Annotated in this window: 48 protein-coding genes and 3 tRNA genes; 35 read left to right on the top strand and 16 right to left on the bottom strand. The window is 71.3% G+C overall.

Going from position 1 to position 56,926, the window contains the following annotated elements:
- Positions 1–3 precede the first annotated feature (3 nt).
- From HQN59_RS00255 to HQN59_RS00245, 3 genes are read left to right on the top strand one after another with little or no spacing between them, the layout of a single operon-like run.
- Positions 4–1,878: a potassium transporter Kup gene (locus tag HQN59_RS00255; RefSeq protein ID WP_342451082.1), complete on the top strand. Its 1,875-nt coding sequence runs from the start codon at positions 4–6 to the stop codon at positions 1,876–1,878.
- 43 nt (positions 1,879–1,921) lie between these two features.
- The gene (gene gshB / locus HQN59_RS00250) at positions 1,922–2,887 is read left to right on the top strand and encodes a glutathione synthase (RefSeq protein ID WP_176064922.1); all 966 of its coding nucleotides are present in this window, start codon (positions 1,922–1,924) and stop codon (positions 2,885–2,887) included.
- 3 nt (positions 2,888–2,890) lie between these two features.
- Complete coding sequence (locus HQN59_RS00245) at positions 2,891–4,855, top strand: ATP-binding cassette domain-containing protein (protein ID WP_176064920.1); 1,965 nt, start codon at positions 2,891–2,893, stop codon at positions 4,853–4,855.
- 64 nt (positions 4,856–4,919) lie between these two features.
- Here the strand turns inward: HQN59_RS00245 and HQN59_RS00240 are convergent, their stop codons facing one another.
- Both HQN59_RS00240 and HQN59_RS00235 read right to left on the bottom strand, forming a co-directional pair.
- Positions 4,920–5,930: a sulfate ABC transporter substrate-binding protein gene (locus tag HQN59_RS00240; RefSeq protein WP_176064918.1), complete on the bottom strand. Its 1,011-nt coding sequence runs from the start codon at positions 5,928–5,930 to the stop codon at positions 4,920–4,922.
- Positions 5,931–6,021: 91 nt separating this feature from the next.
- A complete protein-coding gene (locus tag HQN59_RS00235) occupies positions 6,022–7,533 on the bottom strand; it encodes an aminotransferase-like domain-containing protein (RefSeq protein WP_176064916.1) in 1,512 nt (503 codons plus the stop codon).
- 110 nt (positions 7,534–7,643) lie between these two features.
- Here HQN59_RS00235 and HQN59_RS00230 point away from each other — a divergent pair, with 110 nt between their 5' ends.
- A complete protein-coding gene (locus HQN59_RS00230; RefSeq protein WP_176064914.1) occupies positions 7,644–8,921 on the top strand; it encodes an aminotransferase-like domain-containing protein in 1,278 nt (425 codons plus the stop codon).
- The gene (locus HQN59_RS00225) at positions 8,918–9,766 is read left to right on the top strand and encodes a PhzF family phenazine biosynthesis protein (RefSeq protein WP_176064912.1); all 849 of its coding nucleotides are present in this window, start codon (positions 8,918–8,920) and stop codon (positions 9,764–9,766) included. Before HQN59_RS00230 ends, HQN59_RS00225 begins: the two co-directional genes overlap by 4 nt.
- 51 nt (positions 9,767–9,817) lie before the next feature.
- Here the strand turns inward: HQN59_RS00225 and HQN59_RS00220 are convergent, their stop codons facing one another.
- Both HQN59_RS00220 and HQN59_RS00215 read right to left on the bottom strand, forming a co-directional pair.
- A complete protein-coding gene (locus tag HQN59_RS00220; RefSeq protein ID WP_176064910.1) occupies positions 9,818–11,068 on the bottom strand; it encodes a GumC family protein in 1,251 nt (416 codons plus the stop codon).
- Positions 11,065–13,653, bottom strand: a complete 2,589-nt coding sequence (locus HQN59_RS00215) for an SLBB domain-containing protein (protein ID WP_176064909.1) — start codon at positions 13,651–13,653, stop codon at positions 11,065–11,067. The genes HQN59_RS00220 and HQN59_RS00215 overlap by 4 nt, the downstream gene beginning before the upstream one ends.
- Before the next feature lie 711 nt (positions 13,654–14,364).
- On the opposite strand from HQN59_RS00215, the gene HQN59_RS00210 reads away from it, so the two are divergent.
- The 12 genes from HQN59_RS00210 (at position 14,365) to HQN59_RS00155 (ending at position 25,218) form a co-directional block, all read left to right on the top strand.
- On the top strand, positions 14,365–14,862 hold the full coding sequence (locus HQN59_RS00210; RefSeq protein ID WP_176064907.1) for a GNAT family N-acetyltransferase: 498 nt from the start codon (positions 14,365–14,367) through the stop codon (positions 14,860–14,862).
- A complete protein-coding gene (locus HQN59_RS00205; protein WP_342451081.1) occupies positions 14,859–15,740 on the top strand; it encodes an aldose 1-epimerase in 882 nt (293 codons plus the stop codon). The genes HQN59_RS00210 and HQN59_RS00205 overlap by 4 nt, the downstream gene beginning before the upstream one ends.
- Before the next feature lie 242 nt (positions 15,741–15,982).
- Positions 15,983–16,483, top strand: coding sequence for an ATP synthase subunit I (locus HQN59_RS00200; RefSeq protein ID WP_342451080.1), 501 nt, complete (start codon positions 15,983–15,985; stop codon positions 16,481–16,483).
- A 25-nt stretch (positions 16,484–16,508) separates the two neighbouring features.
- A complete protein-coding gene (gene atpB / locus HQN59_RS00195) occupies positions 16,509–17,405 on the top strand; it encodes a F0F1 ATP synthase subunit A (protein ID WP_176064905.1) in 897 nt (298 codons plus the stop codon).
- Between the two features lie 64 nt (positions 17,406–17,469).
- Positions 17,470–17,733: a F0F1 ATP synthase subunit C gene (gene atpE, locus HQN59_RS00190; RefSeq protein WP_176064903.1), complete on the top strand. Its 264-nt coding sequence runs from the start codon at positions 17,470–17,472 to the stop codon at positions 17,731–17,733.
- 69 nt (positions 17,734–17,802) lie between these two features.
- Positions 17,803–18,273, top strand: coding sequence for a F0F1 ATP synthase subunit B (locus HQN59_RS00185; protein WP_176064901.1), 471 nt, complete (start codon positions 17,803–17,805; stop codon positions 18,271–18,273).
- A 3-nt stretch (positions 18,274–18,276) separates the two neighbouring features.
- A complete protein-coding gene (locus HQN59_RS00180) occupies positions 18,277–18,822 on the top strand; it encodes a F0F1 ATP synthase subunit delta (protein WP_176064900.1) in 546 nt (181 codons plus the stop codon).
- Between the two features lie 53 nt (positions 18,823–18,875).
- Positions 18,876–20,429, top strand: a complete 1,554-nt coding sequence (gene atpA, locus HQN59_RS00175; protein ID WP_176064897.1) for a F0F1 ATP synthase subunit alpha — start codon at positions 18,876–18,878, stop codon at positions 20,427–20,429.
- Positions 20,430–20,546: 117 nt separating this feature from the next.
- Positions 20,547–21,416 carry a F0F1 ATP synthase subunit gamma gene (gene atpG / locus HQN59_RS00170; protein WP_176064895.1) on the top strand — a complete coding sequence of 290 codons (870 nt, stop codon included), beginning with the start codon at positions 20,547–20,549 and terminating at the stop codon, positions 21,414–21,416.
- 123 nt (positions 21,417–21,539) lie between these two features.
- Positions 21,540–22,979, top strand: a complete 1,440-nt coding sequence (gene atpD, locus HQN59_RS00165) for a F0F1 ATP synthase subunit beta (RefSeq protein ID WP_176064893.1) — start codon at positions 21,540–21,542, stop codon at positions 22,977–22,979.
- A gap of 133 nt (positions 22,980–23,112) precedes the next feature.
- Positions 23,113–23,532, top strand: a complete 420-nt coding sequence (locus HQN59_RS00160) for a F0F1 ATP synthase subunit epsilon (protein WP_176064891.1) — start codon at positions 23,113–23,115, stop codon at positions 23,530–23,532.
- Between the two features lie 120 nt (positions 23,533–23,652).
- A complete protein-coding gene (locus HQN59_RS00155) occupies positions 23,653–25,218 on the top strand; it encodes a phospholipase D-like domain-containing protein (RefSeq protein ID WP_176064890.1) in 1,566 nt (521 codons plus the stop codon).
- A gap of 9 nt (positions 25,219–25,227) precedes the next feature.
- Here the strand turns inward: HQN59_RS00155 and HQN59_RS00150 are convergent, their stop codons facing one another.
- Complete coding sequence (locus HQN59_RS00150) at positions 25,228–26,223, bottom strand: AEC family transporter (protein WP_176064888.1); 996 nt, start codon at positions 26,221–26,223, stop codon at positions 25,228–25,230.
- A gap of 149 nt (positions 26,224–26,372) precedes the next feature.
- Here HQN59_RS00150 and sppA point away from each other — a divergent pair, with 149 nt between their 5' ends.
- On the top strand, positions 26,373–28,226 hold the full coding sequence (gene sppA / locus HQN59_RS00145) for a signal peptide peptidase SppA (protein ID WP_176064886.1): 1,854 nt from the start codon (positions 26,373–26,375) through the stop codon (positions 28,224–28,226).
- Between the two features lie 17 nt (positions 28,227–28,243).
- Positions 28,244–29,758, top strand: coding sequence for an NAD(P)-binding protein (locus HQN59_RS00140; protein WP_176064884.1), 1,515 nt, complete (start codon positions 28,244–28,246; stop codon positions 29,756–29,758).
- Positions 29,759–29,926: 168 nt separating this feature from the next.
- Here HQN59_RS00140 and HQN59_RS25870 read toward each other — a convergent pair whose 3' ends face one another.
- Complete coding sequence (locus tag HQN59_RS25870; protein WP_246294617.1) at positions 29,927–30,448, bottom strand: H-NS family nucleoid-associated regulatory protein; 522 nt, start codon at positions 30,446–30,448, stop codon at positions 29,927–29,929.
- Between the two features lie 92 nt (positions 30,449–30,540).
- Between HQN59_RS25870 and HQN59_RS00130 the strand changes: the two genes are divergently transcribed.
- Positions 30,541–30,762, top strand: a complete 222-nt coding sequence (locus HQN59_RS00130) for an RNA-binding S4 domain-containing protein (protein ID WP_176066196.1) — start codon at positions 30,541–30,543, stop codon at positions 30,760–30,762.
- A 43-nt stretch (positions 30,763–30,805) separates the two neighbouring features.
- On the opposite strand, the gene HQN59_RS26705 is transcribed toward HQN59_RS00130, so the two are convergent.
- The 8 genes from HQN59_RS26705 to mltA all read right to left on the bottom strand — a co-directional run bounded on the left by HQN59_RS26705 (position 30,806) and on the right by mltA (position 43,875).
- Complete coding sequence (locus tag HQN59_RS26705; protein ID WP_176064882.1) at positions 30,806–33,274, bottom strand: glycosyltransferase; 2,469 nt, start codon at positions 33,272–33,274, stop codon at positions 30,806–30,808.
- Complete coding sequence (locus tag HQN59_RS00120; RefSeq protein ID WP_176064880.1) at positions 33,267–35,579, bottom strand: sugar nucleotide-binding protein; 2,313 nt, start codon at positions 35,577–35,579, stop codon at positions 33,267–33,269. Before HQN59_RS00120 ends, HQN59_RS26705 begins: the two co-directional genes overlap by 8 nt.
- Before the next feature lie 63 nt (positions 35,580–35,642).
- Complete coding sequence (locus HQN59_RS00115) at positions 35,643–39,257, bottom strand: indolepyruvate ferredoxin oxidoreductase family protein (protein ID WP_176064878.1); 3,615 nt, start codon at positions 39,255–39,257, stop codon at positions 35,643–35,645.
- A 258-nt stretch (positions 39,258–39,515) separates the two neighbouring features.
- Positions 39,516–39,971 (bottom strand): ferritin-like domain-containing protein, encoded by a 456-nt coding sequence (locus tag HQN59_RS00110; RefSeq protein WP_176064877.1) that lies wholly within the window; start codon positions 39,969–39,971, stop codon positions 39,516–39,518.
- Positions 39,972–40,464: 493 nt separating this feature from the next.
- Positions 40,465–40,851 carry a hypothetical protein gene (locus tag HQN59_RS00105; protein WP_176064875.1) on the bottom strand — a complete coding sequence of 129 codons (387 nt, stop codon included), beginning with the start codon at positions 40,849–40,851 and terminating at the stop codon, positions 40,465–40,467.
- A gap of 148 nt (positions 40,852–40,999) precedes the next feature.
- Positions 41,000–41,842: a hypothetical protein gene (locus HQN59_RS00100; RefSeq protein WP_217703792.1), complete on the bottom strand. Its 843-nt coding sequence runs from the start codon at positions 41,840–41,842 to the stop codon at positions 41,000–41,002.
- Between the two features lie 242 nt (positions 41,843–42,084).
- On the bottom strand, positions 42,085–42,567 hold the full coding sequence (gene msrB, locus HQN59_RS00095) for a peptide-methionine (R)-S-oxide reductase MsrB (protein WP_176064873.1): 483 nt from the start codon (positions 42,565–42,567) through the stop codon (positions 42,085–42,087).
- Between the two features lie 135 nt (positions 42,568–42,702).
- On the bottom strand, positions 42,703–43,875 hold the full coding sequence (gene mltA / locus HQN59_RS00090; RefSeq protein WP_246294616.1) for a murein transglycosylase A: 1,173 nt from the start codon (positions 43,873–43,875) through the stop codon (positions 42,703–42,705).
- Between mltA and HQN59_RS00085 the strand changes: the two genes are divergently transcribed.
- On the top strand, positions 43,874–44,044 hold the full coding sequence (locus HQN59_RS00085) for a hypothetical protein (RefSeq protein WP_176064869.1): 171 nt from the start codon (positions 43,874–43,876) through the stop codon (positions 44,042–44,044). The two genes, mltA and HQN59_RS00085, sit on opposite strands and share 2 nt — an antisense overlap.
- A gap of 58 nt (positions 44,045–44,102) precedes the next feature.
- On the opposite strand, the gene HQN59_RS00080 is transcribed toward HQN59_RS00085, so the two are convergent.
- Both HQN59_RS00080 and apaG read right to left on the bottom strand, forming a co-directional pair.
- Positions 44,103–46,178: a site-specific recombinase gene (locus HQN59_RS00080; RefSeq protein WP_342451079.1), complete on the bottom strand. Its 2,076-nt coding sequence runs from the start codon at positions 46,176–46,178 to the stop codon at positions 44,103–44,105.
- Positions 46,179–46,242: 64 nt separating this feature from the next.
- Positions 46,243–46,617, bottom strand: coding sequence for a Co2+/Mg2+ efflux protein ApaG (gene apaG, locus HQN59_RS00075; protein WP_176064866.1), 375 nt, complete (start codon positions 46,615–46,617; stop codon positions 46,243–46,245).
- Between the two features lie 113 nt (positions 46,618–46,730).
- On the opposite strand from apaG, the gene rpe reads away from it, so the two are divergent.
- The 14 genes from rpe to HQN59_RS00005 form a co-directional block, all read left to right on the top strand.
- A complete protein-coding gene (gene rpe, locus HQN59_RS00070) occupies positions 46,731–47,429 on the top strand; it encodes a ribulose-phosphate 3-epimerase (protein ID WP_176064864.1) in 699 nt (232 codons plus the stop codon).
- A gap of 13 nt (positions 47,430–47,442) precedes the next feature.
- Complete coding sequence (locus tag HQN59_RS00065; RefSeq protein WP_176064862.1) at positions 47,443–48,408, top strand: DnaJ C-terminal domain-containing protein; 966 nt, start codon at positions 47,443–47,445, stop codon at positions 48,406–48,408.
- 28 nt (positions 48,409–48,436) lie between these two features.
- Positions 48,437–48,748 carry a chaperone modulator CbpM gene (locus HQN59_RS00060; protein WP_176064860.1) on the top strand — a complete coding sequence of 104 codons (312 nt, stop codon included), beginning with the start codon at positions 48,437–48,439 and terminating at the stop codon, positions 48,746–48,748.
- Positions 48,749–48,816: 68 nt separating this feature from the next.
- Complete coding sequence (locus tag HQN59_RS00055) at positions 48,817–49,698, top strand: class I SAM-dependent methyltransferase (RefSeq protein WP_176064858.1); 882 nt, start codon at positions 48,817–48,819, stop codon at positions 49,696–49,698.
- A gap of 278 nt (positions 49,699–49,976) precedes the next feature.
- On the top strand, positions 49,977–51,476 hold the full coding sequence (trpE, locus tag HQN59_RS00050; RefSeq protein ID WP_176064855.1) for an anthranilate synthase component I: 1,500 nt from the start codon (positions 49,977–49,979) through the stop codon (positions 51,474–51,476).
- A 49-nt stretch (positions 51,477–51,525) separates the two neighbouring features.
- Complete coding sequence (locus HQN59_RS00045; protein ID WP_176064853.1) at positions 51,526–52,110, top strand: anthranilate synthase component II; 585 nt, start codon at positions 51,526–51,528, stop codon at positions 52,108–52,110.
- Between the two features lie 40 nt (positions 52,111–52,150).
- Positions 52,151–53,233, top strand: a complete 1,083-nt coding sequence (gene ltaE / locus HQN59_RS00040) for a low-specificity L-threonine aldolase (protein WP_176066192.1) — start codon at positions 52,151–52,153, stop codon at positions 53,231–53,233.
- Between the two features lie 37 nt (positions 53,234–53,270).
- Positions 53,271–54,305, top strand: coding sequence for an anthranilate phosphoribosyltransferase (gene trpD, locus HQN59_RS00035; protein ID WP_176064851.1), 1,035 nt, complete (start codon positions 53,271–53,273; stop codon positions 54,303–54,305).
- A 79-nt stretch (positions 54,306–54,384) separates the two neighbouring features.
- Positions 54,385–55,173 carry an indole-3-glycerol phosphate synthase TrpC gene (trpC, locus tag HQN59_RS00030; RefSeq protein WP_176064849.1) on the top strand — a complete coding sequence of 263 codons (789 nt, stop codon included), beginning with the start codon at positions 54,385–54,387 and terminating at the stop codon, positions 55,171–55,173.
- Positions 55,170–55,862 (top strand): uracil-DNA glycosylase family protein, encoded by a 693-nt coding sequence (locus HQN59_RS00025; protein ID WP_176064847.1) that lies wholly within the window; start codon positions 55,170–55,172, stop codon positions 55,860–55,862. The genes trpC and HQN59_RS00025 overlap by 4 nt, the downstream gene beginning before the upstream one ends.
- Positions 55,863–55,877: 15 nt before the next feature.
- Positions 55,878–55,963: transfer RNA gene (locus HQN59_RS00020), tRNA-Tyr, on the top strand.
- Between the two features lie 87 nt (positions 55,964–56,050).
- Positions 56,051–56,124, top strand: a tRNA-Gly gene (locus HQN59_RS00015).
- A 53-nt stretch (positions 56,125–56,177) separates the two neighbouring features.
- Positions 56,178–56,252: transfer RNA gene (locus tag HQN59_RS00010), tRNA-Thr, on the top strand.
- Positions 56,253–56,292: 40 nt separating this feature from the next.
- The coding region (locus HQN59_RS00005; protein ID WP_176064845.1) for a GTP-binding protein at positions 56,293–56,926 on the top strand (634 nt) is incomplete at its 3' end.

Below are 56,926 nucleotides of genomic sequence, written 5' to 3'. Positions count from 1 at the left end.
CGCGTGAAGAGCAGCCATTCCCGCTCGAGCCTCGCGGCGCTGATCCTCGGGGCGATCGGCGTCGTCTACGGCGACATCGGCACCAGCCCGCTGTACGCCCTGAAGGAGGTGTTCGCCGAGGGCCGGGTGCCGCTCACGCCGGCGAACATCTACGGCGTGCTGTCGCTGGTGTTCTGGACGCTGACGGTCATCGTCTCGGTCAAGTACGTCGTCCTGATCCTGCGCGCCGACAACAACGGCGAGGGCGGTCTCGTCGCGATGCTCGCGCTTGCCTCGCAGGCCGTGAAGGACCGCCCGGCGCTGCGCCAGCGCCTGCTCTTCATCGGGATCTTCGGCACCGCGATCTTCTTCGGCGACGGCGTCATCACGCCGGCGATCTCGGTGCTGTCGGCGGTCGAGGGCCTCGAGGTCGCCGCGCCGCGCCTGCACGACTACGTGGTGCCGGTCACCCTGGTGGTCCTGACACTGCTCTTCGTCGTCCAGCGACGCGGCACCAGTCAGGTCGGGAAGGTGTTCGGCCCGCTGATGGCGGCCTGGTTCGGCGTGCTGGCGGTGCTCGGCCTCATGCACATCGCGACCAACCCGCGCGTGCTCGAGGCGCTCGACCCGCGCTATGCGCTCGACTTCCTCTTCGCCCATGCCGGGATCGCCTTCGTCGCGCTGGGCGCGATCGTGCTCTGCGTGACCGGCGCCGAGGCGCTCTACGCCGACATGGGTCACTTCGGCAAGCGCCCGATCCGCATCGCCTGGTTCGCTCTCGCGATGCCCGCGCTGGTGCTCAACTACTTCGGGCAGGGCGCGCTGCTGCTCGCTCATCCCGAGAGCGCGCGCAACCCGTTCTACGGGATGGCGCCGGGCTGGGCGCTCTATCCGCTGATCGGCCTGGCGACGTGCGCCACCGTGATCGCGTCGCAGGCGCTGATCACCGCCGCGTTCTCGGTCACCAAGCAGGCGATCCAGCTCGGCTACCTGCCGCGCCTGCGCATCATGCACACCTCGGTGCGCGAGACCGGCCAGATCTACGTGCCGTTCGTCAACTGGGCGCTCTACGTCTGCATCGTGTTCGCGGTCGTGCTGTTCGGCTCGAGCAGCGAGCTCGCGGCCGCGTACGGGATCGCGGTGACGATCGACATGCTGATCACGACCACGATGACGTTCTTCGTGATCCGCTACGGCTGGCGCTACCCGTGGTGGGTGTGCTTCGCCGCCACCGGCTTCTTCTTCGTCGTCGACGTGACGTTCTTCGCTGCCAACGTCGTCAAGGTCATCGACGGCGGCTGGTTCCCGGTGCTGATCGGCATCATGATGTTCATGCTGATGATGACCTGGAAGCAGGGCCGCCATCTCATGTCGGAAAGCCTGCGCTCCGACGCGATCGACCTGAAGGGCTTCCTCGAGTCGGTGTTCATCAGCCCGCCGACCCGGGTTCCCGGCACCGCGGTGTTCCTGGTCAGCGACCAGGGTTTCACGCCGAACGCGCTGCTGCACAACCTCAAGCACAACAAGGTGCTGCACGAGACGAACCTGTTCGTGACGGTGCGGCACCACGAAGCGCCGTGGGTGGCGCCGAACGAGCGCTACCAGATGGAGCCGCTTGGCCACGACTGCTGGCAGGTCACGCTCAACTTCGGCTTCAAGGACGAGCCCGACGTGCCAGTGGCGCTCGCCGAGCTGCGCCGGGCCGGCTGCGTGATCGACGACATGGACACCTCGTACTTCCTGTCGCGCGACATCGTGATTCCGACGCTCGGCAGCGGCATGGCCGACTGGCGCGAGAAGCTGTTCGCGGGGATGCACCGCAACGCTTCGGCGGCCGCCGACTTCCTGCGCCTGCCGGCCAACCGCGTCGTCGAGCTCGGCTCCAAGGTCGAGATCTGACGCCGGGCCGCGTGCGCGGCTCGACGCATCAACGAGAACCCCGATGAAACTGCTGTTCGTTGCCGACCCGCTCGAAGCCTTCAACATCAAGAAGGACTCGACCTTCGCGATGATGCGCGAGGCCGCCCGGCGCGGCCACCAGCTCTACGCCTGCGAGCCGCGTGACCTGCGCTGGCAGCAGGGCGCCAAGGTGAGCGCGCGGGTGCGCCACGTCGAGCTCACCGGCGATCCGGCGCGCTGGTTCCGCGAGATCGAGATCGACCCGCCCGAGGCCGCCGCCGGCGTGCTGGCGGCGACCGATGCGGTCGTGATGCGCAAGGACCCGCCGTTCGACGCCGAATACTTCTACGCGACGCACCTGCTGCAGCAGGCCGAGCGGGAGGGCGCGCGCGTCTTCAACAAGCCGGCGGCGCTGCGCGATCACCCGGAAAAGCTCGCCATCCTCGAGTTCCCGCAGTTCATCGCGCCGACCCTCGTCACCCGCGACGCGGCGGCGCTCAAGGCGTTCCACGCCGAGCACCGCGACGTCATCCTCAAGCCGCTCGACGGCATGGGCGGCGCCGGGATCTTCCGCGTCGGCGCGGACGGCATGAACCTCGGCTCGATCGTCGAGACGCTCAACCAGGGTGGCGCGACCACGGTTATGGTGCAGCGCTACGTGCCGGAGATCGTCAAGGGCGACAAGCGCATCCTCGTCATCGACGGCGTGCCGGTGCCATATTCGCTGGCGCGCATTCCGCAAGGCAGCGAGATCCGCGGCAACCTCGCGGCCGGCGGCAAGGGTGTCGCCCAGCCGCTGAGCGAGCGCGACCGCGAGATCGCCGAGCACATCGGGCCCATCCTCGCCGCACGCGGCCTGCTGCTCGTCGGCCTCGACGTGATCGGCGACAGCCTGACCGAGATCAACGTGACCAGCCCGACCTGCTTCCAGGAGATCACCGACCAGACCGGCTTCGACGTCGCCCGCACGTTCATCGACGCCGTCGAGCGCGCGCTCGACCGACGCTGATCCATGGCCGTCCTTTCCGTCTCCAACGCACACCTCGCCTACGGCCACGTCGCCCTGCTCGACGACGCCGGCTTCGCGCTCGAGGCCGGCGAGCGCATCGGGCTCATCGGCCGCAACGGCGCCGGCAAGTCGTCGCTGTTGAAGGTGGTGGCGGGACTCGAGAAGCTCGACGACGGCCTGCTGCAGCTCACGCAGGGGCTGCGCATCCGCTACGTGCCGCAGGAGCCGGCGTTCGAGCCGGGGCACAGCGTGTTCGAAGCGGTCAGCGAAGGCGTCGCCGAGGCGCGCGAGGTGCGCCAACGCTACGAGGCGCACGCCGAAGGCGTCGACCTCGACGAGAAGCAGAAAGGCCCCGAGAGTCTCGACGCCTTGCAGACCCGCATCGAGGCGCTCGACGCCTGGAATTGGGAGCAGCGCGTCGAGACCACGCTGGACCGCCTGCACCTCGACGGCACGCGGCGCATCGACGAGCTCTCGGGCGGCATGAAGAAGCGCGTCGCGCTGGCGCAGGCGCTGGTCGCGGTTCCCGACGTGCTGCTGCTCGACGAGCCGACCAACCACCTGGACCTCGACTCGATCGCGTGGCTCGAGGAGCTGCTGCGCGGCTTTCGGGGCAGCGTGATGCTGATCACCCACGACCGCGCGTTCCTCGACGGCGTGGCGACGCGCATCGTCGAGCTCGACCGTGGCGTGCTGCGCTCGTATCCGGGAAACTTCAGCGCGTACGAGCGCATGAAGGAGGAGCAACTCGCCGCCGATGCGCTCGCCAACGCGCGTGCCGACAAGCTGCTGGCGCAGGAGGAGGTCTGGATCCGCAAGGGCGTGGAGGCGCGCCGCACGCGCAGCGTCGCCCGCATCGAGCGCCTGCAGAAGCTGCGCGCGCAGCGGCAGGCGCGGCGCGACTCGCTCGGGCAGGTCAAGCTCGAGATCGACTCGGGCGTGCCGAGCGGCAAGATCGTCGCCGAGTTGCGCGACGTGTCGATGCGCTTTCGCACCGCCGGGGGCGCCGACAAGCTGATCGTCAAGGACTTCAGTGCGACCATCCTGCGCGGCGACAAGGTCGGCCTGATCGGCCCCAACGGCGCCGGCAAGACCACGCTGCTGAAGCTCATCCTTGGCGAGCTCGAGCCCACGTCGGGAACGGTGCGGCGCGGCAGCCGGCTCGAGGTGGCGTACTTCGACCAGATGCGCAGCACGCTCGACCTCGACGCGACGCTCGCCGACACCATCAGCCCGGGCAGTGAGTGGGTCGAGTTCAACGGCGCGCGCAAGCACGTCATGAGCTATCTCAACGACTTCCTGTTCTCGCCGGAGCGCGCCAACTCGCCGGTGCGCACGCTCTCGGGCGGCGAGCGCAACCGGGTGCTGCTGGCGCGCCTGTTCGCCCTGCCGGCCAACGTGCTGGTGCTCGACGAGCCGACCAACGACCTCGACATCGACACGCTCGAGCTGCTCGAGGAGCTGCTGCAGAACTACGCCGGCACCGTGTTCCTGGTCAGCCACGACCGGCGCTTCCTGGACAACGTGGTCACCAGCACGATCGCGTGGGAAGGCGACGTGGCACCGGGCCTCTGGCGCGAGTACGAGGGCGGCTACGAGGACTGGAAGACGCAGCGCGAGCGCTCGTTCGCGATCCGCGACGAGGCCGCGCGGGCGGCCGCCGGACGCGCCGGCGCGCTGCGGACGCCTGCGGAGGCGGCAGCGGCCGCCGCGCCTGCCGCGGCGCCCGCGTCGGCGACGCTCAAGCCGCGCAAGCTCAGCTACAAGGAGCAGCGCGAGCTCGACGCCCTGCCGGCGCGCATCGAGGCGCTCGAGGCCGAGCAGAAGGCGCTCGACGCGCTGCTCGCCGACCCCGCCGCGTACGTGTCGGAGCCTGCGAAGGTCGCCGCCGCGCAGGCGCGCTACCCCGCGATCGAGGCCGAGCTGCTCGACGCGCTCGAGCGCTGGGAGGCGCTCGAGGCCCGCTGAACGCCACCCGCGGGCTCAGCCGCTCGGCACTCGCCGCGAGCCCGCAGCGCCCGCGTCGTGCGGGTCAGTGCCTGGCGTAGATCTGGTCGAACACGCCGCCGTCCGCGAAGTGGGTCTTCTGCGCGCGCGTCCAGCCGCCGAACACCTCGTCGATCGTGAAGAGGTTGATCTTGGGGAACTGCGCGGCGTACTTGGCCTGCACCTTGGGGTCGATCGGCCGGTAGTGGTTGCGCGCGACGATCTCCTGCGCCTCGGGCGTGTAGAGGTACTCGAGGTAGGCCTGCGCGACCGCGCGGGTGCCGCGCTTGTCGACCACCTTGTCGACCACCGCAACCGGCGGCTCGGCAAGGATGCTCGTGGGCGGATAGACGATGTCGAACTTGTCGGCGCCGAACTCCTTGATCGCGAGATGCGCCTCGTTTTCCCAGGCGAGCAGCACGTCGCCGATGCCGCGTTGCGCGAACGTCAGCGTCGAGCCGCGCGCGCCGGTGTCGAGCACCGGGACGTTGCGGAAGAGGCGACCGATGAAGTCGCGCGCCTGCGCGTCGTTGCCGCCCGGCTGGCGCAGCGCGTAGCCGTACGCCGCGAGGTAGCCCCAGCGCGCGCCGCCCGAGGTCTTGGGATTCGCGGTGACCACCGAGAGCCCCGGCCTGACGAGATCGCTCCAGTCCTTGACGCCCTTGGGGTTGCCCTTCCTCACCAGGAAGATGTAGGTCGACGTGTAGGGCGAGCTGTTGTGCGGCAGGCGCTTTTGCCAGTCGGCCGGCAGCAGCTTGCCGCGCTCGGCGATCTCGTCGATGTCGTAGGCGAGCGCGAGCGTCGCCACGTCGGCGTCGATGCCGTCGATGATCGAGCGCGCCTGCTTGCCCGAGCCGCCGTGCGACGCCTTCACCGTCACGGTGTCGCCGGTCTTTGCCTTGTAGCTCGCGGCGAACGCGGCGTTGACGGCCTGGTACAGCTCGCGCGTCGGGTCGTACGAGACGTTGAGCAGCGTGAAGTCGCGCGCGACGGCGCCGGCCGATGCAAGGGCCAGCGTCGATGCGACTGCGACGATCCAGCGGCGGGAGAGATTCATGGATGGCGCTCCGAAGGAGGGCGTGACAAGCCCGGAGCGGCGCATCCTAGGTAGCGCCCTTGGTCGCGTGAACGACCGTTTCAGCGCATCGTTATGCGGTTTCCGAGCGAGGCGCCTGGGCGGCAGCGGCGTCGGGCGCAATCCCGGTCGCGAGCTGTTCGCGCGCCTCGACCAGCGCGCGCCAGAACGCGGCGTCCTGGCTGGTCGCGAAGTTGACCCGCATCAGCGTCGTCGGCCGATGGTCGGCATGGAACAGCGCGCCGGGCGCGACCAGCCAGCGGTCGAGCAGGGCCTCGGCGAGCCGCTCGGTGTCGCAGCCGGCATCGACCCAGCCGAACAGGCCGCGCGGGGTCGCGGCGAAGCGGCAGCCGTGCGACTCCGCCAGCTTGACGACGCGGGCACGTGCTGCGTCGAGCTTGGCGACGACGCGCTCGGCATGCCGACGCAGCTGCCCGCTCTCGAGCGCGTGGGCGAGCGCCTGCTCGGTGAGGCCGGGCGACGTCAGCGTGGTCAGCAGCTTGGTGTCGACCAGACGCTCGATCAGCCGCTCGGGCGCGGCGAGGAAGCCCACGCGCCAGTTGGGCACCAGGATCTTCGAGAAGCCCGAGACGTAGATCGTGCGCTCGAGGCCGTCGAGCGCGGCAAGCCGCGGCAGGTGCGGCGGCGCCAGGTGCGCATAGGTGTCGTCCTCGAGCACGTGCAGATCGTGGCGGGTCGCGAGCTGCAGCAGCCTGTGCGCCGCACCGGGCGTCAGGGTGGCGCCGGTCGGGTTGTGCAGCACCGACACCGTGACGTAGAGGCGCGGCTTGGCGCCCGCCGGCTGCGCCTTGATCAGGCGCTCCATCGCCGCGAGGTCCGGCCCATCGTCGCCGCGCGGCACCGGCAGGATGACAAGGCCAAGCGCCGCCAGACGCGCGTACTCGACCGACCAGCCCGGCTCGTCGACCAGCACGCGGTCGCCGGCGCGCAGCAGGGTGCGGGTGACGATGTCGAGCGCGTGGGTCGCGCCGACGCTGGTGACGATCTGCGCGACGCCGGCGCCGATGCCGTGCTCGCCGAGGCGCGCCGCGAGCGCGCGGCGCAGGCGCGGGTCGCCCGCCGGGTCGCCGTAGTGGAGCGCGGTCGTCTCGAGCTGGCCGGCGCTCGTGACCTGGCGCAGCGCGCGCGCCAGCAGCATGGGGTCGAGCCACTCCGCCGGCAGCGTGCCGAGGCCCGGCATCGGACGCGCGCCGGGCGGCTGGAACATGCCGCGGATCAGCGAGGTCGCGCTGATCGGCAGCGGGTGGCGCATCACCTCGGCCGCAGGCAGGTCGCGAGCAGCACCCGCCTCCGCGATCGCCCCGCGGCTGCGCACGAAGAAGCCGCGCTGCGGGCGCGCCTCGACGAGGCCGAGCGCGAGCAGCTGGTCGTACGCGGCGACCACGGTGTGCGCACTCACGCCGTGGCGGCGCGCGCACTCGCGCACCGACGGCAGCCGCGCCCCGGGCGCGAGCAGACGCTGCCGGATGGGCCCGGCGAAGCGCTCGGCGAGCTGGTCGGCAAGGCCCGCCTGTGCCGAGCGCGACAGCGTGGCGGCCGCGGGTGGTTCGAGTGGCGATGTCATGCGGTGTGGCGGCTGTCTGCCAGTACAGGCTGCGGTTGTTTGGCGCGCAGTGTACCGGTACTGTGCTGGTGCGCGGGCCTAGACTGGGTTGCCCGCTACCGAGGAACACCATGCCCGAGACCGTGACCCAGGACCTGCCCGCGAACCCGACCACCGCGCCGCTTCCCGACCAATCGCTCGGCAGGCGCGCTGCCGCCTCGCCGTGGCGCGTGTCGCGCCGCAGTGCGCGCGCCAATCCGTCGGCGATCCGCGAGATCCTCAAGCTCGCCGACCAGCCCGGGATGATCTCGCTCGCCGGCGGGCTGCCGTCGCCGCTCTCGTTTCCGCTCGACGCGATCCGTGCCGCGACCGCGCGGGTGCTCGCCGAGACGCCGCACGAGGCGCTGCAGTACGCGCCGAGCGAGGGCTTCGCGCCGCTGCGCGGCTGGGTCGCCGAGCACCTCGCCGGCCACGGCATGGACGTCGACCCCGCCCAGGTGCTCGTCACGGCCGGTTCGCAGCAGGGCCTCGACCTCGTCGGCAAGGTCGTGCTCGACCCGGGCAGCACGGTCGCCGTCGAGACGCCCACCTACCTCGGCGCGCTGCAGGCGTTCACGCTCGCCGACGCCCGCTTCGCAGCGCTCGACGGCGACGTCGACGGGCCCTCGCCGGCCGCGCTGCGTCGTCTGGGCGAGGCGGCCGACCCGGCGCGCTGCGTCTACCTGCTGCCCAACTTCCAGAATCCGAGCGGGCGCTGCATCCCGGCCGAGCGGCGCGCGGCGCTCGCCGCAGCGGCGCGCGAAGCACGCGTTCCGATCGTCGAGGACAACCCGTACGGCGAGCTCTGGTACGACCGCGCGCCGCCGCGTCCGCTTGCGACGCACTGGCCGGCCGGCACCGTCTACCTCGGCTCGTTCTCGAAGGTGCTGGCGCCCGGACTTCGGCTCGGCTATCTGGTCGCGCCGCCCGACCTGCTGCCGAAGTTCGTGCAGGCCAAGCAGGCGTCGGACCTCCACACGCCGGGCTTGAACCAGCGCATCGTCAGCGCGGTGCTGCAAAGCGGAATGCTCGCCGAGCACCTGCCGGCGCTGCGCGCGCGCTACCGCACCGGGCGCGACGCGATGGACGCCGCGCTGCACGCGCACCTCGGCGCGCGCTCGGGACTCGGCTGCCGCTGGCAGGCGCCGAGCGGCGGCATGTTCTTCTGGCTCGAGCTGCCCGCGCACGTCGACGCGGGCGTGCTGCTGGCGCGTGCGGTCGCGCGCGGCGTCGCCTTCGTTCCGGGTGCCGCGTTCCATGCGGACGGCAGCGGCGCCCGCACGCTGCGTCTCTCCTTCGTCACCGTCACCGCCGCGCAGATCGACGCGGGCGTCGGCGCGATCGCCGACGCGCTGCGGGAGCTCGCATGACGACGACCTTCGACTTCGCGCAGATCGACGTGTTCACCGACACGCCGCTCTGCGGCAACCCGCTCGCCGTGGTGCACGGCGCCGACCGGCTCGACGCCGGCCAGATGCAGGCGTTCGCGCGCTGGATGAACCTCAGCGAGACCGCGTTCCTGCTTGCGCCGACGACGCCCGGCGCCGACTACCGGGTGCGCATCTTCACGACCAGCCGCGAGCTGCCGTTCGCCGGTCACCCGACGCTCGGCAGCTGCCACGCGTGGCTCGCGGCCGGCGGCCGTGTCCGCGGCGAAGACGTGGTGCAGGAATGCGGCGTCGGGCTGGTGCGGATCCGGCGCGGCGCCGGCCGGCTCGCGTTCGCGGCGCCGCCGCTGCGCCGCAGCGGCCCGGTCGACGCCGGGCTGCTGGCCCGCATCGCCCGTGCGCTGCGCGTCGCGCCCGGCGCGATCAAGGCGTCGCAGTGGGTCGACAACGGGCCGGGCTGGGTCGCGGTGATGCTCGGCTCGCGCGAGGAACTGCTGAACCTCGTGCCCGACCCGGCGCTGCTCGCCGGCCTCGAACTCGGTGTCGTCGCGCCGTGGCCCGAAGGCGGTCACGCCGGCACGCCGCACTTCGAGCTGCGCGCGTTCCTCACGACGCCCGGCGTGGTCGAAGACCCGGTCACCGGCAGCCTCAACGCGAGCGTCGCGCAGTGGCTGATCGGCGCGCGGATCGCGCCGCCGCGCTACGTGGCGAGCCAGGGCACCGCGCTCGGCCGCGCCGGGCGGGTGCACGTCGAACAGGACGGCCCGACGATCTGGATCGGCGGCGACTGCGTCACCTGCATCCGCGGCAGCGTCACGCTGCCTTGAGAAAACGGGCGGCGCCACGCCGCCCGGGCCCCGCGGGATCGGACTTGCCGCTCAGCGGCCCCAGCCCCAGGCGCGTGCGGCGGCGTGCCAGCTCGCGGACGCGTCGGGGTCCATCTCGCGGCGCAGCTGCAGGTAGCGCCGGAACACGACCCAGCCTGCGCTCAGCAGGAACGCGACGAGCGTGCTGCCGAGGATGATCAGGGCGCGCGAGGGCTTCGACTTGTAGTCGGGCGGCACCGCGGCGTCGACACGCTGCAGCGCCGGGCCTTCCTTGGCCTCGTCGAGCTTGGCGACCTCGTACTGCCGCACCATGGCCTCGAGCAGCGTCTCCTGCAGGCGCAGCTCGCGGCGCGCCCGCACGTACTCGATCGCCGCCTCCGGAATGCGGCCCACCGGCAGGTCGACCGCGCTGCCGTTGTTGCCGCCGGCGCGCGACTCCATGCGCGCGAGCTCGGCACGCAAGCCGCGCAGCTCGGACTGCAGGCGGATCACCTCGGGGTTCTGCTCGGTCGCCGAGGTACGCAGCACGCGCAGCTGGATCTCGCGCTCGGCGATCTGCGCGCGCACCGCGGCGGCGCTGCCGATCAGCGCCTCGGCCTGCTTGTCGAGCGCGATCACACCCGAGCGCTCCTGCACCGTCCGCAGGCCCTGCTCGGCCTTGACCAGGTTCTCCTTGGTCTCGTTGAGCTGGCGCTCGAAGAACGCGCGCCGCAGCTGGGCCTCCGACACCGCCAGACGCGAGAGCACCTTCGTGATCTCGCCTTCGTGGGCGTTGGCGAGCGTCGCCGCGAAGGCCGGGTCCTTGTCGTCGACCTCGACCGTGATGAGGCCGCTCTTCCTGTCGGACGACACGCGGATGTACTTGGGCAACTGCCTGCGAAGGGCCTCGAAGCTGTCGACGTCGTAGCGCTCGCGCAGGTTGAAGCGCTCGGCGAGCGGTCGCACCACGCTGTCGCTCTTGAAGAGCGCCACGTAGAGCTCGTCGGGCGTCTTCGGCGCGAAGCCGCCGGCGAGACCGCCGAGCTGGCCGAGCGCCGCGATGGCCGCCGCCGAGCCGCTCGGCGCTTGCGAGTTCGGCGCGAGGAAGGTCGCGCGCGCCGTGTAGACGGGCTTCAGCACGAGGAACGCGACCGCGGCCGCGAGCACCGCCACGCCCAGCGTGATCGCCGCGACCAGCGCCTTGCGCTCGCCGATCCACGCCAGGACCTCGGCGAGGCCGACCCGCGGTCCGCGATCCTCGTCGTAGACGTCGTCGGGCAGCGGCACGTTCCCGTAGCCGGGCATGCTGTCGTGGACGCTCATAGCGAGTTGAGCGCGGCGATGCCGAGGCCGAACTGGGCGAAGATCTGCGAGATGTCCTTGAGGTTGCGCATCAGCGCGCGGCCCCAGGTCTCGTAGTCGAGCTGGTTGGGCACGATGAGCGCGTCGCCGGGGTACATGCGCAGGCCCTCGATGCCGCCCCGCCCGAAGAAGCCGCGTCGATCGCCGGCGTGGGTGACCGTGCCGTCGGCGCGCAGGATGAACATGTTCGAGGTGTCGGCCGCCTCGTCGGCGCCGGCGAGGCGCAGGTAGTCGCCCGCGGTGCGCTCGGGCTTCCACAGGAACGCGTTGTTGTTGACCACCGCGCCGGCGACCGTCACGAAGCCGGGCCGCGGCGGCACGCTGATGCGGTCCGAGCCTTCGAGCAGCACGTCGGGCAGTTCGTCGATCGAGCGCGTCTCCGGCCGCAGCTCGAGCGCGACGCGGCCGTTCGGCTGCACCCGGCTGAGGCGCGCGATCTGCGCGTTGGTCGCCGCGTTGCTGACCGCGGTGGCAGCGGCGGCGTTGGCGTCGTCGCGGCGGTTGGCCGCCTCGCGTGCCGCCTGGATCGCGGCGAGCGACTCGAGGCGGGCGATCGCGGTCACGAGGTTCTCGCGCTGGCGCACCCGGGTCTGCTCGCGGCTGAACTCGAGGCCGTACACGTAGGCCTGCGACGTGAAGCCGCCCGCGCGTGCGATCAGGCTCTTGAGCGTCTCGCCCGGCAGCAGCTGGTAGACGCCGGGCGCGTTGACTTCGCCCTCGAGCGACACCAGACGGGTCTGGCGCGCCACCGGCACGCGCAGATCCTTCTGGCTGAACACGGTCACCACGTCGCCGGGTTGAAGAGGGACGTTGCTCGCCTCGTCGCCCTGCAGCACCGCGCGGCCCAGGTTGAACGGGATGATCTCGGTCTGCAGGGTGTCGCGGTTGAGGCGTTCGATGACCGCGTAATCCCAGTTCAGCTCCTCGAACAGGGCGGCCGGCTGGCGCGCGCGGTCGCGGGCAGCACGCGCCTCGGCACGCGCGACGCGCTGGGTGTAGCTGAGCGGACGTCCGGGCGTCGCGATCGGGAGCGTGTTCGCCGCGAGGTTCGGCGCTGCCGTCGCGTTCGCGGCGTTCGCGCCGTTCGCGGGCTGATTGCGGGTCGAGGTGCCCGATGTCGGGTTGCGCGGGTCGACCGGGTTCCCGGCGGCGTCGAACGGCGCCGGCAGCAGCTCGGTGTCCGCGAACTCCTCGTCCTCGATGATCTGCACCAGCATGTTCTTGCGCCGATAGAAGTCGGGCGTGATCAGCGCGTCGCGATCCGGAATGAGGTCGCGCACGCGCATGCCGGGCGTGAACGGGTAGCGCAGCGGCTGGGCAACGTGGCCGCGCAGCGTCACCGCATTGGCGAACTGCGGCGAGATCGCGAGCAGCGTGAGCACGTCGCCGTCGCGAAGCGGCTTCTGCAGGCCGGCGGTGTCGAGGCTGAAGGTCTCGACGAAGCGCGCGGCGTTGCGCTGGCGGTTGTCGACGCGCTCGAGCTGCACGCGGTTCGGGTTGGCGAGCACCGGAACGCCGCCGGCGTAGCGCAGCACGTCGCGCAGCGGCTCCTGCGCCGACTTCAGCTCGAAGATCGCCGGCGTGTCGGTCGACCCGGTGAGCGCGACCTGGGGCCCGACCGGCTGGAACACGACCACGTCGCCGGCGGCAAGCTGGACGTCGCGCGACTTGTCGCCCTGAACCAGGAACTCGTAGACGTCGAGCTCGGAGATCACGCGGTCGTTGCGGCGCAGCTGGACCTTGCGCATCGAGCCGGTCGGCGACGGGCCGCCCGCGGCGACCACCGCCGACAGCAGCGTCGACTGGCTCGGCAGCGTGACGACGCCGGGGCGTTGCGCCGGGCCGACGATGAAGACACGCAGTCCGCGCAGCTGGCCGAGCGAGACGCTGAGGTCGAAGTTGGTGAAGATGCGGCCGATCTGCGCGCGCAGGTTGCGCTCGAGGTCGGAGGCCTTCACCCCTGCGACGTTGAAGCTGCCGACCTTCGGCAGGTTCAGCATGCCGTTGCGGTCGACCGTCGCGCGGTAGTCGATGTCGATCGAGCCCCAGGCGCGGATCACGACTTCGTCGCCGGGGCCGACGGTGTAATCGGCCGACACCGGCACGTTCTCGAGCGAGCGCAGGCGTTCCGGATCGGCGAAGAAGGTCGATCCGAAGATCGGCAGCAGACGGCCGGTCGATGCCTCGACGAAGCGCTGGAACTCGCTCGGGCGTGGCGGCGTCTGGTCGGCAGGACGGCGCTGCCCGTCGTCGAGCGGGGCAGGCTGCACCACGACGAACGGCGGCTGCTGCGCGGCGGTGGTGTTCGGGCGCTGCACCAGCGGGTTGGCCGGTGCGGCGTTCGGGTAGCCGGTGCTGCCCGGCGGCGCCGGCAGCGGCATGGCGCCGATGGTGCCCGGTACGCCGGCCGGCGCAGTGCGCGGCGGGTACGCGGGCGTGCTGAAGGTGCTGCCGCCGTCGACCGGCAAGCCCACCTGGGCCCATGCCGGTCCGGCGAGCAGGCACGCGGCCAGGACGATCTTCGAACGCAAACGGGAAAGGGTCATCGAGCGGCGTGACGCAAAGGAGGAACGGACGGCGCGCGGGTCGCTGCGCAGGTCGACGTCAGGCGCCGAATCGCGCCTCGCGCGCGCCGACCACGCTCGGCGGCGGCGCCGCAGGCGGGTTCGCGATGGTAACGGAAGGGTCCTTCGCGACCGCGTTGCGAGGCCGCCACGTTCGAGCGGGCCGCGCGGCACGTGCAGGCCGCCGTTCCAGGCCTCTCGCGACGAGCCGCCGGTCTGGCGTCGCCGCTGCGCATCGGACGGGTGGAACCTCGCGCTCGGCGCTTCGCAGCGGCGCGTTCGAAGTGCCGAGCAGCCCGCGGACGGCACGCCGAGGTCGGTCGCGGTCCGGGCAGGCACCGTCGCGGCGACTTCGGCCAGCGCTGCGGCTACCATCCGGCAGGTTGGAACGAACGCGTCACTCAGCTTCTCCTGCGACCGCGGCAACCCGCCGCCGCGACTGGGCGCTCGCCCGGCGTGAGCGCGACCGTCCGCTCGTTCGATGAACGCTTGCTGCCCGCCTGCCGCGGCGAACTCTCCCGAACGCCCGCATGGTGCGTTCGGGCCGCGCGGCGCGACCCGTCTGGACCCATGCGCGCGATGCGGCGCGAGGCGAGCCGGGTCGTCCGCGACCTGCCGACGCGAACTTTGCGCTGCCGCACGCGCTCCGCAGCCCTGGCGCCTGCGGCGTGAGCCTCGGCGGCCGACCCTCGCGTGAACGCGCCCGACGACCGCTTCACGCTTCGCGTCGCCGACTCCGCGGCGCTCTGGAAAGCGACCGCCGGAATCTTCCGCGACTACGCGGCCTCGCTGCCGGTCGATCTCGGTTTCCAGGGCTTCGATGCGGAGGTCGCGGGGCTTCCGGGCGAGTACGCTGCGCCGACCGGGCAGGTGATCCTGGCTTACGTGGGCGACGAGCTGGCCGGCTGCGGCGCCTTGCGTTGCCTCGCCGAGGTCGACTACCCGAACGCCTGCGAGATGAAGCGCCTCTTCGTGCGGCCCGCGTATCGCGGGCTCGGCATCGGCCGCGCGCTGGCCGAGGCGCTGATCGACGAGGCGCGGCGCGGCGGCTATTCGGTGATGCTGCTCGACACCCTCGACGACATGGAGTCGGCGCGCGAGCTCTATCGCGCGCTCGGCTTCGAAGAGATCCCGCCGTACTACTTCAACCCCATTCCCGGCGCCCACTACCTCAAGGTCGACCTCACGTGATCGAAGGCGACGGCGTGCCGGCGACCCGGCCGGACGCGATCGAACTGCGCGCAGGGGCCCTGCGGCTGGCGCTGCGTCCGGACCTCGGCGGCTCGGTCGCCGGGCTCTGGCACACCGGCGTGCCGGTGCTGCGCTCGACCGAGCCCGCGCTGCTCGCGAACGCCCGCGACGCCGCGAGCTTTCCGCTGGTGCCCTATTCCAACCGGATCGGCTTTGCCAGGTTCGGCTGGCAAGGCCGCGACTACACGATCCGGCCCGACGCCGGCGATGCAGGGCCGCACGCGCTGCACGGCATCGGGTGGCAACGGGCGTGGCAGGTCGTGTCGGCGAACGAGTGCGAGGCCGTGCTGCGTCTCGCGCACGTGGGCGACGCGGACTGGCCGTTCGCGTTCGAGGCGACGCAGTCGTTCGTGCTGACTCCGGAGGCGCTGAGCGTCGAGTTGGCGATCGTCAACCGCGCCGACGTCGTGCAGCCGGTCGGCTTCGGCTGGCACCCGTACTTTCCGCTGCGCGAGCGCAGCCACCTGCGCGCGGAGGTGTCGGAGCGTTGGGACGCCGATCAGCTGCAATTGCCGGTACGCCGCGTCGCGCAGCCGGGCATCGACAGCGCGATCGCGCGCCTGAACGACGACAACGTGTTCGACGGCTGGCGCGGCCCGGCGCAGATCGCCGACGAGACCTTCGCGTTGCAGCTCACGTCGTCCGAGAACCATCTCGTCGTCTACACGCCGCAGCACCGGCGCTACTTCTGCGTCGAGCCGGTGAGTCACGTCAACAACGCGATCCAGTCGGCCGACCCGCTCGCGCACGGCCTGCGCGCGCTCCAGCCCGGCGAGTCGTGCAGAGGCTGGATGAAGCTCGACGTCGGCGTCGTCTAGGGCTGCCTGGGCAAACGCCCGGGAACGCGTCGAACCGGCAAGCCTGATGCGGCGGGACGGCCGCGTCCATGCCGTGCCACGTCATGGCAATGATCGACGCGTCGCTTCACGATCCGGGTGCGGCGAGTGCAATCACGCCGCGGCGACTCCAACCGGACTCGCACCAAATCCGAGCGGGACACTGCGATGCATCCGTGCAAGAGTTGTCAGGGTTAACACTTCTCTACGTATAATCTGAGGCTGTGCTGAAAGTCGCCCTGCCGCGCCCAACGTCCGACGCGGTCAGCCGCGGCGCGCGGCCGGGTGCATTCGACGACGAGGTCGAGGACGCTCCGGTCCATCGGCTCACGCGCGACGAGGCTGCCGATCTGCGCCGCCGCATGCCAGGGCTCTCGCCGTGGCGGGTGGTGGTCCTTCAGGCCGTCGTGGCGCTCGGACTCGGCGCGCTCGGCTGGTTGGTCGCGTCCGAGGGTGTCGGGGCATCGCTGCTCTACGGCGGTGCGACCGTCGCCGTCCCGGGTGCCCTGATGGCCCGCGGCATGACCAGCCGGCTGTCGAGCATCTCGCCGGTCGCCAGCACGCTCAGCGTGCTCGCATGGAGCGGAATCAAGATCGCGGTGTCGGTCGGCATGTTGATGCTGGCACCGCGAGTGGTGGCTGATCTGAGCTGGCCGGCCCTGCTGGCCGGTCTCGTGATCTGCATGCAGACCTACTGGGTTGCGCTGTTTTGGCGCGCCCGCTGAACACAACACGAACGGACTCAACGTCATGGCAGCCGAAGGCCACGCGCCCACCTCCGGTGACTACATCATTCACCACCTCACGCACGCCAGCACGGCCAAGCCGGCGAGTCTGGTGGACTTCTCCGTCGTCAACTTCGACTCGGTGTTCTTCTCGATCGTGCTGGGCGCGATCGCCTGCTTCCTGCTGTGGCGTGCCGCGCGGCGCGCCACCGCGGGCGTGCCCGGGCGCTTCCAGGCTGCCGTCGAGCTTCTCGTCGAACTCGTCGAGAACGAGGCCAAGGGCATCGTCCACAACGCGAACAGCCGTCGCCTCGTCGCGCCGCTCGCGCTCACGGTGTTCGTCTGGATCTTCCTGCTGAACGCGATGGACCTGCTGCCGGTCGATCTGCTGCCCTGGCTCTGGGGCCTGATCGTCGGTGCCGCGGGCCACGACCCGGCGCACGCCTACCTGCGCGTGGTGCCGACCGCCGACCTCTCGGTGACCATGGGCCTCTCGATCGGCGTGCTGATCGTCTGCCTGGTCTACAACGTCAAGATCAAGGGCATCGGCGGCTGGGTCCACGAGCTCTTCGCGGCACCGTTCGGCACCGTCAAGCTGAGCGCCAACCCGGTGACGTGGATCGGCTTCGTGCTGCTGTCGGTCGTGAACTTCGCGATGCAGCTCATCGAGTTCGTCGCCAAGACCGTGTCGCACGGCATGCGGTTGTTCGGCAACATGTACGCCGGCGAGCTGATCTTCCTGCTGATCGCCCTGATGGGCGGCGCCTTCACCATGAGCGCCACCGGCTGGGCGCTCGCCGCCGGCCACATCGTCGCCGGTACCGCGTGGGCGATCTTCCACATCCTGATCATCACGCTGCAGGCCTTCGTCTTCATGATGCTGGCACTGGTCTACATCGGTCAGGCGCACGACGCGCACTGACGCCCGGTTTCGTTTTCCTTTCGCCCTTTCCTTCCACCGTTTCTTTTTTCACTCAGGAGTCAACATGGAACTCATCGGTCTCGTCGCGATCGCCACCGGCATCATCATCGGCCTCGGCGCTCTGGGCGCTTGTATCGGCATCGGCGTCATGGGCAGCAAGTACCTCGAGTCGGCCGCCCGCCAACCCGAACTGATGGGCGAACTGCAGACCCGCATGTTCCTGCTCGCCGGTCTGATCGACGCCTCGTTCATCATCGGCACGGGTATCGCGCTCTGGTTCGCGACCGCCAACCCGTTCCTGGCCCAACTCGCGAACCTGCCCCGGTAAGCGGCGCCTGACGGCCGCGCGCCGCGCGGCCCCCGCGTCACACCAGACCATCTTCATCGAGGCCTTTCCGTGAGCATCACCTTCACCCTGATCATCCAGATGATCGTGTTCCTGATCCTGGTCTGGTTCACGATGAAGTTCGTCTGGCCGCCGATCGTCGCCGCGCTCGACGAGCGCGCGAACAAGATCCGCGAGGGTCTGTCGGCTGCCGACACCGCGAAGGCCGAGCTGGCGATCGCCAACAAGCGCGTCGAAGAGCAGCTGTCGTCGGCTCGTACCGACGCCGCCGAGCGTCTGGCCAATGCCGAGCGTCTCGCGCAGCAGATGATCGAGGAAGCCAAGTCGCGTGCCAGCGAGGAGGCGGCGAAGATCGTCGCCCAGGCCCGTACCGAAGCCGAGCAGGAAGCCACCAAGGCCCGCGAGACGCTGCGCGAGCAGGTCGCGGTGCTGGCGGTGCGCGGTGCCGAGCAGATCCTGCGTCGCGAGGTCGATCCGCGCGCGCACGCCGACCTGCTGAACCAGCTCAAGGCCGAGTTCTGATCCATGGCTGAACTCGCGACCATCGCCCGCCCGTACGCCGAAGCCCTGATGAAGGCGTCGGCGAACGGCGACGGCCGCGCCCTCGCGCGCGAAATCAATGCGCTCGCGCGCATCGCCGGCACCCCGGAGATGCGGCAGTTCGCCGACAACCCGAAGGTCAGCGTCGACCAGGTGGTGGAGGTGCTGACTTCCGTGGTGAACGCGTCGTCCGACGGCGCGCTCAGCCCGGCCGCCGGCAACCTGCTGCGCATGGTCGTCGAGAACGGGCGGCTGCCTGCACTCGGCGAGATCGCGCGCCAGTTCGAGGCTCTCGTGCAGGACCGGAGCGGCACCGCCCGCGCGGTGGTCGAGAGCGCGTTCCCGCTCGACGACGCCCAGCTCGCCGATGTCGTGCAGACCATGGAGCGCCGCTTCGGCCGCAGGCTCGACGCCACCGTCGAGGTGCGGCCCGAGCTGATCGGCGGCGTCCGCATCGTCGTCGGCGACGAAGTTCTCGACACCTCGATCCAGGCTCGCCTGGCCCAGATGAAGGCCGCGCTGACGGCCTGAGGCCGTCCCGCATCGACATTCCACCAGCCTGCTGAGGCAGACCGGAGTCCACCATGCAACTGAATCCCGCTGAAATCTCCGAACTGATCAAGAGCCGGATCGAAGGCCTTGCCGTCTCGGCCGACATCCGCAACGAAGGCACCGTCGTGTCGGTGACCGACGGCATCTGCCGCATCCATGGCCTGTCGGAAGCGATGCAGGGCGAAATGCTCGAGTTCCCGTCCGCACCCGATGGCACGCCGACGTTCGGCCTCGCGCTCAACCTCGAGCGCGACTCGGTCGGCGCGGTGATCCTGGGCGAGTACGAGCACATCTCCGAAGGCGACACGGTCAAGTGCACCGGCCGCATTCTCGAAGTGCCGATCGGTCCCGAGCTGAAGGGTCGCGTCGTCAACGCCCTGGGCCAGCCGATCGACGGCAAGGGGCCGATCCACACCAAGCTGTCGGCGCCGATCGAGAAGATCGCCCCGGGCGTGATCGCGCGTCAGAGCGTGAGCCAGCCGATGCAGACCGGCCTCAAGGCGATCGACTCGATGGTGCCGATCGGCCGGGGCCAGCGCGAGTTGATCATCGGCGACCGTCAGACCGGCAAGAGCGCGGTCGCGGTCGACGCGATCATCAACCAGAAGGGTCAGAACATGACCTGCATCTACGTCGCCATCGGCCAGAAGGCGTCGACGATCAAGAACATCGTGCGCGCCCTCGAAGCCAACGGCGCGCTCGAGTACACGATCGTCGTCGCTGCATCGGCCGCCGAGAGCGCGGCGATGCAGTACGTGTCGGCCTACTCGGGCTGCACGATGGGCGAGTACTTCCGCGACCGCGGCGAGGACGCGCTGATCGTCTACGACGACCTTTCCAAGCAGGCCGTCGCCTATCGCCAGGTCTCGCTGCTTCTGCGCCGTCCGCCGGGCCGCGAAGCGTATCCGGGCGACGTGTTCTATCTGCACTCGCGCCTGCTCGAGCGCGCCGCCCGCGTGAACGCCGACTACGTCGAAGCGTTCACCAACGGCGAGGTCAAGGGCAAGACCGGTTCGCTGACCGCGCTGCCGATCATCGAGACGCAGGCCGGCGACGTGTCGGCGTTCGTGCCGACCAACGTGATCTCGATCACCGACGGCCAGATCTTCCTCGAGACCTCGCTGTTCAACGCCGGTATTCGCCCCGCGATCAACGCCGGTATCTCGGTGTCGCGCGTCGGTGGCGCGGCGCAGACCAAGGTCATCAAGGGCCTGTCGGGCGGTATCCGTACCGACCTCGCGCAGTACCGTGAACTCGCCGCGTTCGCGCAGTTCGCGTCCGACCTCGACGAAGCCACCCGCAAGCAGCTCGATCGTGGCGCGCGCGTGACCGAGCTGCTCAAGCAGCCGCAGTACTCGCCGCTGCCGATCTCGCTGATGGCGGCCTCGCTGTTCGCGGTGAACAAGGGCTTCATGGACGACGTCGACGTCAAGCAGGTGCTGGCGTTCGAAAGCGGCCTGCACACGCACCTCAAGACGAACCACGCCGGTCTGCTGCAGAAGATCGAAGACTCCAAGCAGCTCGACAAGGATGCCGAGGGCGAGCTCATGAACGCCACGGCGGCGTTCAAGAAGTCGTTCGCCTGAGGACGGTTGAACCTCGCGTCGCTGCGCTTTCGCCCTAGAGGCATTCTCGCGGCGGCCGGGGAACCTGTCCGCGGCGAGCCGCGTGAAACGACGACGTTCGAGTAACTAGGAAGATCTATGGCAGCAGGCAAGGAAATACGCGGCAAGATCAAGAGCGTCGAGAACACGAAGAAGATCACCAAGGCGATGGAGATGGTCGCCGCCTCGAAGATGCGCAAGGCGCAGGACCGCATGCGTGCGGCGCGTCCTTACGCCGAGAAGATCCGCAGCCTGGCGGCGAACCTCTCGACGGCGACGCCCGAGTACAAGCATCCGTTCATGGTGAAGAACGACGGCGCCAAGACCGCCGGCTTCATCGTGATCACGACCGACAAGGGTCTGTGCGGCGGCCTCAACACCAACGTGCTGCGGGCGGTCACCGCCAAGCTGCGCGAGCTCGAGGGCCAGGGCATCAGGTCCGAAGCGGTCGCCATCGGCAACAAGGGCTTCGGCTTCCTGAATCGCATCGGCGCGCCGGTGGTCTCGCACGTCACCCAGCTCGGCGACCGGCCGGCGCTCGAGCGCCTCATCGGCCCGGTGAAGGTGCTGCTCGACGCCTACGCCGAAGGGCGCCTCTCGGCGGTCTACCTCTGCTACACGCGCTTCATCAACACGATGCGCCAGGAGCCGATGGTGCAGCAGCTGCTGCCGCTGTCGGCCGAAGAGATGGAAGTGCGCCAGGGCGAGCATGGGTGGGACTACCTCTACGAGCCCGACGCGCCGACGGTCATCAACGACCTGCTGCTGCGCTATGTCGAAGCCCTGGCCTATCAGGCCGTGGCCGAGAACATGGGGTCCGAGCAGTCGGCCCGCATGGTCGCGATGAAGTCGGCGACCGACAACGCCGGCAACGTCATCGCCGAGCTGAAGCTCGTCTACAACAAGACGCGGCAGGCCGCGATCACCAAGGAACTCTCCGAGATCGTGGCCGGCGCGGCAGCGGTCTAGCGGCGCGCCCGGACGGCGGGCGCGCCGGCGCGCAGCGAGCGCCGGCCGAACGCCCCGCGCGATGCGCACCCCGCGGGTTGAACCGCTCGGCGGATCGAACAGACAAGTACCGAAGGAAGCAACATGGCTGAAGTCCTCTCTCCCGAGCGCGGCGCGCTCACTGCCAACCAGGGCAAGATCGTCCAGTGCATCGGCGCCGTCGTCGACGTGCAGTTCCCGCGCGACCAGATGCCGCGCGTCTACGACGCGCTGAAGATGGAAGGCTCGGAGCTGACGCTCGAGGTGCAGCAGCAGCTCGGCGACGGCGTCGTGCGCACCATCGCGCTCGGCTCGTCCGAAGGCCTGCGCCGCGGCATGACCATCGTCAACACCGGAAACCCGATCTCGGTGCCGGTCGGCCCGGCGACGCTCGGCCGCATCATGGACGTGCTCGGCAACCCGATCGACGAGCGTGGCCCGGTCAGCCAGGACCTCGTGGCCTCGATCCACCGCAAGCCGCCGGCGTACGACGAGCTGTCGCCGTCGCAGGACCTGCTCGAAACGGGCATCAAGGTCATCGACCTGGTCTGCCCGTTCGCCAAGGGCGGCAAGGTCGGTCTGTTCGGCGGTGCCGGCGTCGGCAAGACCGTCAACATGATGGAGCTGATCAACAACATTGCGAAGGCGCACTCGGGCCTGTCGGTGTTCGCCGGCGTCGGTGAGCGCACCCGCGAGGGCAACGACTTCTATCACGAGATGGCCGAGTCGGGCGTCGTCAACCTCGAGAGCCTCGGCGAGTCGAAGGTCGCGATGGTGTACGGCCAGATGAACGAGCCGCCGGGCAACCGTCTGCGCGTCGCGCTGACCGGTCTGACCATTGCCGAGTCGTTCCGCGACGAAGGCAAGGACGTGCTGTTCTTCGTCGACAACATCTACCGCTACACGCTGGCCGGCACCGAAGTGTCGGCACTGCTCGGCCGCATGCCGTCGGCGGTGGGCTACCAGCCGACCCTCGCGGAAGAGATGGGCCGTCTGCAGGAGCGCATCACGTCGACCAAGATCGGCTCGATCACGTCGATCCAGGCCGTCTACGTGCCGGCGGACGACCTGACCGACCCGTCGCCCGCAACGACCTTCGCCCACCTCGACTCGACCGTCGTGCTGTCGCGCGACATCGCCTCGCTGGGCATCTACCCCGCGGTCGACCCGCTCGACTCGACGAGCCGCCAGCTCGACCCGAACGTCGTCGGCGAGGAGCACTACACGGTCGCGCGCCAGGTGCAGGGCATCCTGCAGCGCTACAAGGAACTGCGCGACATCATCGCGATTCTCGGCATGGACGAACTCGCGCCGGAAGACAAGCTGGTCGTGGCGCGGGCCCGCAAGATCCAGCGCTTCCTCTCGCAGCCGTTCTTCGTCGCCCAGGTGTTCACCGGCAGCGAAGGCAAGTACGTCCCGCTGAAGGAAACCATCCGCGGCTTCAAGATGATCGCCAACGGCGAGTGCGACTCGCTGCCGGAGCAGGCCTTCTACATGGTCGGAACCATCGACGAAGCCATCGAAAAGGCCAAGAAGGTTCAGTAAGCGGCGCACTCGACCCCGGGGCGCCGTTGGCGTGCTCGCCGTGCACCAGCACGGCTGTGCGCGCCGCCTTGCCCCGGCGCCGATTGCTTGGTTTCTGAAGCCTTCTCGTGGGGCTACGAACTAGGACATATCAATGGCCACTACCCTGCATGTCGACGTCGTCTCGGCCGAGGAATCGATCTTCTCGGGCGAGGCGACCTTCGTCGCGCTGCCGGGCGAGCTCGGCGAGCTCGGCATCTACCCGCGCCACACGCCGCTGATCACGCGCATCAAGCCGGGCGCGGTGCGCATCAAGCGCGCCGACAACAACGAGGAAGAGTTCGTCTTCGTCGCCGGCGGCATCCTCGAGGTGCAGCCCGACACGGTGACCGTGCTCGCCGACACCGCGATTCGCGGCCACGACCTCGACGAAGCCAAGGCCAACGAGGCCAAGCGGCAGGCCGAGGAAGCGATGAAGAACGCCAAGAGCGACATCGACTTCGCAAAGGCGCAAGGCGAGTTCGCGGCGATGGCGGCGCAGATCGCGGCGCTGCGCAAGTACCGCAGGAAGTGACCGGGCAGCCATCCCGCTCGAACCCGCCCGGCGCAGGCCCGGCGGGTTTCTTCTTTTCCGGGGTGACCGTTCGCGGCGGCCTGCGCGGGCATCGCGGCGTCGCTCGCTGACCGCACGACGATGCCTTTCGAAGACGCCCTGTTGCGCCAGTGGCTGACGCTGCACGGCGTCGTGGTCGCGATCGCGCTCGTCTTCTACGTCACCGTGTCGCGTGCGTTTCCTCAACGCCGCGACCCCTCGGCCGCGGTGGGCTGGGTGATCGCGCTCGCGCTGCTGCCGTACCTGGCGTTGCCGCTCTTCGTGATGTTCGGCAGCCGCAAGCTCCTGCTGCGCGACCCGCCGCCGCCGCGCGGGGCGGCCGTCGCGGGCGCCGACGATGGCGCGCTGCCGGCGCTCTGGGCGCAGCGCCTCGGCCGCGCGATGGGGCTTGCCGATGCCACCGGCTACGAGCGGCTCTCGGTGCACGCCGACGGCGCCGCGGCGCTGCGCGCGCTGCACGAGGTGATCGCGTCGGCCGAACGAACCCTCGACGTGAGCACGTTCATCCTGGCCCAGGACCGCGTCGGCGAGCCGGTGATCGATGCGCTCAAGGCACGCGCGCGGGCCGGCGTGCGCACGCGCTTGCTGATCGACGGCATCGGTGCGTTGCTCGGCGGCCGCGTCGACGTCGCGGGCCTGCGGGCGGCGGGTGTCGAGGTGGTCAAGTTCGTGCCGCCGTTCCGGTCGATCCTGCGCGGCCGCGCCAACCTGCGCAACCACCGAAAGCTCGTGATCGCCGACTCGCGGCGCTTCTGGTGCGGCGGTCGCAACCTCGCCGCCCCCTACTTCGAACTGCCGTCGGCCGGGCGGCCTCTCGCCCGGCCGGCCGACAGCGGCTGGCACGACCTCAGCTTCGACTGCGCGGGGCCTCTCGCGGCCGACGCACGGCGCCTGTTCGACCTCGACTGGGCCTACGCGACGCGCGCGCCGCTGGGGCCGCGCAGCCCGCTGCTGGGCGCCGGAGCGCCCGCGCATGCGCGCGCGGCAGCGCCGGCCATTCCGGCCGCCGCGACCGCGCTCGCGTCCGTATCGCCGATGGCGGCCGCCACAGCACTGACAGCGCCCCCGCAAAGCGACCTTGCGCCGCCGCCGGAGGGCGACCGCGCGGCTGCGCCGCTCGCCCAGCTGGTGCCGAGCGGTCCGGACCAGGTCGACGACACGGTCCAGGTGCTGCTGGTCTCGGGCGCGTTCATCGCGCGCCGACGCATCGTCGCGGTGACCCCCTATTTCGTTCCCGACGCCGGGCTGCAGCAGGCGCTCACGCTCGCCGCGCGGCGCGGCGTCGAGATCGATCTGGTGCTGCCCGCGCGCTCGAACCACCGCCTCGCGGACCTCGCGCGCAACCGGCCGCTGCGCGAGCTGCACGCCGCCGGCGCCAGGGTATGGCTGACGCCGCACATGGTGCACGCCAAGGCAGTGGTCATCGACGACGAGATCGCGCTCGTCGGCTCGGCCAATCTCGACGCGCGCAGCCTGTTCCTCAACTACGAGCTGATGGTCGCGTTCTACGAGTCGCGTGACATCGGCCGCTTCGCCGACTGGATCGAGCGCGAGCGGGCCGCCGCGCGGCCCTACGTGGCCAAGGCGCCCGGGCTGCTGCGCGACCTCGCCGAGGGCCTCGTGATCTGGCTCGCATTCCAGCTCTGAGCTGCGGGCTCAGCGCCGCAGGACGCCGCTGCCGAGCAGCCAGGCGAGCAGCGAGAACGAGCCGAACGCCAGCACCGTCGACGCCATGATGATCCGCGCGACGCGGCCGTTGTCGGCACCGTAGCGCTCGGCGAGCAGCGACACGTTGCTCGCGCTCGGCAAGGCGGCGGCGAGCACCAGCGCCGTCATGCCGGAGCGGCTGACCGGGGCGCCGGTGGCGACCGCGATGTGCCCCACCACGAACACCACCAGCGGGTGGACGAACAGCTTGATCAGCGCGACCGGCAGGTAGTGGCGCGGTGGGGTGCGGGTATGGGCGTGGCGGCCGGCGCGCCACAGCACCGCGCCGATCGTGAACAGCGCCACCGGCGTCGCCGAGTCGGCGAGCATGAAGACGACGCGCTCGACCGGGCCGACGAGGCGCTGCCCCGTCGCCGCCGCCACCGCGCCGAGCGCGATCGCGTACGGCAGCGGGTTGGCCGCCGCCCCGCGCAGCGCACGTGCCGCCGAGTGCAGCAGCGACGTCTCCATGTGGCCGCCATGCACGCGTGCCTGCGCGAGCGCGAGGCACACCGTGCTGGTCAGCACCAGGTCGATCAGGAGGGTGCTGATCACCGGCCCCGCCGCATACGCGCCGAGCAGCTCGAGGAGCAGCGGCACCCCCATGAAGCCGCTGTTCGGAAACGCGGCCACCAGCGCGCCGAACGCGGCATCGGTCATGCCAACGCCGCCGGGGCGCCCGGCGCGCCGAAGCGTCAGCACGATCGTGAGCGCGATCACGCAGAGCGCGCTCACCGCCCAGATCGCGATCAGCAGCGGGTCGATCAGCTGGCGGATCGGCAGGCTCGAGCCGAAGCGGAACAGCATGCACGGCAGCGCGAAGTACAGCACGTAGGCGTTGAGGCCCGGAACCGCCGCGTCGGGCAGCAGCTCGCGCCGGGCCGCCACGTATCCGAGAAGAACCAGTGCGAAGAACGGAACGGTGACGGCGAGGGTCGCTTGCATGCGGGCGCGAGTATCGCAAGGGCTCGCCGCCGGCGCTGGCAGGGCCGCCGAGGGCGCGAGCGGTCGTGGCCCGAATCCCGCTTGGACCGACGGGGCGCGGCCCGCCGGCCGCCGCTACAGTCTCGCTTTTCCCCATCGATGGAGCCTTGATGCCCTCGTCCAAGCCCGGCCGCATTCGCCGCTGGTTCGGCGCCCTCTGGTGGTTCCTCGATGCCGGCCGACGCGTCGCGTTCACGCTGCTGTTCTGGCTGATCGTGCTCCTGATCCTGATCGGCCTGGTGCAGGGCGGCCCGCCGGCGCTCGCCGACCGGACCGCGCTGGTGCTCGATCTCGAGGGTCCGATCTCGGAGCAGACCATCGGCAACGTGCGCTCGACCGCGCTCGACCAGCTGCGCGGCGGGCGCGTCAAGAGCGTGCGGCTGCGCGACGTGCTGGAGGTGCTCGATCGCGCCGCGGCCGACCCGAAGATCGCCCGTGTCGTGCTGCTGCTCGACGAGATGCAGGGCACCGGGCTTGCGTCGCTGCACGAGATCGGCGCCGCGATCGATCGCTTCAAGTCGACGGGCAAGCAGGTCGTCGCGTGGGGATCGGGCTACGACCAGCGCCAGTACTACCTGGCCGCGCGCGCCAACGAGGTCTACATGCATCCGATGGGCGCTCTCAGGCTCGAGGGCTACGGACGGCACCGCAACTACTACCGCGACGCGCTCGACAAGCTCGGCATCAGCGTCAACCTGTTGCGCGTGGGCACGTACAAGAACGCCGCCGAGCCGTTCGTCGCGAGCCAGCCGTCACCCGAGTCGCTCGAGGCCGATGCCGCGCTCTACGGCTCGATGTGGACGATCTACACCGCCGACGTCGAGCGCGCGCGGCGCCTGCCGGCAGGGGCGATCGCGCGCTCGATCGAGGAGGCGCCCGAGCGCCTGATGTCGGCCGGCGGCGATCAGGGCAGGGCCGCGCTTGCCGACAAGCTCGTCGACGGCCTCAAGACGCGCGACGAGCTCGGCGCGCTGATGCGCGAGCGCGGCGCGGCCGACGCGCAAGGCAAGACCTTCGCCCAGGTCTCGTTCGAGTCGTACCTGGCGCGCATCAAGCCGGCGGTCGGCGGCGATGCGGTCGGCGTGGTCGTCGCCGAGGGCGACATCGTCGACGGCAGCGCGCCGGCCGGCACGATCGGGGGCCTGTCGACCTCGGCGCTGATTCGTCAGGCGCGCGACGACCGCTCGATCAAGGCGCTGGTGCTGCGCGTCAATTCGCCGGGCGGCAGCGTGTTCGGCTCCGAGCTGGTGCGCCGCGAGCTCGAGCTGACGCGGCGCGCCGGCAAGCCGGTGGTGGTGTCGATGGGCGACGTCGCTGCGTCGGGCGGCTACTGGATCTCGACCGCGTCCGACGAGGTGATCGCCGACCCCGGTACGATCACCGGCTCGATCGGCGTGTTTGCGCTGCTGCCGACCGCCGAGCGCGCGTTCGACCGGCTCGGCATCCAGCGCGCCGGCGTCACCACCACGTGGCTGCGCGACGCGGGCGATCCGCGCCTGCCGCTCGACCCCCGCTACGCGGCGCTGGTGCAGACCACGATCGACCACGTGTACGCCGAGTTCGTCGGCAAGGTCGCGGCGGCGCGAAAGAGCACGCCGGCCGCCATCGACACGGTCGCGCAGGGCCGCGTCTGGACCGGTGCGCAGGCCAAGGAGCGCGGCCTCGTCGACCGCCTCGGCGGCCTCAGCGACGCCCTGCGCGCCGCCGCGCAGCGCGCCAAGCTGCCGGCCGACGCCCGCGTCACCTGGATCGAGCGCGAGCCCGGCAAGCTGGCGCGCGCGCTCAGCCTGCTCAACGGCGGCATCGCCGAGCTCGTCGGCGGCCCGCTGGGGCCGCTGTTCGGCGCCGAGACGATCGCGCCGGCGGCGGCGCGCGAGGTCGTGCGCGACCTCGGCTGGCTCGGCGAGTTGACCGAGCAGCGCAAGGCCTACAGCGCGGTCACGCACTGCCTGTGCGGGCCATGACCGGCGGCTGAGCCGACGTGGACGCTGCGGCCCGCGCGCAGCCGCCGGAACGCGGCGTCGGCGGCGCGGCCGACGCCAGCGAGGTCGACGTCGTCATCGTCGGCGCCGGGCTCTCGGGCATCGGCGCCGCCGCGCATCTGCAGGACCGCTGCCCCGACGAGCGCTTCGTCATCCTCGAAGCGCGCGATGCGATCGGCGGCACCTGGGACCTCTTCCGCTATCCGGGCATCCGCTCGGACTCGGACATGCACACGCTCGGCTACGCGTTCCGGCCGTGGCCCGACGCCACTGCGATCGCCGACGGTGCATCGATCCGCCGCTACATCGTCGACACCGCCGCCGAGCGCGGCATCGATCGCGCGATCCGCTTCGGCCATCGCGTGGTGCGTGCCGACTGGAGCTCGGCGCGCCAGCGCTGGACGCTCGCGGTCGAGCGCGCGAACGGGCCACCCATCGAGATCGCCTGCCGCTTCGTCTGGTTCTGCAGCGGCTACTACCTCTACGACCGCGCGCACCGGCCGCATTTCGCGGGCGAGGAGCGCTTCGACGGGCGCTGGGTGCACCCGCAGTTCTGGCCCGACGACCTCGACCTCGCGGGCCGGCGCGTCGTCGTCATCGGCAGCGGCGCGACCGCGGTGACGCTGGTCCCGGAGCTCGCCAGGCATGCCGCGCACGTGACCATGCTGCAGCGCTCGCCGACCTGGATCATCGCCCTGCCCTCGCGTGACCGCATCGCCGAGCGCCTGCGCCGCGTTCTTCCTGCGGGCCTCGCCTATCGGTTGGTGCGTGCGAAGAACGTGCTGCTCGGCATGCTGTTCTTTCGTCTGGCGCGGCGCTGGCCGGCGGCGATCGGCCGTCGCCTCGTCGCGGAGGTGCAGCGCCGGCTGCCGGGTCACGACGTCGCGACGCACTTCACGCCGCGCTACGGTCCGTGGGATCAGCGCCTGTGCGTGGCGCCCGACGGCGACCTGTTCGCCGCGATCCGGAGCGGCCGCGCCGACGTCGTGACCGACCGCATCGAATCGGTCGGCGAGAAGGACATCCGGCTGGCGTCCGGGCGCTCGCTCGAGGCCGACGTCATCGTGACGGCGACCGGTCTCGAGCTCGAGGTGCTCGGCGGCGTCGGCGTCTCGATCGACGGTCGGATGATCGATCCCGCGTCGACCGTCGCCTACAAGGGGACGCTGTTCAGCGGCGTGCCCAACCTCGCGTTGACGTTCGGCTACACCAACGCGTCATGGACGCTGAAGGCGGACCTCAGCGCGCGTTACGTGTGCCGGCTGCTGCGTCACATGCGCCGCCATGGCCTCGCGAGCGCACGCCCGCGCATCGATGCGAACGTCGAGACACGACCGTTTCTCGACCTCACGTCGGGTTACGTGCAGCGCGCGCTCGATCGCCTGCCGCGGCAGGGCAGCAAGCCGCCGTGGCGGCTCCATCAGAACGTGCTGCGCGATGCGCTGATGCTGCGCGGGCGCATCGACGACGGCACGCTGGAGTTCGAACGCGACTCCCAACCCGCCAGGCGCTGACGCCCTGCGGCGGCGATCGCCTGGGGCCGGACGGCGCGAAGGCGATGGGGGAGGCAGCAACGCTGCCGGTTTCGCGAAGCGGTCGGCAACGCACGTCGTGCGTGACGAGCGTGCTCCGCCAGTGACGACGCGAGGCGCCTGACGGCACCTCGCGCGTTCAGCGCTCGTTCATGCGACGCGCAGGTCGTCGAGCGACTTGCCGCTCGCGAGCGCCTGCTTCAGCCATCCCGGCTGCGGGCCGCGACCGCTCCAGTTGTTGCTGCCATCGCTGAAACGGGTGGTCGACGCGCCACGGGCCGCCTTGCGGCCGGCGCGCTTGCCGGCTGCCTTGCGCGGTGCCGCCGCTTCGTCGCCGCCGCCGCTGCGCGACGTGAGGAAGTCCTCGAGCGACTTGCCGCCGGCGATCGCGTCGCGCAGCCACCTGGGGCGCGGACCCATGCCGCCCCACACGTTGCCGGCGCCGTCGCTGTACTTCGGCTGACGGCCGGCACGCGCGCCGCTTCCCTTGCTCGCCGCGCCGCTCGCGCGCTGGCGCCGCGGACCGAAAAGGTCTTCCGCGGTGATGCCGTAGGCGTCGATCGCCGCATTGATCTTCTCGATCACTTCGCTGACTTCGCGCTTGCGGAGTTGTTCGGCTTCGGCTCTGAGTGCCTCGATTTGCTTCGTGATCTGGGCGTACGTCTTGGGCATCTAAGTCCTATGGGAAAAAGAACGAAAGGACCATAAGTCTAATTGCGTCGGCGTGACACGTCCGAAGACGGGGAGATCGGGTCCAATTGCGCATGGAACCTGTTTATCTGGACTTGCGCGGCGAGCACATCGCACTCGACGCATTGCTCAAGGCCTGCGGCATCGCATCGTCGGGCGGCAATGCGAAAGCGCTTATCGCTGCGGGCGAGGTGATGGTCAATGGCGAGGTCGAAATGCGCCGCGGCCGAAAGCTGCGCGTCGGCGACGACGTTCGAAGTGGGCCGCACCTCGTGCGGGTGCGCGCCGCTGCATAGCGGGCGCGAGCGTGCGGCATCGGCCGATCGACGAAGGTTGCAATCAGCGTCGATCGGTGTCGATGGATGTCGTGTCGACCGCCGCGGCACGCGGGGGACCCAGCGACGAAAGGTCGGGCTGCGACGGGCTGCCCGGCAACCGCGCCAACTGTGCCTCGATCGCAGCCTGGGCGCGCTGCGCGACATCGTCCCACGCGTGATGCCGAACGGCATCGTCGAGCGCGGCGTTGCGGCGCTCGCGTGCGGCCGGCGCTTCGGCCAGCAGGGCGCGGCACGTCGCAATGAACGCGTCGCGGTCCGTACAGGTCGCCACGGCATTGCCAAGCGTTGCCACGGCGTTCGTCGCGACGATCGGCTTGCCGGCCGCGGCGAACTCGAGCGCCTCGATCGGCTCGCCGCGCCGCGCGCCTACGCCCTGCTCGAACGGCAGCAGGCAGACGTCCCATCCGTCGACGAGTGCCGCCAGCACGTCGTCGGGCTGCGCGCCGAGCCAGTGCAGGTTCGGGCGCCGCGGCAACGCTGCGGGCGCCGCTTTCGTGATTGGTCCGACCATTACCACGTGCCGTGACGGGTCGGCGTCGGCAAGCGCCGCGACCAGGTCGAGATCGATGCGCTCGTCGACCAGCCCGGCAAAGCCGAGACGCGGCCGACCGATGCGCTGCTCGATCGCATCGAGCGCGCCGCTGTCGTGCACCGCGCGGCTGCCGCCACGCCATGACGCGGCGTCGACGCCGTTCGGCAGCGCGACCGCATCCGGCCGCGTGGGCGCGACCTCGACGTGCCGGCCGGGCCCGGCGAAGACCAGGTCGGCGCGTGCCAGCAGCGCCGCTTCGTGGCGTTGCATCGGCTCGCCTTGGGCGAGCGCCGCCACGTCGATCGCGTCGTAGATCAGCGTGCGCGGGCGCAGCGCGTCGACGAGCGGCAGTGCGAGCGGCGTCGTCACCCAGACGATCGGCTCGGCGACCGCATGCGTGGCGACGTACCTGGCGAGCAGGTCGCGCAGCACCGGCAACTGCGCGTCGGCCCAGCCGGGCGCCTCGACCGGGGTCAGCGGGCGCAGCAGCTCGACGCCCGTGCAGGGCGAGCCGCGCTGCACGCAGGGCGGGACCGCCGCGTGCGCCGGCGGGTCGATCCACACCACCTGGTAGTGCTCCGCCAGGCGGGCCAGCAGGTGGTGCGCACGCTGGCGCGGCAGGTTCCACGGCCAATGCGAGAGCACCAGCAGGTGCGGCATCGCGCGCGCCGCGATCGGCGCGGCGGGCAGCCGCCGTTGCGCGCGCCGGATCGACTTGGCGAAGCCGAGGTTGAGGCGCCGGCGCAGCGGCGTCGGCGATTCGGGCGGGTCGACGTCCCAGACGCCGCTCCGATGCCAGTGCTGGTCGTTGCTCCAGTCCGGGCGGTCGACCACCGGGTAGAGGCAGATGCCGTGCACCGGCACGCCCATGCGGCGCGCGCGCTCGACCGCCGCCGACGCCTCGTCGATCCACTGGGCGCGGCCGACCCCGACGTGGCTGGTCTCGGTGACGACGAGCGGGCGCCGGTAGCGCTTCCACGCCGACTGCAGCAGCGACTCGAACGGCAGCCGGCGCGGGTCGCGCAGGTGCCACTGGAGGCGTGCGCCGGTCTCGATCTCCCACTGACCGTCGTGGTAGTAGTTGACGCCGAGCAGGTCGAGCGTGTCGGGATGCCCGCCGAGTTCGGGCATCAGCCGTCCGGCGTGCATGTCCCACGACTGCCACTGGTGGGTGTCGGCCTCCTCGGCGCGCGCACTGAGCTCGAGCGCGTGCTGCGGCGCGACCTGGCGCACGATCGGCTCGACGTGCAGGATGCGCGCGCCGGGGTCCTCGGCGCGGATCGCGGCGATCGCGCGCAGCGATGCCTGCACCAGGTGGCGCTTGACCATGACGCCGACCCGCCCGGGCGGCTCTCCGGGCTTGCGGCGGCGCTCCGACTCGCGCCGGTAGGGGTGGAACAGCTCGGTGTCCGCCACCGCCCACGCATAGAAGCTGATCTCGTTGATCGGCGTGTAGACGGCCGGCTCGGCGCTGCTGCCGCGCAGCGCGCGCGCCGCGGCCGCCGCGTACTCGCCCATGCGGTCGACGAAGCCCGGCTCGTAGACGTCGACGTCGTCCGGACGCCCGTAGTGCATCAACGTCCAGAGGATCTGCACGCCGTGGCGCGCGGCGGCGTCGGCCATGCGCAGGGCGCGCGAGAAGTCGAAGCGCTGGCGGGGCGGCGCGCCGGAGCGCTCGGCGAGGCGCCAGCCGATGCTCTCGCGCACCGTGCGCAGGCCGATGCGCGCGAGGCGCCGGTAGTCGTCGTCGAGCTGCGCCAGGTGGCCGTTGCCCCGAACCATGTCGAGCGGAACGCCGAGCCCGTTGATGTGGTCGGCGCCTTCGAAGCCGCCCATCCAGAACGACCGGAACGGGGCGGCCGCGTCGGCGAGCGGACGCGCGTCGACGGGCGCGGGATGCGAGTGCGCCCTCGCGCGGCCGGTCCCTCCCTCAGCCACGCCTGGCGTGGGCCGCGGCGAGCCGCTCCCGGTTGGCCACGAACTCGGCGGCGAAGCGGGCGAGCGCGTCGTCGAGCGCCGGCATCAGCGAGACGCGCTCGCTGGCGAGCACGCTGTAGCGCGGGCGCGGGGCGGCCAGCGCGAGCTGCGCGTTCGCACACGGGCGCAGGCTCCTCGTATCGACGTCGGCGCGTTGCGCCGCGGCGCGCGCGAGCTCGGCCCAGCTCATGTCGCCTACGTTGACGAGGTGGACGATGCCGCTCTCGCCGTCGACCAGCAGATCGAGGCAGGTGTTGACCAGGTCGGGCACGTAGGTGGGTGCGACGCGCACGTCGTCGGCGGCCGCGAACGCCTTGCCGTCGGCGAGGGCCGTGAGCGCGTGGACGAGGAAGTTGTGGCCGTCCCAGGGCCCGAAGAAGGCGCTGGTGCGCACCACCAGCGCGCCGGGGTGGCGCGCCAGCACCGCCGCTTCGGCTTCGGCCTTGCTGCGGCCGTAGACGTTGAGCGGCGCCGGCGTGTCGCTCTCGACGTACGGCGTGGCTTTGCGGCCGTCGAACACCTGATCGCTCGAGAACGTGACGAGCGCGATGCCGGCGTCGGCGCAGCATTCGGCGAGCACGCGCGGGCCGGTCGTGTTCTCGCGGAAGCACCGGTCAGCCTCGGCCTCGGCGTCGTCGATCCGCACATAGCCGCTCGTGTTGACGATCGCCCACGGCTGGTGGCGCGCGATCGCCGCCATCACCGAGGCAGGGTCGGCGATGTCCATCGCCGCCCGATCGAGGACCCGGAACGCCAGGTTGCGCTGCACGCAGAGGCGCGCGAACGCCTGGCCGAGCGTGCCGTTCGCGCCGCTGACGAGGATCGGCGTCCGCTGATCCGCCGGCACCGGATGGCGATACATCGCCAGCGGCGTCACCACGGTCTCGACGCGCACCGGCTTGCAGACGAAGCGATCCGGCCGGCGCCACCAGCCCTCGCCCTGCAGCACCGGGTGCCGGGGCGGCTGGCCGGTCGCGAGTTCCCGGATCAGGCGCGCAAGCCCGGTCGGCCGCGGCAGCGGCGCGCGCAGGTCGAACGGACCGGGTTCGTAGTAGCCGCGGCAGGCGCCGACCAGGCAATTCCAGTCGAACGAGCCGAGCAGCGCCCATGCAGTGACCGCACGCACGTCGATGCCGGCCTCGCGCGCCTGCTCGGCGGCGCGCCAGATCTCGAGCAGCCAGCGCATCTGGTCCTCGCGGCGCGCGTCGAGGTGCGCCTCGGTGATCGCGATCGGCAGCCCGTAGCGCTGCCAGCATTCGTCGAGCAGCCGGCCGATGCCGAGCGGCGGCGTCGCGACCGCGCGCACCGCCTCGACGTCGATGAAGCCGACGCCGTCGCGCTCGCCCGCGGGGCGGCCCTCGCACTCGCCGGGGCGGTCGAGCCAGCGCTCGCTCGTCACGTAGTAGTTGATGCCGATCACGTCCGGCGGGCACGGGTTCTCGGCGAACCACCGCAGGTCGGCTTCGCTCGCGCCCGCGCGGACGAGGTAGTCCCAGAGCGGGTGCTCGGGGCCGACCTTGCCGCACAGCAGGTCCCACGAGAGCCAGCGCCGCTGGTTGTAGAACTCGACGGTCGAAGCCAGTTCGGCGATGCCCCAGGTCTTGCCCAGGTCGTCGGTCTGGATCAGCTTCGCCCCGGGGTTGACGCGGCGGATCGCGCGCATGGCGAGCACGGTGCCGCGGCACTCGTTCAGCACCGCGGCGACGAAGGCGCGGTCGTCCTTCAGGTGCGGGTGCCAGATGCCGTAGAGCGCGCTGAAGCGGGCGGTCGTCAGCGGCTCGTTGACCGGCGTCCAGTGCTCGACCCACGGGAAGCGCTCGGCCACCGCGCCGGCGAATTCGGCCAGGCCGTCGGCAAAGCCCGGGTCGAGGAGGTTGGTGTGGCGCGGGCCGCTGCCGTGATGCACGAGCCCGAGGATGGGAGTGATGCCGAGCGCACGCAGGGCCGGAACGCGGGCGTCCGCCCACGACCAGTCGGCACTGGCGAGGCCATTCGGCGCGGTGCGCTCCCAAAGCACCGGGTAGCGGATCGTGCGGATGCCGAGCGACGCGAAACGCGGCAGGTCGTCGTCACGGGTGGCGTGGCCGTTGCGTTCGAGCTGATCGAGGTAGGTGTCGTTGACGCGGTTGACGGTGCACTCGAGGCCGCCCCACATCTCGAGCTCGCCGGCAACGGCGCTCGATCGTCGGCGGTGGTCGTCGCCACGCGCGGTGGGTGTGGTGCGGGGTGCGCGGTCGTCGGGCGCGCGGTGCGATGGGTTGGACATCAGGGTGACTCGAGGCCGGAATGTCGCGAGCAGGCAATTCCCGGGCCTTGCCGCTGGCCGGTTTTACGCCGCGAGGCGTTCCGCGGTGTCCGAGCGCCAGCGCGCCAGCAGTCCGTCCCACTTGGCGCGCGCTGCGGCCAGGTGGCGCGCCTTGACGTGGCCGTAGCCGCGGATGTCGTCGGCGACGCGCGCGATCTCGACTGCGAGGCCCAGGTTGCCCGTGCTCAGCGACCCCAGCAGTTCGTCGACGGTGGCCCGGTACTCGCCGATCAGCGCGCGCTCCGTGCGGCGCTCTTCGGTCCGACCAAACGGATCGAACGGCGTGCCGCGCAGGCCCTTGAAGCGTGCGAGCAGCTTGAACGCGCCGCCCATCCACGGGCCGAAGCGACGCTTCACGAGCTCGCCGCGCTCGTTGCGCCTGGCGAGCAGCGGCGGCGCGAGGTGGTAGTGGACGCGCCAGTCGCCCTCGAACTGCGCGGCGACGCGCTCGAGGAAGCCCGTATCGGCGTGCAGCCGCGCGACCTCGTACTCGTCCTTGTAGGCCATCAGCCGGAACAGGCCGCCGGCGACCGCCTGGGTGAGGCGCGTCCCGCCGAACGGCGCCTCGGCCGCACGCACACGCTCGACGACCGCGCGGTAGTCGGCCGCGTAGGCGGCGTTCTGGTAGTCGGTGAGGAAGGCGACCCGGCGCGCGATGAAGTCGTCGACGTTGACGCTCTTCTTCACGAATTCGATCACCTGCGCCGGTGCGACGAGCGCCTCGACCGCGGCGAGGTCGTGGGCGGCGCGCCGTCCCCACTCGAACGCGGCCTTGTTGCGCTCGACCTGCACGCCGTTGAGCTCGATCGCGCGCAGCAGCGCGGCGTGCGACACCGGCACCCGGCCGCGCTGCCAGGCGTAGCCGAGCAGCAGCGGGTTGGCGTAGATCGAGTCGCCGACCAGCTGGACCGCGAGTTTGTCGGCGTCGAGCCGGCCGACGTTGCCGGCGCCCGCCGCGGCGTCGATGGCGGCGTCGCAGTGCCCGGCCGGGAACTCCCAGTCGCGATGGCTGACGAACGCCGCCGTCGGCGCCCCGTGCGTGTTGAGCGCGACGAAGCTGCGCCCCTCGCGCAGGGTCGCGAGCGTCGCCGGGTTGGCGGTGACGATCGGGTCGCAGCCGATCACGAGGTCGGCCTCGGCCGCCCCGACCTTGGTCGTGAAGATCGCCTCCGGCCGGTCCGCGATCTGGATGTGGCTCCAGGTCGCGCCGCCCTTCTGCGCGAGACCGGCGGCGTCCTGCGTCACGACGCCCTTGCCCTCGAGGTGCGCGGCCATGCCGAGCAGCTGGCCGATCGTGATGACGCCGGTGCCGCCGACTCCGGCGACCACGATGCCCCAGGCCGACTCGGCCGTCGGTAGCGCCGGCTCCGGCAGCGGCGGCAGGGCGGAAGGGTCGGGCCGCTGCGGCGTCGCCTTGGCGGGGCCCTTCCAGGTGCCGCCTTCGACCGTCACGAAGCTGGGGCAGAACCCCTTCAGGCACGAGTAGTCCTTGTTGCAGGTGTTCTGGTTGATGCGACGCTTGCGCCCGAACTCGGTCTCGACCGGCTCGACCGACAGGCAGTTGCTCTGCACGGAGCAGTCGCCGCAGGCCTCGCAGACCAGCTCGTTGATGACGACCCGGGTGGTCGGCTCGGCGAGCAGGCCGCGCTTCCTGCGCCGGCGCTTCTCGGTCGCGCAGGTCTGGTCGTAGATGATGACCGTGCAGCCCGCGACCTCGCGCAGCTCGCGCTGGATGCGGTCGAGCTCGTCGCGGTGGTGCACGGAAACGCCGCTCGCGAGGCGTGCGGCGATCGCGTGCTCCTCGTACTTCTCGGGCTCGTCGGTGACGACCACGATCTTCGCCGCGCCTTCGGCGTCGAGCTCGCGCGTCATCTCCGGCACCTTGAGCGTGCCGTCGACCGGCTGGCCGCCGGTCATCGCGACCGCGTCGTTGTAGAGGATCTTGTAGGTGATGTTGACCTTGGCGGCGATCGCCTGGCGTACCGCGAGCAGCCCCGAGTGGTAGTAGGTGCCGTCGCCGAGGTTCGCGAACACGTGGCGCTCGCTGGTGAACGGCGCCTGGCCGACCCACGAGACGCCTTCGCCGCCCATCTGGCTGAAGGTGACCGTCGAACGGTCCATCCAGACCGCCATGTAGTGGCAGCCGATGCCGGCGACCGCGCGCGAGCCCTCGGGCACCTTGGTGCTGGTGTTGTGCGGGCAGCCGCTGCAGAAGAAGGGCACGCGTTCGGCCCCACCCGCCGCGCTCGCGGCGCTGCTCGCGGCGAGGCTCTTCTCCTTGGCGTCGATGAGCGCGAGACGCGCTTCGATGCGCGCCGCGGTGTCGCGGTCGAGGCCGCCGCGCAGCTTGCCGAGACGCTTGCCGATCGCCTTGGCGATGATCGCCGGCGTCAGGTCGGCCTGCGCGCGCAGCAGCCAGTTCTGGCTCGGGTTGGGCTGCGCCCATTCGCCGCCGTGGCCGCCGAACGGGCCGGCGCGCGCCACCGTGTCGTCGGCCTCGTCGAACTTGCCGAGCACGTTGGGGCGCACGTCCGGGCGCCAGTTGTAGAGCTCTTCCTTGAGTTGGTACTCGATGACCTGGCGCTTTTCCTCGACCACCAGGATCTCGTCGAGACCTTGCGCGAACGCGCGCGTGATCGTCGCCTCGAGCGGCCACACCACGTTGACTTTGTGCAGGCGGATGCCGAGGCGCCGGCACGTGTCGTCGTCGAGGCCGAGGTCGTGCAGCGCCTGACGCGTGTCGTTGTAGGCCTTGCCGCTCGCGATGATCCCGAAGCGGTCGTTCGGCCCGGCGATCACGTCGTGGTTGAGCCGGTTCGCGCGCACGTAGGCGAGTGCGGCGTACCACTTGTGGTTCATCAGCCGCGCTTCCTGCTCGAGCGGCGGGTCGGGCCAGCGGATGTGCAGGCCGCCGTCGGGCATCGGGAAGTCGGTCGGGATCACGATCTCGACGCGGTCCGGGTCGACCGACACGCTCGACGCGGACTCGACGATCTCCTGGATCGTCTTCATGCCGGCCCAGACGCCCGCGAAGCGGCTCAGCGCGAACGCGTGCAGCCCCATGTCGAGGATGTCCTGCACGCTGGTCGGGAAGAAAACCGGCAGGCCGCACGCCTTGAAGATGTGGTCGCTCTGGTGCGCCGCGGTCGAGCTCTTGGCGATGTGGTCGTCGCCGGCGATCGCGATCACGCCGCCGTGGCGCGCGGTGCCGGCCATGTTGGCGTGCTTGAAGACGTCGGAGCAGCGGTCGACGCCCGGTCCCTTGCCGTACCAGATGCCGAATACGCCGTCGAAGGTCTTCGACTGCGGGTACAGATCGAGTTGCTGCGAGCCCCACACGGCGGTCGCCGCGAGTTCCTCGTTGACGCCGGGCTGGAACACGATGTCGTGCGCCGCCAGGTGCTCCTTGGCCTGCCAGAGCGCCTGGTCGTAGCCGCCGAGCGGCGAACCGCGGTAGCCGCTCACGAAGCCCGCGGTCGCCAGGCCCGCCGCGCGGTCGCGCGTGCGCTGCAGCATCGGCAGGCGGACCAGCGCCTGCACCCCGCTCATGAACACGCGCCCGCTCGCGAGGCGGTACTTGTCGTCGAGCGTCGCGTCCTCGAGCGCGCGACGGATCGACTCGGGAAGCGGTGCGTTCATGGTTCGACACTCCGTGCGGGACGCCGCCACGGCCGCCGGGGCCGCGGCTGCACGAGTGTAGGCACAGGCTCCGCGAGGCGCCGGCCGTATGGCAAAGCCGCGACCGGTGGCGCGCCATTGCAGCCGCGACGGCCGGCGCACAAGTGAAAAAGCGCCGTGCACGGGTCGCGCACGGCGCTCGGGATGGCACGGCGCGCAGGCCGCACGCCGCCCTTCAGCATGACGCCGTGCGCTCCACTGCGCACGCGGCGTGCCCGATCAGGTGTTCGCGGCGCGGTGCTGGTTGCGCAGCGAACGGATCTGGTCGTGGTTGCGCTTGACGCCCTCGTACTGCGCCTGCACGACGCTGAGGATGTCGGACGGCAGCGGCTGCTGCAGCGCGGTGCGATAGCGCTCGAGCGCCGCGTCCTCGCCGCGCTCGCACTCGTCGAGCATCTGCTGGTCGCTGTAGCCGGTCAGCGTGCCGACCACCGAGACCCAGCCGCGGTGCATGGTGCCGCTGACGCTGCTGTCGGTCTCGGGAGCGCCACCGAGGCGCGAGACGATCGCCTGCAGCTCGCGGGCCGCGCGCTGGCAGTCCTGGCTGCGGCTGAGGAAGATCGCCTTCAGGTCGCCGGACTTGCAGTGCTCGGCACAGCTGCGAAAGCCGTATTCGCCGTCCTTGCAGGTCTCGATCAGGGTGTTCAGCGTGTCGATCGTGTTGTTGTCGCTCATCTTCAATCCTTTAGGCAAAGACGCGCTAAGCGCGCATCGAACTTGGAAACGACGCCGTTCGGGTCGCGGCGATCGCCGGCCCGGCGCCGCGGCGTCGAGCCAACCCGATCGGCACACGGCGTGCCTGACGGGCGTGACCCGCCGTTCGAGGCGCCGGTCGAATGCAAGCGATGTGTGCTCGGGTTTTCGGATCAGTGACTCGGCTGCAGTTGCAAGTCGCCGCGGTCCCGCCCGGTGTCTGCGGCACTCACTCGCGAGCCGACTTGGGCGCACAACGCGAATAAGCACCTGCCGCGGGCGCATGTGGCACGTGCGTTGCCAGCGTCCCCCTTGCGAGAAACGCACGGCGCCCGGCTTGAGCCGACTGCCGTTTATCCAACGACTCGGCCCAAGGCCACCAACGAGAGAGGATTGACAGCATGAGAAGCTCTTCGAAACTTCTGAACATCAGTGCAGCCGTTGCCCTGGCACTCGGCTCCACGATCGCCATGGCTCAGGCCGGTGGCGCGGGCGGCGGCGCCGGCGGCTCGGCTGGCGGCGCGGCCGGCGGCGGCTCGACCGGCGGCGCAACCGGTCCCGGCGGCACCAGCGGTCCTGGCGCCATGGGCGGCACCGGCTCGGGCTCGAGCGGCGCCATGAGTGGCTCGGGCTCGGGCTCGAGCGGCGCGATGGGCGGCACCGGCAGCACCAGCCGCAGCAGCACGGCGGGCAGCACCGCGAACCGCACCGGCTCGACCGGCGCGACCGGGTCCAGCGGCTCCATGGGTTCGGGCTCGACCGGAGCGTCCGGCTCGGGCTCCATGGGCAGCGGCACCACCGGCGGCACGACGAGCGACATGTCGTCGGGCAGCACGAGCGGCGGCTCGGCCGGCATGGGCACGTCGCGTCGTGGCGCGCGCGCCGATCGCAACTGAGGCAGGTTCCCGAAAAGCGTGGCTGCCGCGTGCGGCAGCCACGCCCGGAACGACGAAGCGGGCATCAGCCCGCTTTTTTTGTGTCCAGGCCCGCAGGCGGCAGCACGCCGCGCGCTATGGCGTGGCGCTCGCGACCCGGTAGGCGCCGAACTGCGCGAGCACCGGCCGCGTTTCGGGCAGCACGTAGACGATGCCGCCACGCGCCTCGAACAGGCGCTTGATGTATTGCTCGTAGAACGCGACCGGCAGGTTGATGCAGCCGTACGAGATGCGGTTGTCGGCCACGGTCGCCGTCGCGAGGCGTTGCAGGCGGCGCTCGGCCTTGTTGCCGTTGCGCACGCGGTGCATCGACACGGCGGCGTCGTAGTCGACCCACAGGATGTCCTCGCCGTTCGCGTTGACGCCGATTTCCGCCACGAAGCGCCCGGCCGGCGTGGTGCGTTCGTGCGGCTTGATGTCGGAGATCTTGCGTTCGCCGATGCCCGGCACCGAGTCGTCACCGCGCGCGAGGCCGAGCAGCGCGGGCGTCGAGGCGGCGATGCGGCCGTCCGGGTTGAACACCGCGACGCGCGCGTTCACCTTGTCGACGATGGCGAACGGCAGCCCACGGTTGTCGGCGGCGTCGACGACCCAGCTCGCGATCGCACGCGCGTCGTCCGAGAGCGGCTCCTGGCCGAAGTCGGCGACGCGCGGGCTCCGGCGCGGTGCCTCGGCAGGGCGCGCGGCGGGCGCGGCGCCGATGGTCCGACCGATCGAGGCGGTGGCAGGCGCCGGTCGCGCGTCGGGCGCGTAGGTCGACGCGAGCACGGCGCCGACGCGCGGCACCGGCGCGGGCCCCGCATTCGCGTCGGGCGCGGCCTGGGCGGGCGCCGCTGCGGCGACGGCCAGTGCAAGGGCGGCGAACCAGGGCCGCCGCGGGCGGCGCAGGTCGGGATCGGTCGGGGCGTGCTTCGACATGACGATGAGGTGAAGAGCGGTCCGGGAGCGTTGCGGCGCCGCCGGTGGCGGGGGCGAGCGGGCCGGTCCCGAGGCTCCGCGGCGGTTTTTGTCCGCTGCCGCAACGGCAACGGGTATACCTGATCGTCTGCGAGCGGCGTAGCGTGCGGAGGCGTTCCGATGACGGTTGTCGCGCCGGCGCGTCGTTCGAGCCTCACGACCCGGGCGACGCGAGCACGAGCGAGCTTGGCCCCCGGACCGAATCAGCCGGCGACGAAGCGCAGCGCGAGCCCGTTGTTGCAGTAGCGCTTGCCGGTCGGTGCGGGGCCGTCGTCGAACACGTGTCCCTGGTGGCCCTCGCAGCGCGCGCAGTGGTACTCGGTGCGCGGCAGCATCAGCTTGAGGTCGGTCTTGGTGCCGAGCGCGCCCGGCAGCGCCGCGTAGAAGCTCGGCCAGCCGGTGCCGCTCTCGAACTTGGTGTCCGACGAGAAGAGCGGCAGGTCGCACCCCGCGCACAGATAGCGCCCCTTGCGCTTCTCGGCGTTGAGCGGGCTCGAGCCGGGGCGCTCGGTGCCTTCCTGGCGCAGCACCTCGTACTGCGCCGGGCTCAGACGCTTGCGCCATTCGGCGTCGGCGAGGCGCACCGCGTCGGGCCGTTCGGCCGCTTTCGGTGCGCCCTGCGCGTGCGCCGCCAGCGGCGCCAGCGTCAGCGACGGCAGGATGGCGAGGAAGGGACGTCTGCGCATGGAAGGCTCCTGGTGATGAAGTCGGCGCGTGAGCGCCCGGCGGCGAGCGGAACCGCAAGGTCTTGCCCGCTCACGCCGCGCCGCTGCTTGGAGCGTGCCGACGCGATTCGGTTCAACGCGCGCTCCGGCATGCCGTCAGAACGGCGAATCGTCGAGCGGCCACAGCACCCACATGCGCAGGCGCTGCTTCATGCGGCCGGCGCTCGCCTCGGCGGCGTCGCCCCAGCCCCAGAAGTAGTCGGCGCGCACCGCACCGACGATGGCGGTTCCGGTGTCCTGCGCGACGACGAGGCGGCGCAGCGGGTTGTTCGAGAGCGGCTCGGTCGTGTCGAGCCAGACCGGGGTGCCGTAGGGCACGCTGCGGGGGTCGACCGCGATCGAGCGGCCGGGCGTGAGCGGAACGCCGGCGGCGCCGCGGGGGCCGACGCTGGGGTCGGGCAGCGCCTCCTCGCGGAAGAACACGACGCGCGGATTGCTCCACATCATCTCGTCGACGCGCTGCGGGTTGCGGCGCGCCCAGTCCTTGATGCCGGGCCACGACGCGCGTGCCAGGGTCAGCTCGCCGCGATCGATGAGCCAGCGGCCGACCGACTGGTACGGCTGGTTGTTGTGCGCGGCGAATGCGACGCGGACGACGCGCCGGCTGCCGTCGGCTTCGGTGATCGCGAGCCGCCCCGAGCCCTGGATCTGCAGCACGAGCGCGTCGAGGCGGTCGCGCAGCCACGCGATCTCGCGTCCGCCGAGGCCGGTCTGCGCCGGGGGCAGCGTGTCGATCTCGCGCCGGGTCCAGGTCGTGCGCGAGCCGACCGGCGGCGCGTAGATCGGCACCTCGTACCCGGGGCGGCGCACCCGCGACGCCTCGAGCAGCGGCTCGTAGTAGCCGGTCACCATGCCGTCGGCGTTGCCGTCGAGCGACTCGACGCGGAACGGCTGCAGGCGCTGCTGCAGCCACTGGCGTGCCGCGGCGGCATCGAGGTCGGCCACGCCGTCGAGCAGCGCCGCCGCGCAGACGCCCTGCCACGCCGGTGCCGGCCGGCTGCAGCCGCGCCGGAACGCCGGGAACCAGTCGCGCAGCCACTCGCCGCTCCAGCCCGGCAGCTCGGACCACTCGACGCCGACCCAGCGCGCGGCCGGACGCGTGACGGTGGGCCCCGAAGGAGCGCTGCGCTCCGGGCGCACCGCGGCACCGGCGGCATCGTCCGGGTTGCGGGTCGGCGGGCCGCTCCGCGGCGCGCTTGCGCAGCCGGCGAGCACACCTAGAATCGCCGCCGCCGCGGCTTGGCCGGCCCACCGGGTTGCTCTGGACATGTTGGTGATTCTGCTGGAAGCCCTCGGCGCGGGCCTGCTCCTCGTCCTCATCGTCTGGTGGACGATGTTCCACGGACGGCGCGGCGGCGAGCGCCCCGTGGACGAGGGTGCGAGCGCCGGAGGCGGCGTCGACGCGGACCGCTCCGAAGCCGTCAGGCCCCCACGCTGAACGTCGCCGCACCCGGTCACGAACGCGACCTCCGCGGCCACGCCACCCCCGCCTCGCCTCACGGCTCGACCGGCGCGATCCGTGCGTGCGCCGGCGCCACCACGAACGACGCCGGCTCGCGCCACAGCCGGGCGCGGATCGCGCGATGGATGCGGCTGCGGTCCGCGAGGCGGATCCCGCGCGAGCGCAGCGCGACCCGGAACGCGAGGAAGAAGCTGACCGCGAGGTTGAGCACGCCGGTCGCCGCGACCCCCGCGACGCACCACCAGAAATCGCTGCGATGCAGCACGTCGGCGCCGAGCACGCCAACCGACGCGGCGAGCTGGCCCGCCGCCAGCGTGACGTGGCGGACGTCGAGCGCCAGGCCGAAGAACGCCGCGATCACCGGCACCAGGCCGAGCATCAGACCGAGCGACACGTTCGACGTGAAGCCCGAGACGCTGGCGCGGCTGTAGGCAGCCCAGCGCTGCGCGCGCGCGGCGCCCAGGCGGGCGACGATCTTCGGGTTCCAGGCGATCGCGCTGTCGAGCCGATGCCAGACGAACCAGTTCTCGACCCAGCCCGCGATCATGGAGCTCGTGAACAGCAGCACGCCGGTGAACGCCGCGTAGAGCGGCGTCGGCCCAAGGAGGCTCAGCGAGTGCAGCGTGTGCTCGGCGTGAGTGCGGTCGAGCGGCCACGCGCCGCCGCTGCCCAGACCGAGCAGCCACTGCAGCAGCAGGACCACCGGCACCACCGCGAGCACGTTGCCGATGATCCCTGCGGACTGCGAGCGGATCAGGTTGGCGACCTCGTCGACGAAGCTCGCCACCGCGATGTCGGTCGACACGTCGCCGAGCTTCTCGGCCATCGCCGGCGCCGTCATCGCCGGCTGCTTGGTCGCGACGGTGAAGTGCAGCACCTGGATCAGCACGAACGCGGCCGCGTAGTTGAGCCCCGCGGCGAGGCCGTTCCAGAACGCGGCCAGGGCAGCGCCGCCGATCATGAACTTGAGCAGCGTCGTCACGCCGAGCACCGCGCCGCCGCCGATCGCGGCACGCAGCATCGCGCGGTATTCGGCGCGGTCGCGGGTGATGTAGTGCTCGCCGGTCGCGGCGCTGCGCTCGGCCACCTTGCGGGCGAGCAGCGAGTAGTGCTGCGAGAACAGGGCACGGATGCTGCGCCGCTCGTCCGCGCTGCGGATCAGCTCGGCGAGCAGGCGGACGATCTCGCGGCCCGGCTCGGGACTCAGCACGCAGGTCAGCAGCGCGTCGATGCGATGCGTGCGCTCGAGCAGCTGGTCGACGTCGAACACCACGTCGACCGAGACGCCGTGCGTCTCGAGGTGTTCGTGGACGCTGACCGCGCAGCGCCGGCAGGTGTCGAGCAGCGCGCGCAGGTACTGCGCGTCGACCAGGAGGCGCACCCGGGCATCGGGGGCATCGGTTTCGGCAAGCTCGCGCACCTGCTCGGCGACGCGGGCGAGCTGACGGAACGGCGCATCAACCAGCAACTCGGGGCTCATGCGCTGGCGCAGCGCGGGCGAGAAGCCGGCGGCGCGCACCGCGCTCGCGAGAAACATGATCGCGTCGAAGAACGGCGCGCGCCAGTCGAAGCCGGCGTCGGCGGGCGCGACGATCGCGGCGATGCGCGCCAGCGTCTCGTTGTCGACCGCGAGCAGCCAGTCGGCGTCGCCGGCCCTCGGGAACAGCAGCCCGAACAGGTCGGCGAGGTCGCTGGTCGCCGGCGTGAGCGGCAGCACGCGGGCGCGTAGGCGCCGCCCGAACTCGCCCCAGAGGCCCATCCGCGGCGCGAAGCCGAAATCGGCGAGCAGCGCCGCGCTGTCGACCTCGTGCATGAAGAGCGCCAGCAGTTCGGCGGTACCGGCGCGGTGCTCGGGGTGGCGCTCGAGCACGCCGAGCATGTGCTTGAGGCGCAGCACCGGCGTCGGGGTCGCGTCGCCGGGAGCCCGCCGGGCACGCAGGCGCAGGCGGCGCGGCGCGCTGTCGCGCTCGAGCGGGGCATGGCGCAGCCACTCGAGCAGGCGGATCACCCAGAGGTGCCGCTCGGCGAGGCTGGCCTTCGGATCGGCGGCGTTGAGAAGGGCCGTGAGATCCCACGGCGACGCCGCATCGCGGCTGGCGGAAGCGGTCACGGGCGGTCGATTGGAAGAAAGCATCGCCGGTCGCCGCGGCGACCGGCATCCGGCACCACCGGCGTCAGTGCAGCGCCGACGCGACGGCGAGCCTGAACTCGGGGATCGGCGCCTCGAACGGGTACGCGTCCTCGGTCATGCAGAAGAAGGTGCCGCGCATCGTGCCCTGCGGCGTCGCGAGGCGGGTCCAGCTCGTGTACTCGAAGCTCTCGCCGGGCTTGAGCACCGGCTGATGGCCGACGACCGCGAGGCCGCGCACCTCGTCGACGTGGCCGTGCGCGTCGGCGATGACCCAGTGGCGCGCGATCAGCTGCGCGGTGACGTCGCCGCTGTTGCGGATGGTGACCGTGTACGCGAACGCGTACGGCGCGCCGGTGTCGCCCGACTGCTCGGGCAGGTGGCGCACGACGACGCTGTTCGTGAATTCGGGCTTGGGCATCGGCGCATTCTAGGAAGCCGACCCGTGCCCGGCGCGGCGTGGGGCCGCTCTGGCGGGCTTGACGGCGGCGCGAGGCAGCCCCAACTAGACTGACGCTTCACCGGAGCCCACCCATGCGCAACCCCGTCATCGCCCCCAGCATCCTGTCGGCCGATTTCGCGCGGCTCGGCAAGGAGGTGCGCAACGTCATCGCTGCGGGTGCCGACTGGATCCACGTCGACGTGATGGACAACCATTACGTGCCGAACCTTACCCTCGGGCCGATGATCTGCAGCGCGATCCGGCCGCACGCGGCGCGCGCCGACGGCAGCCGGGTGCCGATCGACGTGCACCTGATGGTGCAGCCGGTCGACGAGCTCGCGGTCGCGTTCGCCAAGGCCGGCGCCGACATCGTGAGCTTCCACCCCGACGCGACCACGCACGTCGACCGCACGGTGCAGCTGATCAAGGCGCAGGGCGTGCAGACCGGCATCGTGTTCAACCCGGCCGCGCCGATCGACGTGCTCGAGTGGGTGATCGACCAGATCGATCTCGTGCTCGTGATGAGCGTCAACCCCGGTTTCGGCGGGCAGGGCTTCATTCCCGGTTCGCTGAAGAAGATCGAGCGCATCCGGCGCCTCATCGAGGCGAGCGGGCGCGAGGTTCGGCTCGAGGTCGACGGCGGCATCAAGGTCGACAACATCCGCCGCGTCGCCGAGGCCGGTGCCGACGCCTTCGTCGCCGGCAGCGCGATCTTCGGCCAGCCCGACTACGCGAGAGTCATCGACGCGATGCGCACCGAGCTCGCCGGGGCGCGTCCGCAGCCGGTCTGAACGGACCCCCCGCATGCAATACAAGGACTACTACCAGGCCCTCGGCGTCCCGCGCGACGCCAGCGCCGACGACATCAAGAAGGCCTATCGCAAGCTGGCGCGGCAGTACCACCCCGACGTCAGCAAGCTGCCGGACGCCGAGGCGCGCTTCAAGGAAATCAACGAGGCCAACGAGGTCCTGAAGGATCCCGAGAAGCGCGCCGCCTACGACGCGATGGGCACTCAGTGGCAGGCCGGTCAGGACTTCCAGCCCCCGCCGAACTGGGACGCGGGCTTCGAGTTCCGCGGCCGCGGCGAGCGGCCGGGCGCCGGCTTCGGCGGCGGCCCGGGTTTCGACGGCGACTTCGACCCGAGCGACTTCTTTGAGTCGCTGTTCGGGCGCGGCGGCTTCGCGTCGGCACGCGGTGGTCGCGCGGCGCCGACGCAAGGCGAGGACCACCACGCCAAGGTCGTGATCGACCTCGCCGACGCGTATCGCGGTGCCGAGCGCACGATCTCGCTGCGCGCGCCGACGCTCGGCCCCGACGGCCGCGTCGTCATGCAGGAACGCCGCCTCGATGTGAAGATCCCGAAAGGCATCCGCCCCGGGCAGCACCTGCGCCTCGCCGGCCAGGGCGCGCCCGGCGCGGGCGGCCCGGCGGGCGACCTCTACCTGGAAATCGAATTCCAGCCCGACCCGCGTTATCGCGTCGAAGGCAAGGACGTCTACGTCGACCTGCCGGTCGCACCGTGGGAGGCTGCGCTCGGCGCGACGGTCGATCTTGCGACGCCCGACGGCAGCGTGCAGCTCACGGTGCCGCCGGGCTCGGCCGCCGGCCGCAAGCTGCGCCTCAAGGGACGCGGCCTGCCGGGACGCGAGCCGGGCGATCTCTATGCCGTGCTGACGGTGCGCCAGCCGCCGGCCGACACGACCGCCGCGCGCGACGCCTACGCCGCGTTCGCGCAGGCATTCCGCGGTTTCGATCCGCGCCGGGGCTGAGCCGCGACCCATCGTCAAGGAGAGTTCGATGAATCGAATGGGCGGGCTCGCGCTGCATGGCGCGATCGTCGAGGAAGAGGTCGAGCTGACGCTCGCCGAGCTGTGCCGCGCCTGCCGGGTCACGGAGATCGAGATCCGCGAGTGGGTCGTCGAAGGCGTGCTCGAGCCGACCGGCGGCTCCGGCGACTGGCGCTTCGGCGGCACCGCGCTGCGGCGCAGCCGGCTCGCCGCGCGGCTGTCGCGCGATCTGGCGGTGAACCCGGCCGGCGTCGCGCTCGCGCTCGACCTGCTCGACGAGATCGCGGCGCTGCGCGCCGCGCTGCAGCGGAGCGGCCGGTGATGCGCGCCGCGGCGGGTCGCGGGCCTCGGATCGCGGTGCCGCGCTCGGCCGGGCGTGTGGCGGAGTCGATGGCTCGCGGCCGCGGCGTGCTCGGCGCTGCGGCGCTCGCTGCGCTGCTCGTCGTCGCAGGCTGTGCGTCTTCGGGCGCTGCGTCGGAACCTCCGCTCGATCGCGCCCGCATCGAGGCGCTGCTCGCCAGCCCCGATCGCAGTGCCGCCGACCGCAGCAACGACGTCCGGCGCAAGCCCGCCGAGATGCTCGCCTTCATCGGCGTGCGGCCGGGCATGGTCGCGCTCGACGTCAGCGCGGGTGGCGGCTACACGACGGAGCTGCTCGCCCGCGCGGTCGGGCCGGGCGGACGCGTCTATGGCCAGAGCGCGCCGCGCAATCCGGCGCGCACGCCGCCGGCGGCGCCCGAAGGCGGCGGCGCGCCGGCGCCGACGGCTGCTTCAGCGGGGGCGTCGATGCCCGGCTCCGCGGGCGTTCCCGCGGCGGCCGCTCCGCGCACGTCGCCGACGCTGCTGGCCGAGCGCGCGCAGCGCAGTGGCCTCGCCAACATCGTTCCGGTCGTGCGGCCGTTCGAGGAGGCGGCGCCGCCCGAGATCGCGAACGCCGGTGCCGACCTCGTGACGCTGATGTTCAACTACCACGACCTCGGCCACCTGGGGGTCGACCGCGCGCGCATGAACGCGGCCCTGTTCGCCGCCCTCAAGCCCGGCGGCGTCTACGTGATCGCCGATCACGCCGGGCGCTCCGGCACCGGCATCTCCGAGTCGGGAACGCTGCACCGCGTCGAAGAGGCGTTCGTGCGGCGCGAGGTCGAAGCGGCGGGTTTTCGGCTCGTCGCCAGCGGCGACTTCCTGCGCAACCCGAACGATCCGCGCGACCGCAACACGCCCGAACCGCCGCAGCCGAAGGACGAGTTCGTGCTGAAGTTCGTCAAGCCCTGAGCGCGCAAGCAGCGCATTCGACGCTGCTACACTCGGCCGCCATGTCGATTTCGCACCGCATCGCTTCGAGGTCCGCGGACCGGGGAGCCTGGCCCTGGCGGGCCTGACCTGCGCCTGACGCAGCGCTTCGCGCTGCCGCCGGCGGTGCACCTCGCGTGTCGCACCGACCGGCCTTGACGGTGGACCTCGTTCCACTCACCGACTGACCGAATGACCCGCTGCCGGCGAGCCGCGCTCGCGCCGGGTCGATCGTGGAGGGCCCGGACTCCGGGCGTGCGATGACCGAACTCGAATTCAAGAGCCTCGCTGCGCAAGGCTTCAACCGCATTCCCCTGATCGCCGAGGCGTTCGCCGACCTCGAGACGCCGCTGTCGCTGTACCTCAAGCTGTGCGGCTCGTCGCCGAACGGCGGCGGACGGCTCAGCTTCCTGCTCGAATCCGTCGTCGGCGGCGAGCGCTTCGGGCGCTACTCGTTCATCGGCCTGCCGGCACGCACGCTGCTGCGCGCGACCGGCTTTCACACCGAGGTGGTGACCGACGGCCGCGTGGTCGAGTCGCGCGAGGGCAACCCGCTCGACTTCATCGCCGAGTACCTCGGGCGCTTCAAGGTCGCGCTGCGGCCCGGTCTGCCGCGCTTTTGCGGCGGGCTCGCCGGCTACTTCGGCTACGACACGATCCGGATGATCGAGCCGCGCCTCGCGAAGTCTCCGGCCGCCGCGCGCCTGCCCGACCCGATCGGCACCCCCGACATCCAGCTCCTGCAGTGCGAGGAGCTCGCCGTGATCGACAACCTGTCGGGGCGGCTCTACCTCATCGTCTACGCCAACCCGAACGAGCCCGAGGCGTTCTCGCGCGCGCGCCGGCGCCTGGGCGAGCTGACGGACAAGCTGAAGTACAGCGTGTCGGCGCCGGCGGTGAAGCGGACGATCTCGCACGCGATCGAGCGCGCTTTCGCGAAGGAGGACTTCCTCGCCGCGGTGCTGAAGGCCAAGGAGTACATCGCGGCGGGCGACATGATGCAGGTGCAGGTCGGCCAGCGCCTCGCCAAGCGCTACACCGAGTCGCCGCTCAGCCTCTATCGGGCGCTGCGCTCGCTCAACCCGTCGCCCTACATGTACTTCTACGACATGGGCGATTTCCAGATCGTCGGCGCGTCGCCCGAGATCCTGGTGCGTCGCGAGCACACCGAGGCCGGCGACACGGTGACGATCCGGCCGCTCGCCGGCACCCGGCCGCGCGGCGCGTCGATCGAGGCCGACAAGGCGCTCGAGCGCGAGCTGCGCGAGGACCCGAAGGAGCGCGCCGAGCACGTGATGCTGATCGACCTCGCGCGCAACGACATCGGACGCATCGCCAGGACCGGCAGCGTGAAGGTGACCGAGGCGTTCGACATCGAGCGCTACTCGCACGTGATGCACATCGTCAGCAACGTCGAAGGCCTGCTGAAGGACGGCATGACCAACCTCGACGTGCTGAAGGCGACCTTCCCGGCCGGCACGCTGACCGGCGCGCCGAAGATCCGCGCGATGGAGGTGATCGACGAACTCGAGCCGGTCAAGCGCGGCATCTACGGCGGCGCCTGCGGCTACCTCAGCTTCGCGGGCGACATGGACGTCGCGATCGCGATCCGCACCGGCATCGTCAAGGACCAGACGCTCTACGTGCAGGCCGCCGCCGGCGTCGTTGCCGACTCGGTGCCCGAGCTCGAGTGGAAGGAGACCGAGGCCAAGGCGCGCGCGCTGATGCGCGCCGCCGAGCTCGTCGAGGAGGGCTTCTGATGACCGCGCACCTCACGACTCCGGCCATCGGCTTCAAGGGAGAGCGGTCATGCTGCTGATGATCGACAACTACGACTCGTTCACCTTCAACCTGGTGCAGTACTTCGCCGAGCTCGGCGAGGACGTGCGGGTGTTCCGCAACGACGAGATCACGGTCGACGGCATCGGGTCGCTCCGGCCCGATCGCCTGGTGCTCTCGCCCGGCCCGTGCTCGCCGGCCGAGGCCGGCGTCTGCATCGACGCGATCCGCGCCTACGCCGGGCGGCTGCCGATCCTCGGCGTCTGCCTCGGCCACCAGGCGATCGGCGCGGCGCTCGGCGGCGACATCGTGCGGGCCGGGCAGCAGATGCACGGCAAGACGAGCGTGATCGAGACCGACGAGCGCGGCGTCTACACCGCGCTGCCCAAGCGCTTCACGGTGATCCGCTACCACTCGCTGGTGATCGACCGCGCAACGCTGCCGCGCGAGCTCGAGGTCACCGCGCGCTCGGAGGACGGCGAGATCATGGGCGTGCGCCATCGCGAGCTCGCCGGCACCGCGGCGCCGCTCGAGGGCGTGCAGTTCCACCCGGAGTCGATCCTCACCGAGCACGGCCACGCGATGCTGAAGAACTTTCTGGAGCTGCGGCCGTGACGATCGCCGGTTCGCGCGTGGCGTGAGCGGGGCGCCCGCGATGCCGGTGGTCGACCTGCGCAGCGACACCGTCACCCGGCCGACGCCGGCAATGCGCGAGGCGATGGCGCGCGCCGAGGTCGGCGACGACGTCTTCGGCGACGACCCGACCGTCAATGTGCTGCAGGAACGCATCGCCGCGCTGCTCGGCAAGGAAGCGGCGCTGTTCGTGCCGAGCGGCACCCAGAGCAACCTGCTCGCGATCATGAGCCACTGCGCACGCGGCGACGAGTACATCGTCGGCCAGCGCGCGCACACCTACGGCTGGGAGGGCGGCGGCGCCGCGGTGCTGGGCAGCGTGCAGCCGCAGCCGCTCGAGCACGCGCCCGACGGCAGCCTGCCGCTCGAAGCGGTCGAGGCGGCGATCAAGCCCGACGACGCGCACTTCGCGAGGACACGCCTGCTCTGCCTCGAGAACACGATCGGCGGCAAGGTGCTGCCGCTCGACTATCTCGACGCCGCGTGCGCGCTCGCGCGGCGGCGCGGTCTCGCGTCGCACCTCGACGGCGCGCGCCTGTTCAACGCCGCGGTCGCGCTCGGCGGCGACGCGCGCGAGCAGGCGCGCCGTATCGCCGCGCCGTTCGACAGCGTGTCGGTGTGCTTCTCGAAGGGCCTCGGCGCGCCGGTTGGCTCGGCGCTGGTCGGCAGCCGCGAGCTGATCGCACGCGCGCACCGCTGGCGCAAGATGGTCGGCGGCGGCATGCGGCAGGCCGGCGTGATCGCGGCCGGCGCGCTGCACGCGCTCGAGCACCACGTCGACCGTCTCGCCGACGACCATCGCCTCGCGCGCCGGCTCGCCGAAGGGCTGGCGCGGGTGCCGGGCTTTCGGGTCGACGCACCGCAGACCAATATCGTGTTCGCCGACGTCCAGGGCCCGGCGGCTGCCGGGCTGATCGAGCAGCTGAAGGCCGCGGGCGTGCTCGCGACCGGGCTCTACAAGCTGCGCTTCGTGACCCACCTCGACGTCGACGAGGCCGGCATCGACCGCGCAATCGCCGCAGTCGCCGCGGTCGTCGGCGGGGCGCCCGCAGCCGCCGCGCCGGTCGCATCGCCTGCGGCGTCGTCCGCCAGGGTCCCCGACTGACCGCCGCCCGACCTTCGACTCCTCAACGACAACTGCCATGCCGATCACCGACATCGAGGCGCTGACCCGAACCATCGAGCACCGCGAGATCTTCCACGACGAGATGCTCGCGCTGATGCGCCGCATCATGAGCGGCGAGATGTCGCCGTCGATGACCGCGGCGCTGCTCATCGGCCTGCGCGTCAAGAAGGAGACGATCGGCGAGATCACCGCGGCGGCGCAGGTGATGCGCGAGTTCGCGACCAAGGTGCCGGTCGCCGATCGCACCCATCTGGTCGACATCGTCGGCACCGGCGGCGACGGCTCGCACACCTTCAACATCTCGACCTGCAGCATGTTCGTCGCCGCGGCGTGCGGCGCGCGCGTCAGCAAGCATGGCAACCGCAGCGTCAGCAGCAAGTCGGGGAGCGCCGACATCCTCGAGCAGCTCGGCGTGCCGCTCACGCTGGCGCCGGCCGCGATCGCGCGCTGCATCGACGAGACCGGGATCGGCTTCATGTTCGCGCCGAACCACCACCCGGCGATGAAGAACGTCGCCGCGGTGCGCAAGGAGCTCGGCGTGCGCACGATCTTCAACATCCTGGGGCCGCTGACCAACCCCGCCGACGCGCCGAACATCCTGATGGGCGTGTTCCACCCGGATCTCGTCGGCATCCAGGTGCGCGCACTGCAGCGCCTGGGCGCCGAGCACGCGCTGGTGGTGTTCGGCCGCGACGGCATGGACGAGGTGTCGCTCGGCGCCGCCACGATGGTGGGCGAACTGCAGCACGGCGCGATCCGCGAGTACGAGATCCACCCCGAGGACTTCGGCCTCACGATGTCGAGCAACCGCGTGCTGCGGGTCGAGAACGCGGCGCAGTCGCGCGCCATCGTCGAAGGCGTGCTCGCCAACCAGCCGGGGCCGGCGCGCGACATCGTCGTGCTGAACGCGGGCGTCGCGCTCTACGCCGCCAACGTCGCCGGCAGCATGGCCGAGGGCGTGGTGCGCGCGCGGGAAGCGCTCGCTTCCGGCAAGGCGCGCGCGAAGCTCGACGAGTTCGTCGCGCGCAGCTGCGCGATCGCGGCGCAATGACGGCCCGCGTGATGCGCCTTCGCGGCGCGCGGACCGGCGTGTCCGGCAGCCGCGCGCCAGCCCTTTCCGGAGTCGGAGCATGAGCGACATCCTGCAGAAGATCGTCGAGGTCAAGCGCGACGAGCTGCGGCGCGCCCGCGCGTACCGGAGCATCGCGTCGCTGCGCAGCGACGCCGAGGCACTCGGCGGGCAGCGCGACTGGATCGGCGCCTTGCGCCGCAAGGTCGACGCCGGCGCGGCCGCGGTGATCGCCGAGGTCAAGAAGGCAAGCCCCAGCAAGGGCGTGCTGCGCCATGACTTCGTCCCCGAGGCGATCGCCGAGAGCTACGCCGCGCACGGCGCGGCTTGCCTCAGCGTGCTGACCGACGTCACCTTCTTCCAGGGCGCCGACGCCTACCTGGAGCGCGCGCGCGCTGCCTGCACGCTGCCGGTGCTGCGCAAGGACTTCGTGATCGACGAGTACCAGGTCTACGAGGCGCGCGCGATCGGCGCCGACTGCATCCTGCTGATTGCCGCGATCCTCGACGACGCGCAGATGGCCGACCTCGAGGCGCAGGCGCACGCGCTCGGCATGGCGGTGCTGGTGGAGTCGCACGACGCCGCCGAGCTCGACCGGGCGCTCGGCCTGAAGACGCCGGCGATCGGCATCAACAACCGGAACCTGCGCACCTTCGAGGTCTCGCTCGACACCACGCTGGGCCTGCTGCCGCGGGTACCGCGCGACCGCCTGGTGATCACCGAGAGCGGGATCCTCGCGCCGGCGGACGTGCGGCGCATGCGTGACGCCGACGTGCACGCCTTCCTGGTCGGCGAGGCGTTCATGCGCGCGCCCGACCCCGGCAAGGCGCTGGCCGCGCTGTTCGGGTGACCGCCGACGACCTGCCGGCGGCATTCGCGACGCTGCCCGCCGCCTGGGCGGCGGTGCTGCCGGGCTGGACCGCCGAGCGCACCGACGGCGTCTGCCGTGCCGTGAAGGCGGCGTCCGGCGAGCGGCCGATCGCGCCCGCGGACCCGTTCCGGGCGCTGCGGCTGGTGCCGCCCGACGCCGTCAAGGTCGTGATCGTCGGCCAGGACCCGTACCCGACCGCCGGCCACGCCGACGGGCTCGCGTTCTCGGCGGGGCGCGGACGGCCGCGTTCGCTGGCGCGCATCTTCGACGTGCTGGCGCGCGATGAGCCGGGCTTCCGGGTGCCGGCCGATTGGCGCCTCGACGCCTGGGCCACGCAGGGCGTGCTGCTGCTGAACCCGGTGCTGACGGTCGAGGTCGGGCGCGCCGGCAGCCACCTCGACTGCGGCTGGCAGGCGCTCACCTCCGAGGTGGTGCGGGTGCTCTGCGCGCGCTCCGCGCCGCCGCGCTTCCTGCTCTGGGGTGCGCGGGCACAGACGTTCTTCCAGGGCGCGGTCGGCGGGGTCGCGCCGGCGGCGGTGCGGGTGCTGGCGACGCGCCATCCGTCGTACGACTTCAAGCGCGAGTTCATGGCCGAGGAGAGCCACTTCGCGGCCTGCCGTGACCTCGTCGACTGGTGGGCCTTGGAGAATTCCAGACCCGTGCTATAGTCTCGGGTTCGTCTCGGAGGGGTGCCCGAGTGGCTAAAGGGGGCAGACTGTAAATCTGTTGGCTTACGCCTACGCTGGTTCGAATCCAGCCTCCTCCACCAAGATGTTTCGAGAGTTGCGTGCTCGTCGCCGAGCGGTGCCCGAAGGTCGTTACGGCGGCCTTCGGGGGTTGCCGGAGACGCTCCCGAGCGGGAGTAGTTCAATGGTAGAACCCTAGCCTTCCAAGCTAATGACGCGGGTTCGATTCCCGTCTCCCGCTCCAGTTTGCAATGTGCTCGCCGAGCCCATTGCAAACTGCTTTCGGTGGTTTCGAAAGCCCATGTGGCTCAGTGGTAGAGCACTCCCTTGGTAAGGGAGAGGTCGCGCGTTCGATCCGCGCCATGGGCACCAGTTCAAGGGTCATCGGCCCCGCGTGTTTTAGGAGTCTGAAATGGCAAAGAGCAAATTCGAGCGCACCAAGCCGCACGTCAACGTCGGCACGATCGGTCACGTCGACCATGGCAAGACCACCCTGACCGCGGCGATCACGACCGTGCTGTCGAAGATGTTCGGCGGCGAGGCCAAGGCGTACGACCAGATCGACGCGGCGCCCGAGGAGAAGGCGCGCGGCATCACGATCAACACCGCGCACGTCGAGTACGAGACCAAGTCGCGCCACTACGCGCACGTCGACTGCCCGGGGCACGCCGATTACGTCAAGAACATGATCACGGGCGCGGCGCAGATGGACGGCGCGATCCTCGTCGTGTCGGCCGCCGACGGCCCGATGCCGCAGACCCGCGAGCACATCCTGCTCGCGCGTCAGGTGGGCGTGCCGTACATCATCGTCTACATGAACAAGTGCGACATGGTGGACGACGCCGAGCTCCTGGAGCTGGTCGAGATGGAAGTGCGCGAGCTGCTCGACAAGTACGAGTTCCCGGGCGATGCGACCCCGATCATCCACGGCTCGGCCAAGCTGGCCATGGAAGGCGACAAGGGCGAGCTCGGCGAGGGCTCGATCCTCAAGCTCGCGGATGCGCTCGACAGCTACATCCCGACACCCGAGCGTGCGGTCGATGGCG

This window comes from Rhizobacter koreensis, assembly GCF_013366375.1.
GTDB lineage: Bacteria > Pseudomonadota > Gammaproteobacteria > Burkholderiales > Burkholderiaceae_C > Schlegelella_A > Schlegelella_A koreensis.
This window is presented reverse-complemented; position numbering and strand designations above follow the sequence as displayed.

Excerpts from the sequence above, each read along its gene's own strand:
- mltA (WP_246294616.1), bottom strand. The coding sequence starts at position 43,875 with ATGTCCAGAGCAACCCGGTGGGCCGGCCAAGCCGCGGCGGCGGCGATT.
- atpA (WP_176064897.1), top strand. The coding sequence starts at position 18,876 with ATGCAACTGAATCCCGCTGAAATCTCCGAACTGATCAAGAGCCGGATC.
- apaG (WP_176064866.1), bottom strand. The coding sequence starts at position 46,617 with ATGCCCAAGCCCGAATTCACGAACAGCGTCGTCGTGCGCCACCTGCCC.
- HQN59_RS00155 (WP_176064890.1), top strand. The coding sequence starts at position 23,653 with ATGCCTTTCGAAGACGCCCTGTTGCGCCAGTGGCTGACGCTGCACGGC.
- HQN59_RS00100 (WP_217703792.1), bottom strand. The coding sequence starts at position 41,842 with ATGTCGAAGCACGCCCCGACCGATCCCGACCTGCGCCGCCCGCGGCGG.
- atpE (WP_176064903.1), top strand. The coding sequence starts at position 17,470 with ATGGAACTCATCGGTCTCGTCGCGATCGCCACCGGCATCATCATCGGC.
- sppA (WP_176064886.1), top strand. The coding sequence starts at position 26,373 with ATGCCCTCGTCCAAGCCCGGCCGCATTCGCCGCTGGTTCGGCGCCCTC.
- trpE (WP_176064855.1), top strand. The coding sequence starts at position 49,977 with ATGACCGAACTCGAATTCAAGAGCCTCGCTGCGCAAGGCTTCAACCGC.
- trpC (WP_176064849.1), top strand. The coding sequence starts at position 54,385 with ATGAGCGACATCCTGCAGAAGATCGTCGAGGTCAAGCGCGACGAGCTG.
- ltaE (WP_176066192.1), top strand. The coding sequence starts at position 52,151 with ATGCCGGTGGTCGACCTGCGCAGCGACACCGTCACCCGGCCGACGCCG.
- HQN59_RS00160 (WP_176064891.1), top strand. The coding sequence starts at position 23,113 with ATGGCCACTACCCTGCATGTCGACGTCGTCTCGGCCGAGGAATCGATC.
- HQN59_RS00130 (WP_176066196.1), top strand. The coding sequence starts at position 30,541 with ATGGAACCTGTTTATCTGGACTTGCGCGGCGAGCACATCGCACTCGAC.
- HQN59_RS00150 (WP_176064888.1), bottom strand. The coding sequence starts at position 26,223 with ATGCAAGCGACCCTCGCCGTCACCGTTCCGTTCTTCGCACTGGTTCTT.
- HQN59_RS00215 (WP_176064909.1), bottom strand. The coding sequence starts at position 13,653 with ATGACCCTTTCCCGTTTGCGTTCGAAGATCGTCCTGGCCGCGTGCCTG.
- HQN59_RS00230 (WP_176064914.1), top strand. The coding sequence starts at position 7,644 with ATGCCCGAGACCGTGACCCAGGACCTGCCCGCGAACCCGACCACCGCG.
- HQN59_RS00240 (WP_176064918.1), bottom strand. The coding sequence starts at position 5,930 with ATGAATCTCTCCCGCCGCTGGATCGTCGCAGTCGCATCGACGCTGGCC.
- HQN59_RS00060 (WP_176064860.1), top strand. The coding sequence starts at position 48,437 with ATGAATCGAATGGGCGGGCTCGCGCTGCATGGCGCGATCGTCGAGGAA.
- HQN59_RS25870 (WP_246294617.1), bottom strand. The coding sequence starts at position 30,448 with ATGCCCAAGACGTACGCCCAGATCACGAAGCAAATCGAGGCACTCAGA.
- HQN59_RS00120 (WP_176064880.1), bottom strand. The coding sequence starts at position 35,579 with ATGTCCAACCCATCGCACCGCGCGCCCGACGACCGCGCACCCCGCACC.
- trpD (WP_176064851.1), top strand. The coding sequence starts at position 53,271 with ATGCCGATCACCGACATCGAGGCGCTGACCCGAACCATCGAGCACCGC.
- HQN59_RS00110 (WP_176064877.1), bottom strand. The coding sequence starts at position 39,971 with ATGAGCGACAACAACACGATCGACACGCTGAACACCCTGATCGAGACC.
- HQN59_RS00235 (WP_176064916.1), bottom strand. The coding sequence starts at position 7,533 with ATGACATCGCCACTCGAACCACCCGCGGCCGCCACGCTGTCGCGCTCG.
- rpe (WP_176064864.1), top strand. The coding sequence starts at position 46,731 with ATGCGCAACCCCGTCATCGCCCCCAGCATCCTGTCGGCCGATTTCGCG.
- gshB (WP_176064922.1), top strand. The coding sequence starts at position 1,922 with ATGAAACTGCTGTTCGTTGCCGACCCGCTCGAAGCCTTCAACATCAAG.
- HQN59_RS00220 (WP_176064910.1), bottom strand. The coding sequence starts at position 11,068 with ATGAGCGTCCACGACAGCATGCCCGGCTACGGGAACGTGCCGCTGCCC.
- HQN59_RS00065 (WP_176064862.1), top strand. The coding sequence starts at position 47,443 with ATGCAATACAAGGACTACTACCAGGCCCTCGGCGTCCCGCGCGACGCC.
- HQN59_RS00180 (WP_176064900.1), top strand. The coding sequence starts at position 18,277 with ATGGCTGAACTCGCGACCATCGCCCGCCCGTACGCCGAAGCCCTGATG.
- HQN59_RS00225 (WP_176064912.1), top strand. The coding sequence starts at position 8,918 with ATGACGACGACCTTCGACTTCGCGCAGATCGACGTGTTCACCGACACG.
- HQN59_RS00115 (WP_176064878.1), bottom strand. The coding sequence starts at position 39,257 with ATGAACGCACCGCTTCCCGAGTCGATCCGTCGCGCGCTCGAGGACGCG.
- HQN59_RS00055 (WP_176064858.1), top strand. The coding sequence starts at position 48,817 with ATGGCTCGCGGCCGCGGCGTGCTCGGCGCTGCGGCGCTCGCTGCGCTG.
- HQN59_RS00045 (WP_176064853.1), top strand. The coding sequence starts at position 51,526 with ATGCTGCTGATGATCGACAACTACGACTCGTTCACCTTCAACCTGGTG.
- atpD (WP_176064893.1), top strand. The coding sequence starts at position 21,540 with ATGGCTGAAGTCCTCTCTCCCGAGCGCGGCGCGCTCACTGCCAACCAG.
- atpG (WP_176064895.1), top strand. The coding sequence starts at position 20,547 with ATGGCAGCAGGCAAGGAAATACGCGGCAAGATCAAGAGCGTCGAGAAC.
- HQN59_RS00085 (WP_176064869.1), top strand. The coding sequence starts at position 43,874 with ATGTTGGTGATTCTGCTGGAAGCCCTCGGCGCGGGCCTGCTCCTCGTC.
- HQN59_RS00245 (WP_176064920.1), top strand. The coding sequence starts at position 2,891 with ATGGCCGTCCTTTCCGTCTCCAACGCACACCTCGCCTACGGCCACGTC.
- atpB (WP_176064905.1), top strand. The coding sequence starts at position 16,509 with ATGGCAGCCGAAGGCCACGCGCCCACCTCCGGTGACTACATCATTCAC.
- msrB (WP_176064873.1), bottom strand. The coding sequence starts at position 42,567 with ATGCGCAGACGTCCCTTCCTCGCCATCCTGCCGTCGCTGACGCTGGCG.